Origin of the sequence: Desulfovibrio inopinatus DSM 10711, from assembly GCF_000429305.1 — a bacterium.
Lineage (GTDB): Bacteria > Desulfobacterota > Desulfovibrionia > Desulfovibrionales > Desulfovibrionaceae > Alteridesulfovibrio > Alteridesulfovibrio inopinatus.
In genome coordinates this window covers 1-57671 of the sequence record NZ_KE386878.1, presented here as the reverse complement: position 1 = coordinate 57671, position 57671 = coordinate 1, and the positions used below count along the sequence as shown (strand labels likewise).

The window sequence follows — 57671 nt, the reverse complement described above, 5'->3', positions numbered from 1 at the left end:
TATCAAAACGGCGGCGGCAAATAACGCATGTACGTTGCGGGCGGCCAACCGATGTCTGTGCTTCGACCATAATTCCTAATTAAGACAAACCAATTCCAGTGAACTTGTAATCAGTTACACTTCGGGTTGCGTGTCGATATTCTCACCGTCCGCTTCATCGGTCGGCGTCACAACGTCTTCTTCAGCAGCATCATCAGCTGTTGAAGTATCGGAAGCAAATTCTTCATCGTTTTCACTGACGTTGTCACTCGTATCGTCACCACTCGGTTCGTCGGATTTATTCACCATAAAATTAATCGCTGCCCGCAGGTTGCTCAATTTCACGTCGTTGAGACCAACCACACGAGCTAACTCTTCATCCGTGGCGGAAGCGATCTGATCCACACTTTCAAAGCCAGCGGCAAGAAATTGGTCTATGCCGATTTCAGCCACACTTGCCAACTGATCAAGGCCTTTTCGTGTAACATTGAGTTCAGAATAGCGGCTTTCTGTAAAGATATCGATCTTCCAGCCAAGGAGTTTCGCTGCCAGCTTGACGTTTTGTCCCTTACGTCCGATTGCCAACGTTAATTGGTCATCAGGAACAACCACCTCAAGGACTCGATCTTCGTCGTCAACCATGATGCGCGTTACGCGTGCCGGAGACAGTGCATTCGCTGCAAATGTGGCAACATCGGGGCTCCACACGACAATATCGATGCGTTCCCCACGCAATTCCTGAACAATGTTCTGAATGCGGGAACCACGAATACCGACACAGGCGCCTACAGGATCAACGTCGCGGTCCTTGGACACGACGGCAACTTTGGCTCGAGATCCCGGATCGCGGGAGACTGCCAAAATAGAGACCGTTCCATCGGAAACTTCGGGAACTTCTCGTCGGAAAAGAGAAATCATATAGTCGGGGTGCGTCCGCGAAACAATAATCTGCGGTCCACGTCCCGAAGGAAGCACTTCGATGATGAACGCCTGGACACGATCGCCGCGTTTGTACCGCTCGCGCGGAATTTGCTCTTCTTTGGGGAGCAAAGCTTCGGTTCGCCCAAGATTGATGATCCATCCTGAACGATCTCGACGCTGAATAATTCCGCTGACGATTTCGCCTTTGCGATCTTTGTACTCTTCGTAAATAATTTCCTGTTCAGCATCGCGCATGCGTTGAATAATAACTTGTTTGGCTGACTGCGCGGCAATACGCCCCAAGTCTTCGACTTGAAGCTTAAAGCCAAGCTCGTCGTCCAGCGCGACGTTGGGATCATGCTGCTTGGCGTCTTCCAGATTAATCTCGGCGGTTGCATCCTGGACTTCTTCAACAACCACCTTGAACTGGTAGACTTCAATTTCGCCTTGTTCTTCGTTGAAGCTGACTTCCACATCCAGGTTTTCGCCATATTTGCGGATGACAGAAGAACGCACGGCTTCTTCGATAGTATCGATCAACAGGTCTCGATCAATACCGCGATCTTTGCTTATCTGATCAATGGCTTTTTTCAGTTCCAGTCCCATCTGGTTGTCTCCGTTGTCCTCTCGCTGGCCCGTATGGGCTATGCGGCGAATTCTGCCGCTATACTCACGTCAGATATTCAACGTCGGTATGCGAAAGCGCTTTGTCATCATAAAAAACGGCCGGCCCAAAGGCCGGTTCCGTCTAGAAATTCGGCACAAGCCGGACCGACTTCACTTCGGCCCACGGGAAATGCAAACGAGCGCCATCCACTTCAAGCACCAATATGCCATCATCAGCGGTTATGGCATGCCCTCGAAATTTTTTTCTGCCGTCACGCGGCTCAAAAAGCATCAGTTCCATATCTCGCCCCAAAAACGGCACCACCTGCTCAAGAGAAAAAAAACGACGATCCAATCCAGGTGATGATACTTCAAGGCGATAGGAACCGCGGATGAAATCCTCGACATCCAAGGTAACACTGAGCTGTCGACTCAATTCCGCACACTGGTCAATGGTGACACTTTCAGCCGCGCCTGAAGCTCCAGCCGGTGTATCAATAAATATACGCAGCACACCACCGCGCCCCCCGCCAAGCGCCGCATCTACGCCCCACAGGACAAGATCGTGCGCCGCGAGAAAAGATGTAGCCAATTCGGCTATGCGACTGGGGATATCGATTTTTGCCACGTAAAGAACTCCATCAAAAAAAAAAGTGGACCGTACAGCCGGGCCCACCCCCAAAACATGCCCCTTTGCATCATAAAAGACGCAAGAACACCAAAGAGGTCTGGTCTGGAGCGGGCGACGAGGATCGAACTCGCGACACCAAGCTTGGGAAGCTTGTACTCTACCAGCTGAGCTACACCCGCTCGAACTCGGAAGGATAACAAAAGGCACACGAATGTCAAGTGCCAAGCACAAAACACCTTCAGGACGGCTACAACACCAAAGTCCGAATAATACAAAAGAAGAGTGCGCAACACAAGACCCTCTTCTCTTTATTAATCACAAGAACATTATTTCGGCCTGATTCTTGCCATCCTCCTGAAGATTCCGAAACGAGCGTCAAGAAAACGTCTCAACATGATAGCAGTTGGAATCTTTTATTTTTTTGTGTTTATCCGCACCCTACAGCGAGCCCGAAACATCGAGAATCTCAAAAAAATAGCATAACACACTGATATTACAACACTGGCAAGATTAGTGCATGGACTGATGCGGGAGGAATGTACACCATGGATCAAAGCAGCTTATCAGCCCTGTATGGAGCGCTTTCCAACGAATTGCGCATGAACACCATCACCAATAATTTGGCGAATGCCAATACGTCTGGATACAAGAAGGATCGCCTCACATTCGAAGATACATTCATCCGATACGCACATGACTGGGAACCCAACCCCAGACCAAGCATACGCACCAAGAAACTACTGCCCGACTCATATGTCGTTGCGAAACCAAGATTGGCACTCCAGACCGTCGATTTCTCCCAAGGACCACTTCAGGTCACGGGGAATAAGCTCGATTTGGCTCTAAACGGTCCCGGATTCTTCAAGGTTCAAAGCGATGAGGGCGAAATGTACACCAGAAACGGTGAGTTTTATCGCTCGAATGAAGGCATTCTGGTTAACACCGAAGGCTACACCGTGCTTGGTGATGGCGGCGAAATCGAAATTCCTGACGGCAGACGGATTGATATCGATCGTGGCGGTCGCATCTTCGTTGATGGAGCTCAGATCGGCACCATTGATGTGGTGAGTGTAGACAATGAAGAAGGCTTGATGAAGGTCGGCCAAAACCTCTTCACTCCCAAAGACGGCGCCGCTGTTGGTGAAGCCGCTGTCGATGTCAACGAAACGACGGTCAACCAGGGATACTTGGAAAAGACCAATATCCAGGTGGTCGAAGAAATGGCGCACATGATTGAAACCCAACGCGCCCATGAAGCCTACACCAAGGTGCTTCAAACCACGGATACTCTCGATAAATCGACCATTTCGAAAGTTGGAAACCGCAGCTAACGGCTGACAGAAACAAGGAGGACTCGCCATGATGCGCTCACTTTGGACGGCCACTACCGGCATGGTCGCGATGCAGACGCAAATCGACACCATGTCGCACAACCTGGCCAACGTGAACACCATCGGCTTCAAGAAAAGCCGGGCTGAATTCGAAGACCTTATGTACCAAACCCTCAATGTCGCCGGGACCGAAACCGAAGGTGGAGGCCGCATTCCTACCGGGTTGCAAGTTGGTATGGGTGTACGACCGACGACGGTTCACAAGTTCTTCACGCAGGGTGATTTGCAGAATACCGGCAACCAACTCGATATCGCCATTGAAGGTGACGGTTTCTTCCAATTCGACGTGAATGACCAGCTTGCCTATTCCCGAGCCGGATCACTCAAGCTCGATCAGGATGGACGCATCGTCAGTGCAAATGGTTACCCATTGCAGCCCGAATTCACCGTGCCGACTGAAACCAAGAACATTGTCATTACCGAGTCGGGAACCCTCTCGTGCATTGCCTCCGATGGCAGCGAACTGGCGACGACCGATATTCCTCTCTACACGTTCATCAACCCTGCAGGTCTGACCGCAATGGGCCGCAACCTGTATATTCCGAGCGAAGCCTCGGGTGATGCCCAGGAGCTTGTACCGGGGACGGACAATGCCGGCCTTCTCGTTCAAGGCTACCTGGAAATGTCCAACGTACAAATGGTGGATGAAATGGTCGGTCTGATCACGGGGCAACGTGCTTACGAGGCCAACTCCAAAGCCATCACCACTTCGGACCAGATGCTGCAATCAGCAATCAACATTAAGCGATAAAGACGGAATAACCGCAAAGGAGTCGCCAATGCGCGCTTGCACACTCATCACCGCTTTGACCATTTTGACGGCGCTCGTTTCGCTCGCCGCCCCCAGAGCGAGCGCAGCACAGGCCTTCCCTATTCAAATCGCCCAGGCGGCCTGTGTTCTGGGCGACACGGTTCACCTCGGCGAAATCGCCGCTCCAGCTGGACAATTCGACGCAAACGAATGGAACCGGCTGGCTGGTCTGCGACTCTGGGCTGCCCCTGCAGTTCATGGGCAGCAGCTTATTTTGAGCAGAGCCCAGCTGCGCGAAATGATCTGCCAGGCATTGGATAACTCCGCTGCAGACCTTCGTCTGCCGAATAGTTTAACCATCCGTCGAGGCGGTCGCGTTATAGGTCGAAACGAAATCCAACGAAGCATAGTCGAATTTTTGACGCCAAGCCTGCAGAAGCTCGACGGCGAAATCGAACTTTCTCAAATGAATACCCCTGACTTTTTCTTTCTTGATGACCCAGGCGATTCCCTGGCCGTCAGCCAGGTTAGCGATATTAATCCAGGACGCGTTACCGTACGCGTCACCAGCCGCACCGTTGATGGACGCGACATCAACAAGATCAATGTCAGCTTCCATATTGCTCAATGGAAGCAGGTCCCTGTAGCCAAACGACCATTGCGTGCTGGTGAAGGCATTGATCCGGCAACCATGATTGCTTTTGCTCGCCAAGACGTTTCAAAATTGGACGGAAAACCATGGGACGGCAAGGGTGGCCCGTGGCGAGTCAATAGGACCGTCGGCGCCGGCGGAGTGATTTATGCCCAAAATATTGAGCACAAACCGCTCATTGCTCGCGGTGACAAAGTCGACATCATCTTTCAAGGCCAACATATTCGTTTGGCGACTCGCGGTGTCGCCCAATCCGACGCGGCTTTAGGCGCAACCATTCTTGTCATGAACCTCGACAGCCAACGCCAGATCAGCGGTGTCGTTTCCGATAACGGCGTCGTGACAGTGCAGTAGTTCAAGGGAGCATACCTATGAAAACCAATCCCCATATCTTTATCGCCACAGCGATGACGGTTTTGGCCCTGACCGCCTGTACGCCGACGTCAAAACAGGTGACACCGACGCCAACACTCACCCCACCAGTGACCAAGGCACCACCGCCGGCCAGAAACCCGGGTTCGCTGTTCAGCCAGAACGAACCCCAATTTCTTTTTGAAGATAATCGGGCCAGACGTATCGGCGATATCGTCATGGTCAACATCATCGAAAATTCGTCCGGCCAGAACAAGGCCAAGACCAAGAGCGACAAGGACTCTACCTATGAAGTGGGCGTTGACAGCTACTTCGCTCAAGCGTCCTTTGCCGGCCCCACCGGGTTGCTCGGTCTGCCAACGATGGGGCTCGATGGCCCGACAGGAGCCAACCCGCTCATCAAGGCAAACACGAAGAACGAATTTGACTCCAAAGGAGAGACCTCTCGTTCGTCCTCGGTCAGCGCGACGGTTGGTTGCCGCATCATCAATATTTTACCCGGCGGCGTCATGCAGGTCGAAGGTGCACGTGAAACCCGCGTCAACGACGAAACCCAAATTCTTGTCGTACGCGGCCTGGTTCGGCCCTACGACATCGACGGGGACAATACCGTTCCCTCGACCGCTTTGGCGAATGCCCAGATCGAATACTACGGCCAAGGCGTAATTGCCGACCGTCAGCGCCAAGGCTGGTTTGGTCGCGTCATCGACAATATCTGGCCCTTCTAACCACGCTTTATTGAGTAACGAACCGGCAAGGAGACGCTTTATGGCGACACCCCGATACATCCCCCACCACGACACTGCTCTGACTTCGGTCATCGCGCGAGCCGGGCTTATGCTTCTGGTCTGTCTCGCCATGTTTGCCACCTTCTTCACCGTCGGGGCCAACGCCGCCCGTATTAAAGATATTGCGTCGGTCAGCGGTCTGCGCAACAACCAACTCGTTGGATACGGCCTCGTTGTCGGCTTAAGCGGCACCGGAGATAAACGCGGTTCCGAGTTCACCATCCAATCCATGGTCAACATGTTGGAAAAACTCGGCGTGCGCGTTCAACAAGCCGCCCTCAAGCCTAAAAACGTCGCTGCCGTCATGGTCACCGCACAGATGCCGGCTTCGGCTCGCGCTGGTTCGACACTCGATATCCATGTCTCCTCGCTGGGCGATGCCACAAGTTTGCTTGGTGGTGAACTTCTCCTGACGCCCTTGAAAGGTATTGACGGAAACATCTACGCCATCGCTCAGGGTTCTTTGCTTCTCGGTGGCTTTTCCGTCGCAGGCGCAGGGGCAACTGCACAAAAGAACTCAACGACCGTCGCCATCATTCCCAATGGGGCTTCGATAGAACGTGAAGTGCCCTTTGACTTCAATAGCCAGAGCAGCATCACGCTCAACCTGAAGACACCGGATTTCTCAACGGTCATGAACATGGTTGGGAAGATCAACGATACTCTGAGTGGTCCGTTTGCCCAGGCTAGTGATGCGTCGACCATCAAGCTCAACGTTCCTCCGCAACACAAAGGCAACCTTGTTCCGCTGTTGGCGTCCATCGAAAATATCGAAATTACACCGCAGTCCCGCGCACGTGTTGTCGTAGATGAAAAGACCGGAACCGTGGTTCTTGGACAGGATGTGCAGTTAAGCAGAGTCGCCATCACCCATGGCAACCTCCAAATCCTCGTCACAGAATCGGCGCAGGTATCGCAACCCCTGCCCTTCTCCGAAGGACAAACCGTGGTTGTGCCAGATACCACCATCGCGACCCAAGAACAAAACCGCAAGTTGAAGATGGTCGAAGGCGCGACGTTGCAAGAACTTGTTCAAGGTCTGAATGCGCTTGGTGCGACACCACGCGACCTCATCAGCGTTCTGCGCACCCTGCAAGCCGCAGGAGCGCTCTATGCCGACCTGGAGGTCATCTAAATGAGTTCGCCAATGGATATGACCGCACTGAGCCCGACAATTGGCCAGGATACGGCCAAAAAGATGCAACTGGACCAGGTGCGTAAGAACCTGGCCGCCAGCGGTCAAGATGAAAAGAAGCTCAAGGAAGCCTGTGAAGGCCTTGAATCACTGTTTCTCTATAATATGATCAAGGAAATGCGGGCTTCCATCCCCAAAGACGGCCTCTTTGCAAGTAAATATCAAGAAAAATATCAGGACATGTTCGACCAGGAATGGGCGAAAGACATGTCGAAAGACGGCGGCATGGGCTTGGGAGATATGGTCTACAGGCAGATGAAGGCCGATTTGGCAAACAAATCGAACCCGCCTGATGCCACCAAGTCCAGCGAACTCAACCCGCTTGATCAGCATAGCGGAACAAATCGCTTGGTACCGCAGGCAGCGTCAGCACCACGTTATGTGCCGCATCCCATCACGTCCCTTTCTGCCGTGACAGATCTTGATATGGCCGCTGGCGTCAATCCTCTGACGAGATTGCCTTCAGCAAATATTGCGGCCAACCAGGCTGCTGCTTACGGCATGCATGGATCGTCCTCCGCAGTGGAAGACTCCGCTCTGCATCTTCCCGTAACAGGGAAAATTACTTCAACCTTTGGCCTGCGGAATGATCCTTTCACCGGACATTCACGGCAGCACCATGGTCTGGACATTGCGGCTCCCACGGGCACACCCATTTCTGCCTGTTGGGACGGGAAGGTAAGTTTTTCAGGGAAAAAGCTGGGGTACGGGAATGTCGTCATCGTTGACCACCCCGAGGGATGGCAAAGTATTTATGCCCATAACAGCAAAAATATACTCAAAATCGGTGACACCGTACAGGCTGGCCAGAAAATTGCAGAAGTTGGAAATACAGGACGCTCCACAGGTCCACATGTCCATTTTGAACTGCGAAAAAATGGTATTCCCCAAGACCCTGTTCGCGTCCAGGCAAATTCGGCTAAAGCCGGGAAAATCGATACTACTGCGTAATAATACAACTTTTTATATATGAGGAAGACCGGCATGAACGAACGCATCCTGCAAAATATCACCCGGCAAAGCAAAGCACTTCAGACTCTCTTCACCTTGCAACAGGAAGAGTTTGCCCACCTCAAGGAACTCAATCCTGAGGCCGTAAGCCGAACAGAATTATCCATTCAGGAACTCATGCGTCAAATCGCTGCAGAACGAAGCGAAATCAGCCTCCTCATCAAAAAATGCGATCCATCGGCGAAGCGTGTTCGTGATTTGCTCCCTTCATTCACCCAAGAACAACGTGACGAAGTCGAGAAGTCATTCGCTTTGCTGGAAAAAGTCGAGCAGCAATGTGCCAAACAGGCGGAAAAAAATCACCGCCTCGCTTTAGGCTTATTCAATCAAAGTCAGTCCTACATGAGCTTTCTGCAAAAGCAACTCATTCCCAAGAAAGAGACGTACTCCAAAAACGGCCGCTTCCAAGACGCAGATACCGGGCCCAGAGTTTTGCGCGGGAGGTTCTAAATGTCAGGTATCACTTCTCTTCTCAATGTCGGCAAACAGTCGCTTCTGGCTAACCAAACAGCCATTGAAGTGACGGGCAACAATATCGCCAATGTCAACACCGAAGGATACCACCTCCAGCGGGTCCACTTCGAAGCAACGACCTATATGGATATCTCACCGGGCCAGATCGGTACCGGTGTTTCGGCTTCCGAAGTCGAGCGGCTTTTCGATCAATTTGTCGAAGCTCAGTACAATGATCAGGCATCGGCCCGAGAAATGTACAACCAGCTCGAAGAAGCGTTGAAGAGCATTGAAAACTTATTCAACGAAGCGAACAACAGCGGCATAAGCGACATGATCAACCAGTTTTTTGCTGACTGGCAGGATCTGAGCCTGGACCCGAGCAACTATCCAAAGCGCCAGGTTGTTATTGAAGACGCTATCAATCTGTGCAGCCTGTTCAACATGAGCGAACAAAATATTCGTGACGTTCAGGAGCAGGTGAACGGGTACATTGCCGACGACGTGGACCGTCTCAACGAAATAGTCAAACAAATCGCCGATATCAATCAGCAAATCACAGTACAGGAAGTTCCCGGTGTGGTGCACCCCAACGGTTTGTATGATCAGCGCGATTCACTTATCCGTGAACTGGCCGAAATCGTTGATATCAATGTCATTGAAGGCTCAAATACCGGCGATCTCAAGATTTACACCAAGGCTGGATACACCTTGGTCGATGGCACCGTGACCTTCGAGATGAAATATGAAGGTCCCAAAGCCACGGAAAACCTGATCTATCGTGATCCGGCTTTTGACGGGAATATTAACTTCACCGGTGAAGACGAGTTTGAATACACCGTCAAGGTTGTGCAGTCTGGTGGTGTAACAACCGACGATACAGCAGCGCAGTTTCAGGTTTCGCTTGACGGCGGGAAAACATGGCTGAAGGACGACAACGGCGACACCATCACCTTCTCAGCTCGCCCGTACGAACAGCGTGTTACGGTAGGAAGTTTGGAAATTTATTTCGGATCAGAATCTGCTTCCCAGACAGCTCCAACGGAAGATCTTATTGCCGGCGACGTGTTCACCATTGTCCCCAAAGACGGTTTGTATTGGTATCAGTCAGCTTCGACCCCAATCAACGTCACGCCGCAAACCTATTTTTCAGGCGAGGCAAACGACAATCGAATAGTTGGCGGCAGCTTAACCGGCTACTTTTCTTTCCGAGACTATTACGCAGGTCGCTATATTGATCGCCTCAATGCGCTCTCCGAAAGTTTTACGTGGGAAGTTAACCGCATTTTTAGTCAGGGAACAGGTTCGGACTTATTTACAGAGACGTTGGGCACGTATGATATGATTCATACAGACACACCTCTGGGAAGCTATTCCACAGGACTCGATTTTGGCTCAAAACTGCAGTCCGGTGCGTCATCATTCTACGCCTATTCCGAAGATGGCACACTCTTGGATGGTGGCTACCTCGATTTCTCCAACATCAACCCGCCGGGAACCAAATTATTCGATCCGGACCAACACTCTCTTGAAGATGTTGTTCAGGCTATCAACGATACCTTTGGCGATTATGTCACCGCCTCCGTTCTCGATCAGCGATTGTCTGTTCAAGCCGACGGAACCAACTCTTTCGCCTTCGGCACAGACGCCACCGGGCTTTACGCTGCTCTTGGTGTTAACACGCTGTTTACCGGCTCGACGGCTCAGACCATGACAATCAATGAAAAGGTGTCACATGACTCGGATTACCTCAACACCGGGCATGTCAACGGCGCGGGTGAAGCCAACCAAGGTGACAACACCATCGCTCGCGATATGGCCAACCTGAGTACAAAAACCGTGACCATCTCTACGGAGTTTGAAGGTCCCACCCAACAGACCTTGCCTGATTATTACGAATCGCTCGTTGGTATCATCGGCGTAGATACGGAACAAGCCGAGTTTAACAACAATTACACCACGGCACTGGCCAGTGATCTCGACGCTCGACAGCAATCGGTCTCCGGGGTGAACCTGGATGAAGAAATGTCCAATTTGATCAAATTTCAAAACTCGTACAAGGCTGCGGCGAAACTTATCACCACAGCCGATCAAATGTTTCAAACTCTGCTTGCATTGAAAAACTAGCAGCCCGGGGAAAAAACATGCGCGTCACGCAAAAGATCATTTACGGCAATGTGGTTAACTATACCAACTCGGCTCTTTCCGATTTGATAGAAACCAACATTCAATCGTCCAGCCAAAAGAGGATCAACAAACCATCGGACGATCCAATTGGTATGGTTCAGGTGATCGACCATCGCACGGCGTTGAGCGCATTGAGCCAATATCAAACCAACATCGATCAGGCGACAGGTTGGCTCAACCTTGCCGATCAGACTATGGTGCAAGTCAATACGGTGTTGACTCGCTGTAAAGAACTGGCCCAAAAAGGCACAACCGGTACACTGACGGACGAAAACCGCGATCAGATCAGTTTTGAAGTGCGTCAACTTTTTGAAGAACTCGTTTCACTGTCTAACACCGAGTATGACAACAAGTCCCTTTTTGCCGGTCAAAAAACCGATAAAAATGCCTTTGTGGAAAGCTTGTGGCTGACCAGCAACGATTCGAGTCTTGATAATCGCTCATTCGACATTCAGGGCGACACCGATAGTACTGCGCTGATCCAATTTACCGGTACTGAAGGTGACAAGCATGAGCTCGTCGCAGGCGACACGTTTCGATATTCCTTTGATGGTGGAACGACATGGGCGACCGGCACCGTCACCGATCCAGGAGGCGATACCCTCAGTCTGCAAGTTGGCGGCGGCCTTCAGGTTAACATTGAACGCGGCACCAGCGTCACGGACAACTCTGCCACGGATACCAACGATGCCAATGGAACCTGGATGTGGGTTCGCCCAACAGCCATTTACCAAGGTGACGACAAAGATGGCGTGGATGTCGATCCATTGCAAGACACCGATGTTCTCGGCGAAGCTGCCGGGGCTTTCGATGAAAACGTCATCGTGCGCATAGACGAAACCCAGACGCTGGATAACCCCATTGCTTACTCATACAGCACAGACGGTGGCGTCAGCTGGATTACCCAAAACCAAAGCACTCCCGATGCCTCGAACACCTCGGCCAATTTAGTTGTTCCTGGAGGTATTCTGACGTTATCCAACGCCGGTTCGAATACCGTGAACGCTGGTGACGAATTTGTTATCCGTCCACGCATGGCCGATATTAACGTAGACATTACCCCGAATGAATCCATCACCATCAACGGCGTCGGTAAAGATATCTTCGGTGGTGTGTATACTGATCCATCTAGCGATTCTGCATCTGCCGTCACCATCAACGGCAGTATCGGCGCAAACGTATTCGAGACAGTCGGTAAGCTTGTCGGCTATTTGGAAACGAACAATCAGGACGGTATCCAGGAATCCCTGGAGAACCTCACAGAAGCATCGGCAACAATCCTGAATTACGCTGCGAATGTGGGGGGACGAGAAAACCGATTGGAAACATCGCAACTTGTTCTTCAAAACCTCACACTCAATGAAGAAGATGCGCTCAGTGCCGTCGAAGACGCCGATCTGACTCAACTCATGACCAAGCTTGCTCAGCAAGAACTGGCATACTCAGCTGTCTTAAAGTCTTCCAGCAAGCTTATGAGCATGAGCCTGATCAATTATATTTAGATGGACAAAGGCGCGCGTCGGACTCTTTCTCACGCACGCCTTTGCTGACCTGAAACGCGTTTTGAAGGGATTCATGTTGACAGACAAGAACCCAAATGCGTAGAAGGTGAAGTGGTTACACGGAATTTGTCCTTTGCATACTATCGCAAACCAGTCAGCATTCACGGAAATCCATGCTCATATTGACCCGTCGGCCGGGCGAAAGCATCCACCTCGGAGACGACATCAAAATCACGGTGCTCGGCGTTCAAGGAAAACAGATCAAAATTGGTCTGGAAGTTCCTGACGATGTCCAAGTCTATCGTGAAGAGGTTTATTTACGAGTATTGGAACAAAATCGAAAAGCGCTGGAATCGACTGACCAAGATCTTCTCACGGCGACCCAAACACTATGGCCAAAGAAAAAGAACGACGCATCCAAAGCCGAGTAGGCGAACTGAGCGTTCCCGAAGATCGGATAATTACGTTTCCACGAGGTCTGATCGGTTTTTCGGCGTACCGGGAATTCACGCTGGTCAACTTCCAAGAAGATTCGCCATTTATGATCCTGCAAAGCATGGATGATGCTCGGCTGGGTATTCTTGTGGCTGACCCGTACGCCTTCATGACGCAGTACGAAATCGTTGTGGGAGATATGGAGCGGCGCCTGCTGAAACTTGACGACATGGAAAAAATGGCCGTCCTGGTCACTGTCACCATTCCGAAAGGAAAACCCGAAGAAACGACCCTCAATCTCTCGGGACCGATCGTCATTAATTTTGAACCGCGCATCGGAATGCAGATCCCTCAAACAGACCCGCGTTTTCCAGCACATTTCAAGCCAGGAACCGTAGCCACTGCTGAAAACGCATAAGGCCTCCGGCAACACAGACGCTCTTGTCTGCTTTCTTGTCTCCTCAATGACGTTCGCCTGAATAAATACAGAGCATTCCCAAATTACGGGCAATGTGAAAGACACATGTGCTCAAGATCTTCCCGCAAATAAATCAAAGTGGTGAGCGCATGCCCCACCAAAAGGGAACTGACCTCTTCCCGTCAATGCATCGACAACCGGGGCGGCGGTTATTTGACGCATCTTCCGGGAAGAAGTGCAGACCGAGTCTTCCTCACATACCGTGAGGAGAATCGAAATTGTGCCAGGAGGCGGGGCGAACGCACTCCCGGAATGGTTACGGGTTTTGCTGTTTGGAGGGCGGTCCAACCAACAAAACACCGTAACCTCTTGTTACATATAAATTTCCAGGTCTTGTGCCAACATGTTCTCAGCGGTTTTCCTTGAGTCAGGCTGGTAGGTACCGGCCTCGACTTGCGCTTTGAGCGCAGCAACCTTGTCTGCACGTGTGCCAGAGGCATTCTGAGCCGTGCGAACGCTGGTTGCAAAGAGCTTCGCTTCATCCGAAAAATTTACCTTATCGGACGACGAAGACGGTGCGCGTTTGGCGGACTTCTTTGAGCGCGCCGAATCAGTCTGTCCGGTTTCGGCAATCTCGTCCTTGTCTACCCTATTCTGAAGGTAAGACTGCATACCGGAGTAGATGTTTTTGATATCCATAGTGTCCCTCCCCGAGGACATGCCCTGATCTCGCATTACAACATGGTCTCGTCAACCTTGATCAAAGCAATCTGCCAGACGCGGTTGAGAATTTGAGTTTTGTCTTCCGGAGATACTTCGTGAGCCTCATCATTGTCTTCAAGTATAAATATCTGCAAATCTTGTTCCTCTGGCGGATAGGCAAAGAGGAATCGATGTCCGAACTCGTCTTCGAGAGTAGCCAAAATCTCGTCGACGACAGGACTGTCGCTGCCGGTAACCAGGAGGTTTTCAACGACTTCAGCGGCAACCCGTTGTACGAGATCGCGCCGTTTGACCGCTTTGGACAAAGAAATTTCATCCTCTGCTTCGGCCGCACGCAAACTGCGGCGATACCGAGCAAGACGTCGGCCCGTTGTCACCTGCCGGCCGTATGTTTGCAGCATGTTGCGGACTTTATACGGTTGCAAGCTCACTTGTTTCTCCCCTTCCTCACCTTTCTTATCGTCTTGGAAGAGATTCTCTTTAGGTCGAAGAACTTTTTTTCCCATACGTATTAAAGCCCGGCAAAGGTGGTTTGCTTCAAGTGGAAAATCTCTTACAACTCGGTTATCGTTTACATTTGGTAGCCTATCGAACCGGTTTCCCAAGTCGCATACAGAATACCGAATCGTACTGAGGGCAAAATATAAACCCAGATCAATCCACGCCTCTAGCAAAGAAGTGAGCCTCATCCGTGCAGCACGTTCTTATCGTCATTAAAACACACAACGAAGAGGCACTCGCCTTGAGCCGTCGTGTGGCACATTGGCTTCTTGAGCGCAATGTTTCAAGTATGACTGTCGAAAACCAATCCGACGCCGTCATGGAGAGAACACGTTGCATATCTCCTGGATGTCATGAGCGCAAACCCGATCTTGCGCTTGTTCTCGGTGGAGATGGCACCATGATCAGCGTCACTCGCAAACTGTGCGGCACAGGAATCCCGTTGCTTGGCATCAATTTCGGACGACTTGGTTTTCTGACCCCCCTCTCTTCGGACAATTGGGAAGAAGGATTAGAAGAGATTCTCGGACATGGGGTCAGTACTGTAAAGCGTATGATGCTCCAGGTTAAAGTCAAGCGGCGGACCAAAACAGTTTTCGACTCTTTTGTCGTTAACGATGCCGTTATCAGTCGAGGAGCCGTCGCCCGACTTATAAAACTTCATCTGAGCCACGGCCATGAACCCATTGGAACACTGCGCGCCGACGGTGTCATTGTGTCCACACCACTTGGTTCCACAGCATATTGTGCAGCGGCAGGCGGACCGTTGGTCCACCCGAAACTTGAAGTCTGTATTGTAACACCTGTCTGCCCATTTCTGAACGACTTTAAACCCGTGGTACTCCCAATGGACCGTGGAGTCATCATCAATATTGATGAAACAGCTTCCGATGTATCGCTTACAACCGATGGCCAAGTCGCCTTTGCTCTTGAGCCGGGGGATTGTATTCGTATTGATCGTGCACAAAGCCGCTTGCTTCTAGCCGGCGTTTCCGGCGATTCCTATTTTGGCCGTCTTAAGGAAAAAGGATTCTTTAAAGAACGATGAGCACCCCATTCTCCTCCATCAATTCCGTCAAGGATGTGCGTTACGGCATCGATCCAGTGTTTGACGCATGGCTATTGCACTTCATGAGTGAGAACAACATTGAATACTCCATTGACCCACTCAAAAATGCATCGCCTGAACAATTGCGCTTCATGGTGGACCTTCCGCCAGATGCTGTTTATGTCCCCTGTACGGATACAACGTTGTTTTCATTGCTTGATCTCAGTAATCACCGCAACCTTCTTGACCAGTATCAACAACGTTGGCAACGCATTCGCCAACTTTTCGACCTCTGTGGAGGCCAAGGAAATGACCGCTTACGGATGGAGACATTGTGTCGCCATAAATACGATATGGCCATGCATTCTCACATCTATCTGCCATCGCGATTGACCAAACGATTACTGACCATTTTTCTTACGCAATCAGGACAAGCCGATCCATATCAAGACCGCAAACGGGAAAAGAATCGTCGAGCACAAAAGTTTCTCAACGATACAACACTTGATACGTTGTTGGCTGCCTGTCCAAGCCCGCTTTCAAGCTGCGGTGCCATAAGCGAACTTCGGTTTGAACTCGACATGATCGAATTACGTCGCTCACTCAGCCTAAGCACATGGAAACGAGTTTTCGATACCAATCAGCCACTCCCTGGACGAACCGAAATCGAAGCGGAATTCAACAAATACTGCCCTGGTTTGGAAGAATTGCGTCGTCTCCTTTCCCCCCACAATCCCGGGAGAATGAAAATTTTATTTTTGCCCGAAGAAAGTGGCGGGCATATTTTTGACCTCCTTATTGTGCGCTGTTTGTTGCGCCAAGGCCACCGGGTCATTATGGCCCTCAAGGAAGGGTTCTATTTCGATGCGCCGACCTACTGGGATCGAGAATCCGATTCCACGCTCGCCGCAGCCTATGAAGGTGCGTTTTTTTTCGATGATGCAAAAGCATCGAAAAACAGACTCCTGGATGTCATCAAGGAAAATCCATTTGTCGTCATTTCCGACGGTACCCGGGAACGGCTTAATCTGATTCGGACGAGTGTGACTTTCGCTCGCGCATGGAAAGAGGCCGATCTCATTCTTGCCAAAGGCGTATTGAACACACGGCGCATTATGCAAACGAGCCATTCGTTTACACGCGATATTATTTGTTTCTCACGCGATGCAAACGATACCCTCATTATCGACTATAAACCCAAACCGCAGCATTTGCGGAAATTTACCGAAATCCAAATTCGATCCAAGGCCGAAAGTCTCATAACCCGCATGCGTGCAGAAAAGGCCGCTGGTCGCAATATCATGTTTTATAGCGCCATTGTCGGCAGTATCCCCCACGAAACCGAAACCGCCATCAATATTCTCAACACGTTCGTTCCTTATCTGCGTTCACGAATGGATGATGTCTTTATTATCAATCCTGCCGAGCATTTCGAAGAAGGCATGGATGCCGACGATCTGATGTATATGTGGGAGAAGGTGCAGCGCAGTGGACTCATCACCATTTGGCGATTTCAGACGTATGCCGATATTGAAAAAAGCTTCGAACTGTTGGGGAGGCGTGTGCCAACGGTGTGGGCCGGCAAAGATGCAACGTTCTCGACCGGATGTACGAAAGAAATGGGTATTGCTCTCGATATGCAAAAGCGCTACCCCGAACTCCAGATTATCGGACCGAGTTCGGAACAATTCTTCCGGCGACGAGAATATGGCGTCGGCAAGTTCTGTGACGTCGGAGTGGATTGCGACTAACGCACGACATTCTGGAGCTGACGAAACATCGTATTGTGTTTTGAGCTCCCTTCAACAACCATGGATGCTGGAATACACCAAAGGGGCTTCTTTTCTATCAACCTGAAGACAAAATCTATGACGAAAAAGACGCAACAAGTTTTTTTTGACCTTGGCCCCAATGCTCCGGCGCTGCACTCAAAACGTAAGCGGCGCGCTCCTGAGTATGGGACAGAGGCACCACTTGCAGCCATTCGCCGCAAATGTCTCGATTGCTCGGGAGGGGTGCGCGAAGAAGTAACACTTTGCCCGGCAAAGGAGTGCCCTCTTCATCCATTCCGACTCGGTCATTCCGAAGACGAAGCTGAGGAGCCGTCTGAAGAGACACCGGCTGAAACTCCTTCCTGACAAAAAAAGTCCCTGCCGATCGGCAGGGACTTTTTTTGTCAATAAATATCGATCGTTAAATCTACAAAAACAAGATAGTAGCGATAAGGCCGGTCAAGCTCATGGTGACGGTATAGGGGAAGGCCAGCTTGACCATCTGTCCATACGACAAACGGATGAGCGGAGCCAAGGCCGACGTCAGCAGGAACAAGAACGCAGCCTGACCGTTCGGAGTTGCAACGCTAGGGATGTTCGTGCCCGTGTTGATGGCGACAGCCAACAAATCAAGCTGTTCTTTGGTGATGATGCCAGCGGCAAGAGCTTGCTTTGCTTCGGTAATATAGACTGTAGCAACAAACACGTTATCACTAATGGCCGACAACACGCCGTTCGCAATGTAAAATGCAATAAGCTGCATTTTCCCTTGCATCGCCAACGCATGGTGGATGATAGGAGTAAACAAATGCTGATCGTGAATGACCGCAACAACAGCAAAGAAGACAACGAGCAGCGCGGTAAACGGCAGCGCTTCTTCGAAGGCTTTCCCGATTTGGTGCTCTTCGGTCACACCCGTGAACGACGTCAGCAAAATAATGATCATAAGGCCGACGACACCGACTTCAGCAACGTGCAATGCCAAGCTGAAGACGAGCAGTACGGCAACAATTCCTTGGATGATCAACGCGGCTTTCTGGCGTTTGCTGCGCTTTCTGTCATCTTCTTCGGACTGTTCACGCAAGATACGCAGAACATTCTCCGGAATCTCGAAGCCGTATCCCATGAATTTTTTCTTTTCGAGCCAGTAGCATGTGTACAAGCCAACAGCGAGAACCGGGAGGGAAACCGGAGCTACTCGGATAAAGAATTCGGCAAAATGCCAGCCGACTTCATGCCCGATCAACAGGTTTTGCGGTTCACCGACCAGGGTGCAGACGCCGCCCAGCGCCGTACCAACAGCACCGTGCATCATGAGATTGCGGAGAAATCCACGGAACTCGTCAAGATCGTTCCGGTGACAATCATCGACACCAGAGTCAATACGACAATCATGCTCATGGTCGCGACCTTTGCCCGACGCATAGCGGTGGTACAGATCATAAAAGCCATAGGAAACGGCGATAATAACGGCCGTAACCGTCAACGCGTCCAAAAAGGCCGACAAGACAGCACCAGAGATACAGAACAACAGCGCCAGCTTCACCTTGGACTGCACGTTCATGAGAATTTTGGTGAACGTGAAGTGTAGCAATTCTTTCATGAAGTAGATGCCGGCCACCATGAACATCAGCAACAAAATAACAGGCAAATTATGCGCAACTTCATGATACACGGTTTCTGCATTCGTCAAGCCAAGGACAACGGCTTCAATAGCCAACAAACCACCGGCAGGCAAAGGGTAGCACTTGAGTGCCATGGCCAACGTAAAGATGAATTCAACAATAAGAATCCAGCCTGTTACAACAGAGCCAACCGTAGAGAGAAGGATCGGGTTGAGAACAAGAAACGCAAGAATGGTAAATTTATACCACGCTGGCGAGTTGCCAAGAAAATTTCGATTAAACGCCTTGCCAAGAGTCTGTGGCATCTTCGGTCCTCCAGATGGCCATACAGCCATGGTTCTGAGTGTTGGGGGGGGAGCACATCAAAAATACCGCCGCATCATGACTATGCGCGGCGGAAACATATGTCTCGCTGGGCAAAAGGTGTCGGGACATCACCTTCCATCGCAAGCGGGACTTGACAGTACACGGTGTTCAGGAAGAGTAGATAGTATAGAGATTAGTGAATGCTCTTCGGTCGAGTTCTCCCATACTTAAACGTCTCGTCGGCCCATACGCCAAGCGGCCATCCCGATAGAGTGGCCCCAAATAGCTGGGTTCTTTAGCAAAATTCGAGCCACAACAAACTCGTCAAACAAATCAATACCATTCATGCTTTCGTTTGCCAAGCGCCGGGTCAAAAAGAACCAAAACCGAATCCTCTCTTGGATCAAAATGACTCACTCATATTTCCTCCTCACATGAAGTTCGCACTTTAATTTGAATGATCCTTTTTTCCCAACAGGCATTGACCAGTGTGTACGGTGCAGGTTAGATCAGTGGCGGTCACTTTTATGAGTATTATATCGCGCAAGCCGCCTTTATTGTCCTATTTTGACACAGTCACGCCATTTTGCGCTGAAACGTAAGGAGTCGCCCGCATGGCCCGCTACGAGGCAGTCATCGGTCTTGAGGTGCACGCCCAGCTCAAAACAAAGAGCAAAATCTTCTGCAGTTGTTCCACGACGTTCGGGAACGAACCCAACGAAAACGTCTGCGCTGTGTGTGCGGGAATGCCCGGTGTTTTACCGGTCATGAACGAAAAAGTGCTCGAATATGCAGCAAAAATGGGTATGGCAGTGGGTTGCACTATCAACAACCATTCGATCTTCGCCCGCAAGAACTACTTTTACCCGGATCTTCCCAAGGGATATCAAATTTCCCAATACGAAGAGCCACTGTGTGAACACGGACATATTGATGTCGAAGTTGATGGCACACCTTCGACGATCGGTATTACCCGTATTCACATGGAAGAGGACGCAGGCAAGTCCATTCACTCCCAGCATGAGAACAAGTCATATGTCGATTTGAACCGAACCGGTGTTCCCTTAATCGAAATCGTGAGTGAACCCGATATTCGGTCGGCAGAGGAAGCCGTCGCCTACTTGAAAGAACTCCGCAGCATCTTGCTGTATCTTGATATCTGCGACGGCAACATGGAAGAGGGATCATTTCGTTGTGATGCCAACATCTCGCTACGCCCCATAGGTCAAAAAGAATTCGGGACACGGGCGGAAATCAAGAATATGAACTCCTTCCGCAACGTTCAGAAAGGCATTGAATATGAGATCGCGCGTCAGGAAGACCTTCTTGACGATGACCAGCCTGTCATTCAAGAAACGCGACTCTATGACGCCGATAAAAACGTCACCATGTCCATGCGCGGCAAGGAAGAAGCCAATGACTACCGGTATTTTCCCGATCCGGATCTTGTGCCACTCGCCATTGACCCGGCCAAATTGAAAGAATGGCGGGAGTCGTTGCCCGAATTGCCTGCGGCCCGACGCACTCGGTTCATGTCCCAATACGGTCTCACCGAATATGATGCCGATACGTTGACCTCGGAACGTGAACTGGCCGACTACTTTGAAGAAGCCGTCACCGCGTATAATGAGCCCAAAAAAATAGCGAACTGGCTTATGGGCGAATTTATTCGAGAGTGTAAAAGTGCCTCTGTCGGCCCGGCCACCAGCCCGCTCCGTCCCGTCGGTTTGGCCAAACTCGTCGAGCTTATTGACAAAGGACTCATTAGCGGCAAAATTGGCAAGCAGATCTTTAGTGATCTGTTTTCAACTGGAGCCGATCCCGAAGCACATGTCCAAGATAAAGGACTTGTACAGATATCGGATTCGTCGGCATTAGAAGATGTGGTAAAGCAAATTTTGGTTGACAATCCTAAAGAAGTAGACGCGTACAAAGGCGGAAAAACCAAGCTCATTGGCTTTTTTGTCGGACAAGTCATGAAAAAGACCAAAGGCCAGGCGAACCCCGGACTGGTCAACGATCTGCTTAGAAAATTACTATCGTAGTTCGTTTCCGGTTTTCCGAATTCCCAAATGCATCCGGCGCCGTTTTGTCTCTCCAGGGAAAACGGCGCTCCGGTATGGCCAGCTCAACAGACTGTGTCGATTCGACCAGCACAAGGAGACTCTCATGACCGAGCATATCCAGTTTTCCGACGACCAAAATGTCCTTCTTCTTCTCGACCAACGCTATCTCCCCAACCGTGAAGACACCTTTGTTTGTAAAAACACGGAAACAACCATTTATGCCCTGCAAACCATGGTCGTTCGCGGTGCTCCGGCCATTGGTGTTACCGCCGCTTATGGATGCTATTTGGCAACACAGGAAGTGGACCGGGACGCCACCGAATGGAAAACACAACTGAACCAGCTTTTAGATGCACTTGCCGATGCCAGACCAACGGCCGTCAACTTACGTTGGGCGGTAACGGTCATGCGTGAAGCGTGGAATGCGGCAGGCGACATCCCCCTTGCCGAGCTTGCAAGCACCTGGCTTGCCCTGGCGAAAAAAATCCATGCTGAAGACATTGAAATCAATACGGTCATGGGACGACATGGCGCCGACTTGCTGGAAGATGGTGACACCGTCATGACACATTGCAATGCCGGAGCTCTGGCCACCGCCGGATACGGAACGGCGTTGGGCGTCATTCGCGGCGCCATTGATAAAGGCAAAAAAATTTCCGTCATCGCCAATGAAACGCGTCCGTTCCTTCAAGGGGCTCGGTTGACAGCCTATGAGTTGGCCAAAGACGGCATTCCGGTCAAAGTCGCTTGCGATAACGCCACCGCCCTGCTCATGAAAAAAGGGCTGGTCGATAAAGTTGTTGTCGGAGCAGATCGCATTGCCGCCAATGGCGATGTGGCCAATAAGATTGGTACGTATGGTGTCGCCTTGCTTGCCAAAGCACACGGCGTCCCGTTCTATGTCGCGGCTCCCTCAAGCACTTTTGACCTCGACACCCCGTCCGGCGATCAAATCCCCATTGAAGACCGGACCCCGCGCGAAGTTACCCATATCGGTGACCATCAGATTACTCCTGATGGTGTAGAAGTTTTCAACTTCGCCTTTGATATTACCCCCAATGAACTTATTGCCGGTATTGTCACGGAAAAAGGTGTTTTAGCTGCACCGTTCGATGTCGCTATCCGTGAAATGATACAACATGACACCCCTAACACTTCAACACTGGGATAGAAAAATGGCGTTAAATGAACGTATCGTTACTGAGGCTATTCTGACCGAATATTTTGAGAAGTTTAAAAACTGCCTTTCGCTTGATGTTGCGATTGTCGGTGGTGGCCCTTCCGGCATGACCGCTGCGCGCATCATGGCACAGGCCGGGTTGAAAGTTGCTCTTTTCGAACGCAAGCTGTCCATTGGTGGCGGCATGTGGGGCGGTGGCATGACCTGGAATATCATTGTCGTCCAGGAAGAAAGCAAGCACCTGCTCGAAGAAGTCAATTTGCCCGTGAAGCATTTCAAAGATGAATATTATACCTGTGATGCCGTTGCCGCTACAACGACATTGGCATCCACTGCTGCCTTGGCCGGTACGCAATTCTTTAACTGCATCAGTGTTGAAGATGTATGTCTGCGCGAAATCGATGGCGAAAAACGCATCACCGGTATTGTCATTAATTCTTCGCCCGTCGAAATCGCCGGGCTCCACGTAGACCCGGTTGTTATCGACTGCAAATTCCTCATCGAAGCTACAGGACATGATACGGAAGTTTTGCGGACACTGGTTCGTAAAAACGATATCCGCTTGAATACCCCCTCGGGCAATATCGAAGGTGAACAGTCCATGTGGGCCGATGTGGCCGAAGCCAACACGGTGAACAACACCCGTGAAGTATTCCCCGGCATGTATGTTTGCGGTATGGCCGCCAACGCAGCTTTTGGTTCTTATCGCATGGGCCCCATTTTTGGAGGAATGCTTCTCTCCGGAGAAAAAGTCGCCAAAGAAATCATTGATCGGATTGCCAACGATAAATAATCCCAAGCATCACTTTTCAACGGGCCGGGGGAACATCTCTTCCCGGCCCATTCTGCATATATCTCTTCTTGTGCAATAAATATCGCTTGAAACCATTCCATCTTCCGCGTACATATCCCGCCTCACCGCTATCGGCTTGTCCGTCCAGGATTGGACATTTCTTTTTTTTCCTGAAATGAACACCCAAACAACGTAGTAAATATATCACAATCGTCCGTAACCGGACGAGAGGAAGAGAAATTCCGGCCTTACAAAAGGCCGAACGCCGCTTTTCCGGAGAGACTAAACATGACGACTATCGCCATCGTGGGACGACCCAATGTCGGGAAATCCACCTTATTCAATCGCCTCCTTGGCCGACGCAAGGCCATTACCCACGACCGCCCCGGTGTAACCCGAGACCGTATTCACGGTACAGTACGGCTCGCCGACCGTAAAATTACGCTTATTGACACCGGTGGCCTAGATTTCGAAGAAACCGAAGGTATTGAAGCCGGCATCATGAGCCAGGCCCGGGAAGCTGTTCTTGCTGCCGACATTGTGCTTCTCGTTGTGGACGGACGCGAAGGACTCAATCCCATTGATGAGCGTGTTGCAGAACTTCTGCGTGAATCCGAGAGCACCACGTTGCTTATCGTCAACAAAGTCGATGGTCCGGAAAAAGCCGATATCCTAACGGCAGAATTCCATACAATGGGACTTGAGCTTGAACCGGTGTCGTCCGAGCACGGATACAATATCCAGGATCTGAAAGAACGCTTGGCTGAAATGCTTCCGGAAGAGGATGAAAGCGCATTACAGGATGTTGAACACGGCCTGAAACTGGCGATTGTTGGACGTCCCAATGTCGGCAAATCCTCCTTGATCAATGCCATGCTTCGTGAAAACCGCCTCATTGTCAGTCCTGAAGCCGGCACAACCCGCGACGCTGTCGATGTTGTTTTTGAAGCCAGAGGACGGCGCTATACATTTGTCGATACGGCTGGCGTCCGTAAACGTGGGCGTATCGACGACTCATTGGAAAAATTGAGCGTTGTTCGCGCGCTGGGCACCGCCAAACGTGCCGACGTCGCCATCCTCATGACCGATGCCACCATGCGCTTGGCATTGCAGGATAAAAAGCTGCTTTCCTACCTTGATCGCGAAAAAATCCCGTTTTTTGTTGTCATCAACAAGGCCGATCTTCTCGACAAAGAGGCCTTACGCGATGTCAAAAAAATCATGCAGAACGAGCTCCGCATCTGCCCGCATGTTCCCGTTGTATTTACATCGACGGTAACTCGAAAAGGCCTCAAAGACCTCCTGCCTATGGCGGAAGCCATTATTCAAGAATGTGGAATCCGTGTCGGAACGGGAGAAATCAACCGTGCGCTGGCCGACATGACAAGCCATCACCAACCACCGCTCATCAAAGGACGGCGTGCCAAATTCTATTACATGACCCAATCGGATGTCATGCCTCCGACGTTTGTATTCTTCGTCAATGACCAGGAAAAAGTGAAAGCCTCCTACGCCCGATATCTTGAAAACCAGCTAAGAAAACGCTTCGGCATTCGCATCGCACCGGTTCGACTCTACTTCCGAGCGAGTCGCGGAAAGAAAGAATAAAGAAAGAGCCCCGATGTCTCACACAACACATCGGGGCTCTTTGATTTTTTAAAATATCGCTTACACCGTATCCTCGTCCTGCACGCCAGCCATCATCAGGCCAATCTTGTCCACTTTTTCTCTGTCGGTAATGGGGAAAATATCCATGAACCGACCTTCAAAAATAACCGCAATCCGATCGGCTAATTGCAACGCTTCGTTCAAATCACCCGTGACAAGCAAAATACCGGCCATTTGTCGCGTCTTGAGCAACTTTTGCCAGACAGCTTCGGTTGCCGACACATCAAGTCCCTGCGTGGGCTGTTCGGCAACAACAAGACAGGGTTGCCGATAGAGCTCCCGTGAGATGACCATCTTCTGCAGGTTGCCCCCAGAGAGCTGCCAGGCTTGGCTTTGAATACGTCGGGGGTAAATATCGTGCTTTTCCATGAGCGTCGTCATGGTTTGCGCTGCTCGCTTTCGGTTGAGCCAAGGCCCTTTGGAGAATCCTTTTCGCGTTGTCAGGAGCAAATTGTCCACAAGGTCCATTTGTTCCGCCACGGCGAGCCCAAGACGGTCTTCCGGAACATACGACAACGACTTCTTCCACGAAAGATCGGAAAAGAATTTCCTCCACGCTTTTCCCATAATAAAGACAGTGTCGGCAGGCGGCTTTTGCATACCACATACCGCTTCAACCAACGCCTTTTGTCCGTTCCCCGCAACACCGACAACGGCAACAATTTCACCTTTGCGGACAGTCAAATTAATGTCGTGCAGGCCGAGGCCGGTTAAATTCTTGATATCAAGGACAACATCGGTGATGTCGACCGGTTCTTTGGAAATTTCAAGAAGAACATCTTTGCCCACCATGCGCCGGGCCAGCTCAGCTTTGGACGTCACCTCGCTTCTATCAAATCGAGCTTCGACACGGCCGCGACGCAGCACGGCAATATCATCAGCTAATGCAAGGACTTCTTCGAGCTTGTGGCTAATAAAAACAATAGCCTTTCCCTGAGCTGCCATACGTTGCAGGGATTCGTACAGCCGAACCGTTTCCACTTCGGTAAGCACCGAAGTCGGTTCATCGAAAATGAGCACGCGACTTTTCCGATAGAGCAATTTAAGAATCTCAACCCGTTGTCGTTCTCCCATAGACAAATCGGCAACAAGAGCCGCCGGGTCGATCTCCAGACCAAATTCCTGCGCTAATGCGGCAATTTCTTTTTCCATTTCCGCCGGCGACACTATGGACGACTTCGTCTGGCCAAGCAGAACGTTTTCCGCCACAGTCATCGAGTGAACGAGCATGAAATGTTGATACACCATGCCGATCCCTGCACGGATACCATCTTTTGCCGATGTGAACGCTACGGGCTCTCCATCGACCTCAATGGTTCCCTCATCCGGTTGAAAACGACCGGCAAGCATTGACATCAAGGTCGATTTACCTGCTCCATTCTCACCCAGAAGCGCTTTGATGCAGCCCGGATAAATGTCGAGCGTAATATTATCGTTGGCCACAACCTTGCCAAACCGCTTTGTCACGCCCTTAAGAGAAACCACGGGATTTTTCGTATCATCAGCACAGGAACTCGACGATTGCTCGACCATCATACAACGCGCCTTTTGCTTGTACGCCGGAGAAAGGAGGATTCGGGAAGAGTCTCCGACGGCTCAAGAAACTTTCTCTGATAAGTTTCTTAAGAATCTTCAAAACGTTTGCGGCTCATACCACGTTGCTCCATCATCATCGAAGAGCAACTTCGATCCCACAGAGAGTATGGCCCCTTGATCTCGACCGCCAAGGTCATGCTCGTTCCTAGTCCTCTGGTTCGATATTCACACCAAGAGCGGCCGGAGCATTGATATTTTGGGATCTCGACGCCGAAAATGCCAGGGCGATAATCGTCAGCGCATACGGAAGCATCAGCAATAACGAAGAAGGAATGGTTGCTCCCGAAGCCTGAAGACGAAGTTGAAACGCCATGACGGAACCAAATAGATACGCACCCAATACAGCGCGTCCTGGCCTCCAGAATGCAAAAATCACCAACGCGACGGCAATCCAACCACGCCCGCCGGACAAGCCGTTTGTCCAAAGATGCGTGTAGGCCAAGGAAAGATAGGCACCACCAAGACCAATCAGTGCGCCACCAAGTAGGAGTGCCACCCAGCGCAAACGGAGCGGATCAAGTCCCGCTGCCGAAGCTGCTCCCGGCATTTCCCCCACAGCCCGGATTCCCATGCCTAAACTGGTGCGGCGTAAAAGAAACCAGAGTGCAATTGGCGCACAATAGGAAAGATAGACAAGCACGTCATGCGAGAAAAAAATCTGTCCAAGAATGGGGATATCACAGAGACCGGGAATGGGTTGCTGAGAAAATCCAGGAGCAGCCAGTCCGATAAATGGAGTGCCAAAATAACTGGCCAAACCAAGCCCAGCAATCGTTAATGCAAGCCCTGACACAACCTGATTCCCCAAGAACGTGATGCACACCAGACCGTGAATGGAGGCCATCAGCACACCACAGAGGCAACCGGCAAGCACACCAAGCCAGGGAGCTCCAGTAGAAAACGACGCCAAAAATGCGCCCAGAGCAGACACACTCAGAATCCCTTCCACGCCCAAATTGAGAATGCCTCCTTTTTCCGTCAGCATTTCTCCTAATGTGGCATAGAGAATAGGTGTTCCGGATTGAATGGCCGCGGCAAGGAGAGCAACGATGAGTTCACTGTTCATGCGTGTTCTCCATGGCTTTTGCCTGCTCGTCGAAGGCGTTCAAAACGAAAAGAATAAAAAAATTGTCCTGCCAAAACAGAGAGCAAAATCACTCCTTCCATCACAGAGCCGAATGCGGCCGGAATTTGCATCTCAAGTTGCATATTCTCAACACCAACCCGAAGACAGGCAAGCAGAAACGACGTCAATGCAATGCCCAAGGGATTCAGTCGCGCCAACCAAGCAACAACAATGGCCGTATACCCATACCCGGCCATAATACTTGGTTGAAGACGACCGACAACGGCCGATGTCTCAATACAGCCGGCAATACCGGCATAGGCTCCGGAAACAGCCATAACGAGTGCGACAAGAAAGGGATAGGGCAACTTGGCATAAGCAGCGACGCGAACCCCCGAACCACTCGCCTTGATTTCGAATCCCGTTCGGGTGAATCGTAAAAATGCCCAAAGAACCACCCCAAGTATCGGGGCAATAACCAACCCCCAATGTTGCCGGGAATCGCCAATCATTCCAATCAGCGCGGCGGGGGAAAATTCTCGTGTCATGGGGAAGCCGAAGCTCTGCGGATCTTTCCAAACGCCGTAGACAAGATACTCAAGAAACAAGATGGCGATGTAATTGAGCATGAGCGTGGAAATGATCTCACTCACATTGAGAGCAATACGCAAACCGGCAGCGAGAAGAGCCCAGAGAGCACCGGCAACCGCTGCACACAGGAACATCCATGGCAGCAACATATACGCTGGCCAGTGGGAGAAGCTCAACGCAGCCCAGGTAGCACCAATTGTTCCAAGTGCAAACTGGCCTTCCGCACCGATGTTCCAAATCTGCATGCGAAACGTAATGGCAACGCCAAGCGAGCATAGAAAAATAGGAACCGACTTCAACAGTGCATCGGCCAGAGCCCACGATGCACCAAGCGAACCTTCCCAGAGAACTGTAAAAGCTCGGATCGGAGATTGACCTTGTATAGCCAGAAGCACTGCACAAATGCCAAAGGACAGGGCTAAGGCGATCGGAACGACAGCCAGCCCGCCATAGCGCAGGGCATTTTCCCGTTTGCGTTTGCGAAGGGCGAACATGAAAAGAGTCCTTTGACTAAAGAATTCGGGCGCCCCGTCCGTTTGACGGTGCGCCCGAAAAAGGAAGTTTATTCGGTGGAACCTTCGACATTGTCGACAAACCACGTCATGCCGAGTAAATCCTTGTCGGAAGGCGTCGTGCCTTCGGCAATTTTGACGGTTCCGGCCTGATCTTTGATGGGACCGGTGAAGACTGTGTCCTTTCCGCCTTTAATCGCATCGGCTTCAGCCATCACGACCTTCTGGACGTCTTCCGGCACCATGGGACCAAACGGCGCGATACCGACAATACCTTTGTCCATACCCGGCCAGATCGACGTGCTTTTCCATGTCCCGTCTTTGACCTGCGTGGCCATTTCGACATACAGCGGAGCCCAGTTCCAGACGGCAGCCGTCAAATGCGCCTTTGGTGCAAACTTGGCCATATCGGTATTATATCCAATCGAATAGACCCCAGCCTCCTGTGCGGCTTCCTGCGGACCAGGAGAGTCCTGATGCTGGGTGATCACATCGGCACCAACATCAAGTAAGGACTTGGCAGCATCTTTTTCCAAAGGCGGATCGTACCATGTCTTAGTCCAGACGACTTTCACCTTGGCATCGGGGTTGACTTTCTTTACACCCAAAGCAAAGGCGTTGATGCCTCGAATAACCTCGGGAATCGGGAAGGCTGCGACGTATCCAATTATATTGGACTTGGTCATTTTGCCGGCAACCATACCCGTTAAATACCGGGCCTGATACATACGGCCGAAGTAGTTGCCCATATTTTTTGCAGTTTTGAATCCCGAGCAATGTTCAAAGTCTGTATTCGGAAATTGTTTGGCAACTTTGAGCATGGGATCCATATAGCCGAAGCTGGTGGCGAAAATGAGGTCATACCCTTTGCGAGCCATGTTGAGAATAACACGTTCGGCATCGGCACCTTCTTGCACAGACTCGACATAGGACGTTTCGGCAAAAGGCAATTCCTGAACAGCCTTACGGCCCAGGTCATGCGAATAAGACCATCCTGCGTCACCCACCGGGGAAACGTAAATGAATCCGACCTTGATATTGTCCTTTTTCTCGGCGGCCATACCGGGCGCAACAAGCGCCAGTACACAGGCTGCGACCATAAACGCCATCAATATGCGTTTCATCATTGCCATCTCCTGTACAAGTTGTGTGTTCTTTTCATCGAGACAGGTCAACTGCTATGCCCTGTTGTCTGATATATCGGTTCGATGAACTGAGGTTGAGAATCCCAAGGAAACAAAATCCAGGTGTCCTGGCTGACCTCTGTGACAAATGCATCCACCAAAGGACGCCCCTGAGGCTTTGCGTATACCGTTGCAAAATACGCGTGAGGAACCATTTCGCGGACAATTGAGGCTGTCTTTCCCGTGTCGACAAGGTCATCCACAAGCAACCATCCCGTACTATCTGCAGTAAACGATTTGAGAATGGAAATTTCTTTCGTCTGCTCCAACCAATTATACGTTGAAATACAGACTGTATCGATGAGATGGATGTCGAGTTCCCGAGCAATAATGGCCGCGGGAATCAAACCACCTCGAGTGATGGCAAGTATCCCCTTCCATTTGCGATCAACCAACCGCCATGTCAACGCACGACAATCCCTGTGTAATTGATCCCATGATACAGGATACATCTTCTTATAGCGATCTGCTTCAGACACGACTAACTCCTTTACGCATACGCATCAAAAACAATTCGCTGCCAGTACCCAAAACCAACCAAGAGAGCAACCGTCACCAAACCGAAACTGCACCGCCACCCGAATGTATCGTAATGGGAACGTTTGACTACTCATTTGACGTATCTCTATCGGGCTTACTGGAATCAACGCCATCCCAACCGAAGATATGCTTCATATCTTTGGGAAGAATGACCCGAACGCCTTTTTCTTTAAGAAGATAATCAATTCCCCAATTGATCAATACCATAAGGCGATTCCGAAAGCCGATGAGATAGGCCAGATGAATAGTAAGCCACAATATCCATGCCAAAAAACCCGTAAACTGCGACCCTTTGACATCGGCCACAGCTGCATTGCGCCCGATGACGGCAAGGGATCCTTTATTATTATATGCAAATGGTTCTAGATGGGAACCTTCAAAAAAATGACGAATATTTTTTGCGGCATGCTCCCCTTGTTGAATTGCCGCAGTCGCAACCATCGGAACCCCTCTTTCGGGGTCCCGCTCCAGTCCAATATCACCAGCCACAAAAACTTCCGGATACTCCTCAAGTTGAAGATATTCATTCACGAGAACGCGTCCCCCCCGCCCCATTTCCACACCAAATTGTGAAGCAATCGGTGCCCCTTTGACACCAGCCGTCCAGATCACGGTTCCGGAGTTGATCATGCTCCCATCTTTAATGGAAACACAATGCTCCGAAATTTCGCTAACCATGGCATTGAGGCGAACATCGACACCTTTTTTCTGCAATCGCTTCTGTGTGTACTCTTGAAGACGCTTGGGGAATGGTGGCAAAAGACAATCCATAGCTTGCAAGAGCACGATGTTCGCTTCTTTGAGATCGAGTCGGGGGAAATCTTTTCTGATAGGACCGTTGATCAATTCACTCAAGGCACCGGACAATTCGACCCCGGTAGGCCCTCCGCCAATAATAGTAAACGTCAAAAGTTGCTTTCGCTTAACCGGATCGGGTTCATGCTCGACTCGTTCAAAGCACGAGAGAATATGGTTGCGCAACTCCATAGCTTGTTCAAGATTCTTGAGTCGAAAACAATATGTATCGGCACCTGGCGTATGAAAATCATTGGTGACGCTCCCGAGGGCGATGAGGATTGCATCATAATATAGAATGCGTTCATCAAGAAAAACATACTTATTCTTGAAGTCGATTTGCGTTACTTCAGCCATCAGGAAGTCAACATTCTCCACATGACGAAATGTCGAACGGATAGGATACGCAATTTGCGCGGGGTCAAGTTCAGACGTCGCCACTTGATAGAGCAATGGTTGGAAAACGTGATAATTTTCTTTGTCAACAATGGTTACATCATAGTCGCTGTTCGCAAAAGATCGTGCGGCGAACAGACCGGCGAAACCGCAGCCTAAAATAACAATTTTCTTTTTTTCAGTCGTGACGCTCGACATTTCTCCTCCTCGTTAGGCCAATCGGCGAAATCAAATACCACAAAGCAGGATGAAGATATCCATGGAGATAGGCAAAGCACACACATGACGCAAGTTTTTTAACAAAATACATCGTATTCTTCACAATTTTGCCGAAAGGAAGCCTGACTTGCTACCTTGCCGTAAATCTGGCAAATTCGCACAGCCTTATCCAAGTGTTGGCCCAAACCCTGAGCAGCATTCGCTGTTCCAAGGAATATACAATGACGCAACAGTCTGAAAAGACAAACTTTTGGCTTACCGCCAGCAAAGCCCAAGCCCGAGATACGGGTATGGCTTTTACACTTATTTGTCTGCTTGTCCTTCTATTTACGCATCGACAGGAAGCCCTTTTGGCGGCCATTGCCATCTTGGTGATGACCATGATTTGGCCGACTTTTTTCAAGCCGGCGGCAAAACTCTGGTTCGGACTGTCTCACCTTCTGGGGACAGTCATGTCCAAAATTCTCCTTTCCGTGGTTTTCCTGCTTGTGGTCACGCCAGTTGGCCTGGCTCGCAGCCTGTTTGGCGCTGATGCCATGCAGAAACGCAAATGGAAAAAGAGCACGGATTCGGTTTTTCGTGTGCGCGACCATACGTTTACAGCCAACGACATCGAACAACCGTATTAAGCTCACATTCACCGATCACGTATTACTTTCGATACCTAGACTGCGTGGCTATAATCGGCATTGAGCCGGCCGCTCAGCATCTCGGAGGATTGTTTCATGGAATTTCTGAAAGAATTGTGGGGATTTTTAAGAGTCCGCAAAAAATTCTGGCTTTTGCCCGTCATTCTGGTGTTATTGCTCTTCGGCGTTCTTGTTGTGTTGACCAGTGGCACAGCCATTGCGCCATTTGTTTATACGTTGTTCTAAGCGGTCGTTGCTTAATCCATATTCACGGGCTGCCTTCAACGTTTCGACGCTATGGACTCACTTCATGGTTCCATGGTGGGTGCATACTTTCCGAAATACAATGTTGAAGGCAGCCAGCTAAACGAGAAAGGTCCGCCATGCCCCAAGCTATTCTGGGAATCTCGGCCTATTACCATGACAGTGCCGCCGCCCTCATTATGGACGGAGACATTGTCGCTGCGGCCCATGAAGAACGATTCACCCGCAAAAAACACGACCCGGATTTTCCAACGCATGCAGCATCATATGTTTTAGAAGAAGCCGGATTGTCATTGTCCGACCTCACGGCTGTCGCCTTTTATGATAAGCCATACGTCAAATTCGAGCGACTTCTTGAAACCTACCACGGGTTCGCTCCCTCGGGACTGCGAAGCTTTTTGTCTTCCATGCCGGTGTGGATTAAAGAAAAATTGCTTATGCGCAGTATGCTGCGCAAAGAGCTGGCCAAGCTCGGACCGGGAAAACCTCAAATCCTTTTTCCCGAACATCACCTGTCCCACGCGGCGAGTGCGTTCTACCCATCTCCTTTCGAAGAAGCGGCAATTTTGACAATTGACGGAGTGGGCGAATGGGCCACCACAACGATTGGCAAAGGGAAAGGGCGCGACATCACATTCTTGCGCGAACTCGACTTCCCGCATTCGCTGGGGTTGCTCTATTCTGCATTTACCTACTTTTGCGGATTCAAGGTCAATAGTGGCGAATACAAGCTTATGGGCCTGGCACCTTACGGGATTGTTGATAGTGACCGCGTTGCCCGGTTCAAAGAATGTATTCTTGATCAACTTGTCGACCTGCGTCCCGATGGCTCCCTGTTGCTCAACATGGACTACTTCAATTATGCAACAGGCCTGACCATGTGTTGCGATAAGAAGTGGGAAAAACTTTTTGACGTCCCCAAGCGCGCACCGGAATCCGAACTGACCCAGGAATATATGGACATGGCCCTGGCCATTCAGGAGATTACGGAAGAAGTTGTCTTTTCGTTAGCACAGACAGCTCGGGAACTCACTGGATGTTCATATTTGACCATGGCCGGTGGTGTTTCGCTCAATTGTGTGGCGAATGGTAAACTTCTTCGCAAAGGCATTTTTGAAGATGTCTGGATTCAACCTGCTGCTGGAGACGCTGGCGGTGCTGTGGGCGCTGGGTTAGCAGCTTGGCACATCTTTCTCGAGAAAGACCGCCAGCCGCTTCCCCCTGGACAAGCCGATCAAATGGCAGGCTCGTACCTCGGTCCGGAATTTAGTCCAGTCGATTGCAAACGCGTGGCGACGAAATACCATGCACCGTACACCACCTATGATACGTTTGAAGACCTGTGTACCACGGTGAGTCGCCTTCTGGCCGAAGGCAGTGTTGTAGGCTGGTTTCAAGGACGTATGGAATACGGGCCTCGTGCTTTGGGAAACCGGAGTATTCTTGGCGATCCGCGCAATCCGGAAATGCAGAAAAAGTTGAATCTCAAGATTAAGTACCGCGAAGGATTCAGACCCTTTGCGCCTTCTGTTCTTGAAGAAGAAGTACAAACCTACTTCGATCTCGATCGAAGTTCCCCGTACATGCTTATCGTGGCTCCGGTCCAGGAGGCACGCTGCAATCCGTTACCTGACGACTATTGGAGCCAACCTATGTACGACAGGCTCTACAATGTACGTTCAGACATCCCTGCAGTCACCCATGTGGACTTTTCGGCACGAATTCAAAGCGTCAGCAAAAAGACCAATCCTCGCTATCACACGCTCATTGAGACGTTTAACAAAACGCAAGGATGCGGTCTGGTTGTCAACACGAGCTTCAATGTACGAGGAGAACCGATCGTCTGCACACCGCTCGATGCCTATCAGTGCTTTATGCGCACCGAGATGGACTATCTTGTTTTGGGTGACTTTCTCTTCGAAAAGTCCGCACAACCCGAATGGCAAGAGCACAGCAACTGGCGGGATATGTACGAACTCGACTAATGATTTTCATCCTTCCGTTCTTCGTTTCGGTATCGCTCTTGCGAGCCCTGTGCTGAACGAAACAAACACGAACAAGAAGGCGCGGGTACATGTATCCGCGCCTTTTCAATGTATTTCATGTGACATTTTAGAGACTCTCGCGCTCTTTCTCTCGTTACCTTCACATTTTCTTCATTTGAATACTCGCTTTTTTTGTTGCAACACGATAATGGTCATCGCCACATGGTGTGAAACACCACACCCTGCTTGGTTTCGGCTTAATTCTTCCGTTGCTTGCGACCTCAACCCAGCGTGAACGATGCTTACATCACTCAATAATTCCGCGTATTCCGAAAGCCTCATTGTCCATATCCGTCGAGCTGATAACCTGCGTAAGGAATCAATCGACTTTCCATCTCTCAAGCTCAATCTTCGTCAACTGTGCGACCTTGAGCTCTTGCTTAACAGAGCATGTTATCCTCTCGCCGGATATCTCTGTCGCAAAGAATACGAATCCGTTCTCGACACGATGCGCCTCTGCGACTCGACATTGTGGCCCATGCCCATTTGCCTTGATGTCAGTGAAAAGGTCGCCGAAGGTATAGAACCGGGCATGCCCGTCGCTATTCGCGATCCGGAAGGATTCATGCTTGCGGTTCTTCACGTTGAAGAATGCTTCAGGCCAGACAAACGGCGCGAAGCCCAAGCTCTTTTCGGAACAGACAATCCCGATCTGCATCCCGGCGTTCAGCACCTTTTCGAACAAACCGGTCCCGTCTTGATCGGTGGGCGGTTGGAAGGACTACACCTGCCCCAACATTACGATTTTACGGACTTACGCTTGGCTCCCTGGGAAGCGCACCGTATTTTCAATAAGAAGGGATGGCGCAACATCATCGCCTTTCAATCGGAAAATGTCTTGCACCGGGCCGAACGTGAAATGCTGTTCGCCGCAGCGAGAGAAGCCGGGGCAAGCCTCTTTTTGCAGCTTATTATTGAACAGCCCAAACTCGGCGATGTGGATCACTTTGTCTTAGTTCGATGCTTCCAGGAATTTGTGAAAACATTTCCAAAAAACATGGTGGAACTCGGTATCCTCCCCATGGCCACGCTCAAAGCCGGCCCACGCGAAGCCTTGTGGCGGGCTATTCTCCAAAAAAATTATGGTGTCTCTCATATTTGTATCGCTGAAGATCAATGCGATCCGTATAGCGGCATGGACACCAACGACCGCTTTTATCCCAAGGGAGAAGCATTGCGCTTGGTAGAAGAATATGAGGAAGAAATCGATATTTCGACCATCCCCTTGCGCCCCATGGGATATATCGAAGAAAAAGCGCAATATGTCGTGCTGGACGATATTGCCGACCCAACGACAGTAAAATCACTCTCCCCGGCCGAGTTTAAGCGAAGACTTGATACCGACCTTGAGATTCCGGAATGGTATTCCTATCCTGAAATCATCAATGAACTTCGCCTGAATTTCCCTCCACGTTCCCGACAAGGTTTCACGCTCTTCATCACCGGATTATCCGGAGCCGGCAAATCGACGCTCGCAAAGGTTCTGTTTATCAAGCTTTCGGAAATGCGTGGTCGTCCCGTCACATTGCTCGATGGAGATATTGTGCGTGAAAATCTCTCCAGTGAACTCAGTTTCTCTAAGGAACACCGCAACTTGAACGTCAAACGCATCGGTTTTGTGGCGAGCGAAATTACTAAAAACCGCGGAATTGCTATATGTGCTCCCATCGCTCCCTATGAAGAATCACGCCGTGCCGCTCGAGATCGCGTTGAAAAATATGGTGGATTCATTGAAATATTCTTGTCTACTCCACTTGAAATATGTGAACGTCGTGATAGAAAAGGCATCTACGCCAAGGCACGGGCCGGCATCATGAAAGGGGTGACAGGTATTGATGATCCGTATGAAAAACCAACATCGGCGGATCTCAACATCGACACCTCAAATATCAGCCCCGCTGAAGCAGCCCATGATGCTTTGCTCTTCCTCAGAGAACAAGGGTATATTTTTTAACACGTTATGTTACTTTTTACACCAATACGACGACATATATGAACGCCATACAGACTAAACCCACTATTCTTATTGTCGGAGGAGCCGGATATATTGGTTCTCATATCAACTGCGCTCTCAACGAGCGCGGATACAACACCATAATTTTCGACAATCTTGTATATGGACATGAGTCGTTCGTACAATGGGGTAAATTCATCCTGGGTGATCTCGCCGACAAGAATCAACTTCGACTGCTGTTTTCACAATACAAGATCGATGCGGTGATGCATTTTGCGGCATATGCGTATGTCGGAGAATCCGTCACCGACCCGTATAAATATTATATCAATAACGTTGCTAATACGTTGAACCTTCTTGAGGTTATGCAAGAATTTGACGTGAAGACATTGGTCTTTTCGTCTACATGTGCCGTTTACGGCACTCCCCAAGAAATTCCTATTACAGAAAACCATCCTCAAAATCCAATCAATCCATACGGCCGCACAAAACTCATGATGGAACACATCATGGCCGATGCAGCGCAAGCCTATGGATTAGGGTATGCCGCATTACGCTACTTCAATGCAGCCGGCGCTGATCCGGGAGGACGCATAGGGGAATGGCATGACCCGGAAACACATCTTATTCCCCTTGTTCTTGAAGCAGCACGAGATCAATCACGATCTATTACTGTCTTTGGAACAGATTATGAAACTCCAGATGGGACGTGTATCCGTGACTATATACATGTCAATGATCTTTCCTCTGCGCATTGCTTAGCTTTGGACCATTTGTTTGATCAGCCGGGAGAATATGTTTTCAACCTCGGTAACGGCCAAGGATTTTCTGTTAAGGAAATCATTGACTCCGCGCGTGAAATTACAGGCCGTGGCATCAACGTTATATATGGACAGCGTCGTCCAGGTGACCCAGCAAAATTAGTGGGGAACGCTCAAAAGATGCTCAGCACACTCAACTGGACCCCACAGTCTTCGTCTATTAAGACAATTCTTCAGACAGCGTGGGATTGGCTCCAGGTAAAAGAACAAAAATATAAAACGTAAGCCCACTCTTTATGTTGAACGCGCGTGACATGATGTGCATGCATTATAGCAAAGCGGAAAGAGTATCTTTTTACTGAAAATATTCTTACCGAGTACAATTTAAATATATCTTAATTGTACAGCTCCAAAAAATTTGAGACCAATAGCATGCCATACACCACACAATACTGTTCTCGACATTGTCGCTGAGCATACAACACTGTAGAGATATCCCAATGATTTCATATGATTTTTGTAAAGATATATTTGAAAATGTCATTGATATTGAGGTTGAATCAATATCAAAGCTTAAAAGAAAAATTCCTCAAAATATCGATGAAATCATTGATGTTTTATTATCAAATGGGTCAAAGGTCGTCATCACTGGGATTGGGAAATCAGGAATAATTGGGAAAAAAATAGCGGCGACACTTTCCAGCACTGGGACTTCAAGTTTCTTTGTCCATCCTTCTGAAGCATACCATGGCGATTTGGGAATGATAGGCAAGGATGATATTGTTTTGGCGATATCGTATTCTGGAGAAACTGAAGAATTACTTAGGCTGGTTTCATTTGTAAAAAAGAATGAAAATACGCTGATCGTCATGACCGGCTGTACGAAATCAACGCTTGCGCAGAACGCAGACTATATTTTTGATATCAGCGTAACGCAAGAAGCCTGCCCTCTCCAACTTGCACCAACATCCTCCACAACGGCAACACTCGTTATTGGAGATGCCCTCGCGATGACGTTGATGAAGGCACGTAATTTCATGCCTGACGACTTCGCGAGATTCCATCCCGGTGGTTCACTGGGACGACGGCTTCTGACAACCGTCGATATGGTTATGAAAAGTTCAAACCTTCCGTTTGTACAAGAAACCGACACTATGGTTGAAGTTGCCCACGCTATTAGTAGGGGACGATTAGGATTGGCGATCGTTCTCACCAAGAATAACAACCTTTATGGTGTTATTTCCGACGGCGATTTACGGCGCGCGATGAGTGACAAGAAAGATCAATTTTTTACGTTACATGCGTGTGATCTCGCAAGTCCTCAGCCGAAATTCGTTGCTCCGAAGATGAAATTGGTCGATGCAGAAGCTCTGATGAACCAGCATAAAATCACATCATTGCTGGTCGTCGACAAAGACGCGGTTGTTGGGGTCATCCAGGTCTACGACCTGTAATGAACTACGTATTGATACGTCTTCCCACTGCGTCAAGGACGTTATTACCATGTCGCAAGAGACCAAATCCAATTTCCTAACCACCGCATAAGGAAAGAGAATGGAAAAGAATAGTTTTAATTTCAAATCACTCTTCTTTATTTGTGGCCCGTGTGCTATTGAATCAAGAGCTTTTGCATTGGAAACAGCGGAACAGCTAAAGAATATCTTCTCGAAGCTTTCTCTTCCTTTTATTTACAAGTCCTCGTTTGACAAAGCAAACCGCTCCTCCATTACCAGCTTTCGAGGCACAGGAATGGAGGAAGGCCTGGCAATCCTCAATGAAATCAAAGAAACGCTGAACATCCCCGTGCTGACCGATGTCCATGAGCCATGGCAAGTAGGTCCAGTCAGTGAAGTTGTTGACGTTCTGCAAACACCAGCTTTTTTGTGCCGCCAATCAGACTTCATTGCCGCTGTTGCAGCTGCAGGAAAACCGGTTAATTTCAAAAAAGGCCAATTCCTCGCTCCTTGGGACATGCAAAATGTTCTGGAAAAAGCACGTCAAGCAGCGCGAGCCGCTGGTGTTCCAGATGACCATTTTTGCGTTTGTGAGCGCGGTACGTCTTTTGGCTACGGCAATTTGGTCGTGGACATGCGAGGATTACAAATTATGTCCGAAACATGTCAGGCTCCTGTCATATTTGATGCGACTCACTCCGTTCAACTTCCCGGGGCAAAAGGCGTAAGTAGCGGTGGCCAACGCCAATATGTCCCTCATTTAGCGCGGGCTGCGATGGCAACAGGAGCTGTCACCGGTATCTTTCTAGAAACACATCCCACCCCTGACAACGCTCCATGCGATGGGCCCAATATGATCCCCATCGCTGAATTGTCGCAATTACTTGAACAGCTCAGAGATATTTATCATCTGATACATACCAACAACGCATAGATTGTAGCAACGTATGAAAATTCTTATTGTCATTCCAGCACGGTATGGGTCCACGCGTCTTCCTGGGAAACCTTTGGCTGACATTTTAGGGAAGCCAATGATCCAACATGTTTACGAAAGAGCCAAAGAAGTTCGCGGAGTGCATGACGTCATTGTTGCGACGGATGATCAAAGAATTTACGATGCAGTACTCTCTTTTCATGGGAGTGTTACGATGACTTCTTGCGATCATTGCTCGGGAACAGATCGCTTAACCGAAGTCATGACGCATTATCCAGCCGATATATACGTCAATATCCAAGGCGATGAGCCCTTAATCCGTCCAGAAGATATTGAAACACTTGTCCATGGCATGCAAGCAGACCCCTCGGTTGCGGTTGGAACATTATGCCACCCCATAAGCGCCCAAGAAGCGTTGTCTCCCAATATTGTCAAAGTTGTTATGGCCGAGAACGGCAATGCTCTGTACTTTAGTCGCTCTGTCATTCCACACAATAGAGACGGTGACGTCGATATACAGTACCTCAAGCATGTTGGGGTATATGCATACCGTAAAGATATTTTAGAACGCTATGCAACGCTCTCGCCATCTGTATTGGAAAATACAGAGAAACTCGAACAACTCCGTTTATTATCCGCTGGAATACCTATACGAGCTTTTTTGACCGAGCCGGCACACCCAGGAATTGACACTCCAGAATGTCTTGAACGGATACGGATGATTATGAGTGGAAAAGAAATTTTACCTCCACCATCATTTGAAGAACAGCTCAAGGATATCCGCCTTGTCATTACCGATGTCGATGGAGTTCTCACCGATGGCACCCTCTATATTAATGAAGAGGGCGAGTTTATGAAGGCGTTTAATGTGAAAGACGGGCTCGGAATTCATTTCTTGCAGAAACACAACGTACAGGTTGCGTTCTTGTCAGGAAGGGACTCGGCACCTCTACGCAAGAGAATGAAGGAACTCGGGATATCGCTTGCCATGCTCGGCTCCAAAGATAAAGCAACAGCATGCAGAGAGATTATGGAAAAAGCAGGCGTTTCTCCTGAACAGACTGTATTCCTTGGAGATGACAGCATTGATGTCCCAGGATTTATGACGTGCGGATTGTCTGTTGCCGTCGCAGATGCTCCCCAATACATTCAAGACCAAGTCAATTATGTGCTTTCAAAAAGCGGTGGAAAAGGCGCCTTCCGTGAATTAGCAGACGCCATCCTCACAGCCCAGGGAAAAGAAGATGTGTTTTCATATTTAGATTTTCACGGAACAGCATTAACTGATTGCAAACAGTAAGTGAAAAATGCAAAGATTCCATAACCAACGACAAGAGAGCATTTGTGCTCAATAGTAATTCAACAGCATCAATACAAAATTATATCACCCTTAATTTCATAAAAACAACAATTGGCCAATAAACATAAAAAACGTCACGAATACATAGTATTCCATGTATTGCACCATAACGATATTGCGTTCCGATAATCACACGACAGTGCTATTATATCGTCCACTCTTCAATGTAACATCGTAAATTTCACCAGTACCCCCAATTACATTGGTAATAAAAATTTTAAATATATCGAGGAATTAACCATCGTCATCCGATAAAAAACTATTATTTTTTTGGGGCTCGCGGCATCGCGAGTTTGATGCAACCCACCCCTCATGACATTCTTGAATAACTACAAAAAAAACGCTGGACACAAGATTGATATTTATAAAATAAACAGTCAAATTTATAAGACTTGATTTTTATCCAAACTATGTATTAGAAGCGTTTACTAGGTCTTTGATGCAAGTTTAGTCGCTTGCAATACGCACAGGCTACAACGTATATCATTTGAAATACGTATTTAAACATAGTAAATATACCAAAAGTTATGTCCCAAAGACGAGGGGAATTCAGCATGCATAGCCCAATAGATATTTCATCTTTACTTAATAATACGTCTGGAAAATTTAATAATATTAGACCGAGATTAAAACCAAATGATCAACCCAAATATCTTTTTATCTCTTCAGCCAATGCAGGTGGTAATCCGCTTGAAGATGCATCAACACTATATCGCTGTATTTTTCATGTGCTGAATCTGCGGCAAATGGGTTTTTGTGCTGACTTTATTGGACAAGATGAAGTCGATACAAAGATCCTTCGCTTGTATGATCGAATTATTTTCCATAGACCGATATTCAACGAACAACTTGTTAGTTCTATCAATTTCCTTTTTAATACAGACAAAATTTTTTGCTGCGATTTTGATGACATGGTTTATGATGATTTCCATATTATGTCTTCTCCGCGACGCAGAGAAGCTACTTTTGATAAAGAAGCAATACTCAAGTATTCAATCCGTAACCAGAAAGCACTTCGTCTTTTTTCAAATGTCATAGTATCCACAGACAAATTGAAGGCACTCCTCCTACGTCTTGGAAACTATAACATAGAAGTAATACACAATGGATATTCTGAATTATGGGCGAACCGTTACCAAGCCAAAATAGAAGCAACACGAAAAAAACGAATCAATGAAACACCGAAAATTATCTCGTATTTTTCTGGTTCATCCAGTCATGACGCCGATTTTGCTCTGATTGCAGAACAACTTTTTGATTTATTAACAAAAGATAAAAATTATATATTATTAACAGTCGGACCGTTAAAGTTTGAGAACAAACAGGTATTACGAGGAAAGACTGTTAATTTGGGGCATGTACCATATCACAGATTGCCATGGATCATTGGAACATCCTGGCTTACTCTTTCTCCTTTAGATATGACGAGTTCTTTTAATCAGTGCAAAAGCGGATTAAAATTCTTTGAGGCCGGAATTTTTGGAGTACCCTGTGCGGCATCTTTGTTTGCAGATATGAAACGGTTTAGTCCACATTTTTTTCCTCTTACAGAAGATCCAAAGAGCTTACATAATGCAGTTAAGGCATTAAGTGATAAAGCCTACTACAAAGAGTTTACGGAAAAATTAAAAAGATATACAATGCAAGAATGTAATTCTTTGATCCAAACGAAAAAGTTGCTAGAGTCATTCGATAAAATCGAGGCTCCTTCATTGCAGCAGCAAGAAGTACAACTATAGTTCCCCCCCAAATAGTCAGTACAAAGAGCAGCACTTTGGCTCGAAGTACTACAGGCTCGATAAATTGATAATTTTGGAGAAAGGCTTTAAGTATCAAATGAACAAAAGGTGAGCATAAAGACTTTAGTTCATAAATCATCGAGTCGGTACCGGGGATAGGCGTGAACAATTAAGGTTAAACTGAAAGCAACTCATATATGGAGAACATGCGAAGAGAATTCAAATCCATAGAATATTCACTATTGTTTTTAGGTGAAAAAGATCATCAATAGTGTATATGCAAATCTCCTATTGAGAACTCAAGCATGAAAAATGGTTCACAACATCCGACATAAACCTCTCTCATAGAGAGATTTATATGTATGATTTATCATGTGATCATTTAGCCACAGTTTCCTTAAAATAAAGACAAAAATCATGAAATGAAGCACGGAACTACCATGAAAATATTATTTTTTATTGAGCCACACCCCATTCGCAACAATGATACCGCTTTTAGATGGATACTGGATAACTTTATCAAGCTTATAAAAGATGATATCGCAACCGAGGTACACAAATTCAAGCAGCTCAACATAGAATGCAAAATACTTCTCCCTCCGCAACTGGAAGCAGCAAGAAAAACCTATCCTGGGTTCGACAAGGCTAATTTTTTCTTACGTGACAATCCATATGGACTCTGCCACCACCTATATGAAAAATTTGGAAAATTGAATTGGTTTACAGACGGGCTGATGCTTTGGAAAGATCTCCTCAGCGGCGTTGGAGAAATTACGGAGAACTACTTCAACCTTCTTCTTGAATTGCATAATGACTTTCCGTTTGACGCCATTGTGTACTGGGGAAACAATGGAGCTGTGAGAAAGTTTTCCGAATTTTTTTCGATCCCTGCAATTAGCGTAGAGCTTGGCTGTATGCGCAGCCCTCTCGTCGATACTTTATATTTTGATTACCAAGGGGTAAACGGTTACAGTACGTTAGCTGGTAAAGCGTTGCCACCGGAACCGATTCCTTTAAATTATCCATCTTTTACCGATAAATTCAAAAGACGGTTGGACCAAACATTTTGGCCATCAACAGTAACAGCGCGTCGTGATAGAATAAATATTCTTGTTCCTCTTCAACTCCTTGATGATTCGAACATCATTGCTTTTTCTCAATTTTCTTCCATGGTTGATTTTTTAAACACTGTTTTTAATGATTTTGACGAATTAAACCCTTACTACATCGTTAAGCCGCATCCAGGGGCGAAGAACCTTCGGTGGACAAAACGTGATCATTTAAAATGCCAGCAATTATGCGACAAACGCTCTGATGTCCTTTGGCTCGACAATTTTGACAACAACTTATCGTATATTTCGCTGCTAAGACAAATTGACGGCGTCGCTACGGTCAATAGCTCGGCTGGATTCGAGGCATTAACTCTTGGAAAACCAGTTATATCTTATGGTGATTCTTGTTACTCGGGAATCGTCAACCGTAATGCTGAAGACTTTCGGCGTGACCTTGAACGAGGTTCACTCGATTCGATAAAACGAACGCAACGTGCTACGACATTGCTCAATTATTACCTTGTCAATCGAGCTGACTTAACCAATGCAAGCTTTTTTATATATCAACTCGATCGCCAGTTAAATTTATTCACCAACAATCTCTATCGAAATGAGTTTCATTTGGATGACCTGTTCATATCAAGAAGTTTTATAGAACGGTGTCAAACTTTACGATACAACCGGAAAGATTTCTTACCCTTTATAGGTGAGTTATAAAATGAAAGTTTCTATTATTATTCCTGTCTATGGTAATATCGGTGGCACTTGTCATTTATTGGACTCTATTAAGCGAAATACATCCTTCGAATATATATCTGATATTTTCGTTTCAGAAGATTGCTCGTGTGAGTCAGAGTATGAAATACTTGAAGAATATATCTCTCGATTAGGTGCTCCGTTTATATCCCATCGCAACTCTACGAATCTTGGATTTGGAGGGAATTGCAACCAGGCCTTTGAAAAAGTCCGTTCGAATTGTGATATCGTCGTATTTGCGAACACCGACACAGTCGTTCCTCCTGGGTGGGTTGAACGTTTAGAGGCGATTTTTCACGATGACGATGTTGCCTTGGCGAGTCCTTTTTCCAACAAAGCCGATGCTCAGTCCGTATTTTATTCCAAAGGTGCCGATTGGTTAGAAGTAGACGAACTTTTGTCCAGACGGAGTCCACAATATCCTCAGCTATCAAAGATAAGCGGCTTTTTTTTAGCAGTCCGAACGACGCATGAACAATTATTTAAACCATTTTTATTTGACGTCGAAGCCTTCGGCAAAGGATATTGGGAAGATACTGATCTGCATTTTCGTGCGGTAGAGCTTGGACTCAAATCCGTACTCATCGACAACCTCTTCATCAAGCATGCAGGTTTTATAAGTTTTTCTTCTGCGAATGCTGAAGCTGCTATAGAACTATCTGAAAAAAACAGATCTATTTTTCTAGACAAATGGCGAGGGGTTGACCTCGATATTTTGAAGCCCATCAACGTTGTCGAAGCATTGGATGGTGTTCGAGATAGACAAAGTCGTATCTTCAAATGGGAAGCGCGACGACATCTCAATTTATTAGTTGTTGTTCCTATCGGACCGAATACGTATGCGTCTGGGGGAGGGACGGTTATTTTTAACCTTCTTGATAAGCTTATCGATTACGGTTTTACTGGAAATATACTCAGCAATCACCAAGTTGACGCCAGATTTTTTAATGAAAAAGGCTTTATGCCTTTTGAGCACGTATCCGAATTATATCGTCGAATTGATTCAGTAGATCACGTGTGGGCCACTTCATGCGGTAGCGTTGCCCTTGCAAGCACCATTGCAGATCACTACGGCTGTAAGTTGACAATGTTTGCTCAAGGACCAGAGAGCTATTTTGGAGAAGCATCAAATTCAACAGATTTCCTCAATTATATCCCGACTATTGACAATGTAGTTTGCGTATCTCCGTATTTAAAAAAGTATTACGACGCCTTGGGAATCCCAGTCGATGCAACGCTTGATCTCGGACCAAGCCGTCATGATTTTTATAAAATACCATCTCTCACAAGAAGAGCAAAAACTATTGCTATTAACATAGCAAAAGCCCCCATGAAGGGGCCTTCACTCGCAATGACGTTCTGTTTCATTGCTTTGAAGCGAGGATTTGAAGTTATTTTATTCGGAAGTGGAAGTGGTGAGCTGGATATCGACGTCCCTCAATTGGGGTATTGTACACCAAGTGATCTGCTATACTTGTTTAACCAAGTTGAGTTTGTGGCAGACTTTTCCATCTTTGAAGGTCTTGGGTTAGTCTGTCTTGAAGGTGCATTTTGCGGCGCTATCCCGATCTTTACGAAGAAGGGAGGCCTTGACTCTGTATTTGAACACGGCAAGAATGCAATAATCATTGACTCACATGCTGACTTTTTTCCTGTTTTTGAACAGCTTGAAAAGCTTTCAGATACAGATAAAGACGACATACGTAATAATTTGTCGCAAATACCTAAGAGCAGAAATTTTGAAGCTGCATTTTCTTCTTTGCTTGAGTATTTGAAAAAAGACGCAAGACACATTGATCTTGCAACATCTCCTCGGTACCACAGGGCACTCATAGAGCCGTCGTCTCCTCTCTATGCATCCTATATGGATCAATTGGCTCTATTTTCAGATATTTCTGCCTATCCTCTGACGCATATCAAAGAACTTGCTCTCCCTACTGCGAATCCTCCCCGACATTTTATTGATAATATTATTGTAACCAAAGACGTTATTCATGTCGTAGGGTGGGGAATTGAAAGAGAAACCAAAACGTTCCCACGATTTATTGTTCTTCTCATCGATGATATGATTGCGTTCGTAACCACTCCCGAGGTTCAACGACCTGATGTTCAACGCATCCACGATTTAGACTCTGATGCTGTTGGTTTTAATATTCAACTCTCCAAAGAACTTCTTATTCACTTCTTGTCGATATACAAACCTTTCCAAGAAAATATTGACTGGACTTGGGAGAAGAAAGCTATTTCAGTTGCTTATATTTTTGATGACAGTCTGTGGCAGTCCGCACCACTGTACAATGCATCTTTCCCACATACTCCTCTCAACATCATATGGCAAAGGACTCCTAAACAAATTTCTGATTTCACCCCCATGATTCGATACAATTACTTGCAATCGATCTATACATTCAAACAACTTCCAAAACAGCACCACCCTCTCGTCGGGATAAAACAGCATATCGATACAGTCGAAATAGACGATTCAAGTCTTTACATCAAAGGATGGATATTTGGAAAACACGGAGTTCCTGAAGTTGCACTTCTCTTTGTGAACTCACGCCTCGTTGCGTCGTCAACGATATCAACTCCCCGACAAGATATTATGAAACATTATCAAATAAGCCCAACCCTCTCCAAATGCGAATTCCAGCTTCAACTCGATATTAACGATGATTCGGGTAAAACGCCCCCTGAGGTCAAAGAACTCCTGTCTACGCAGCCTCTTGATTCACAAAGAATCACTTTACTGTTCCCCTTTTTACGTGGATGGCATGAAATTGTAATTCAACCTAGTAGCTAAATACTGCAGACTCATCTCAATGCATACACGCAATCAGTGAATGATAAATCAGAAATACAGAGAGAGGACATGCCATTCTTACATCATTTTTTTCTGTAAGAGCAGATCCTATTCTTTGCTACGATTGAATTTCACCGTTAGACAAGGATACCTTCTTTGAACAAATAGCTCATGACATTTGCTATACACCTTACTTACAAATATGGTCCGTTTTTCATGGCGCATCACAAATGTATTTCATCCTTGACAGCCGAAAGCATCAAACGCTACCCTATAAGACCTCCTATTAGAGCGAACATCCTTAAGCAAAGTTATGTAAGTGGGTAGGTCTTAAATATGATAATTGTTCAAGGGTCAAAAAGACAATTTCTTTTCTATCTCACATCGAGAACTACGACTTTTGAACAATATCGAGACATCACTCAATGTAGTCGTCTGGAACAGGTTGAACGCCTAAAAAACCACATTACGGCCTGACGTTATTGGAGACGTCATAATTATGAGCAATACAATTCTCGCAATCAGTACTCAGCGGTGTGGAACAACAGTTTTCAGAACGTCGTTCCTTGAAAACTCTGATATCACAGATTATTGCGAAGTATTTCTCAGGCCGGAAAGTATAATAGATAAATTATTTAATACAGCAGAATTTATTGAAAATCTAAAGCAAGGCAAGCCTTTTGATCTCATTTTCAGAGAACTCAATGCTATACCTGCAGATAAAAAAATATATTTCGACATAAAATACAGCCAATTGTCACAGTATCTATTTTATTATAATCATTTCATTGGCCCCATTCCTGAAGATTTTATCCAGCTTTTCTCGGAAGACCACAAAACGATTCATCTGACGCGGTCGAATAAGTTCAACATTTTAGTGTCGCGACTTGTAGGTCGAGCTCGGAAAGAATGGCATCACGAGGCTGGTCAAGTCCCTAAAAAAATTGACATAACCGTACCTATTTCAGGTTTGCATAATTTCATTAAACAAAAGCAACTTGAAGAGTATTTCTTTCACGGTTTTTTTGAAAACAAAGAAAACACTATCCATGTTCCCTATGAGAGTCTTTTTCAAGATGGTGGATTTTCTAAAGATCTCTCCGAAGCCATTACCAACTTCCTTTTTCATAAATCAACACATATAACCCCCAAAATGACGAAATCCCAGCCGTATCCACTCAAGGATATCATTATCAATTATGACGAAGTAGAGATGGAACTCAACAACACAGAGTTTAAATGGATGTTGGAGGATCAAGGGAACAAAAGTTCTTTACCTTTTGGTTCCTACTCCGATCTTACAATTCCCGACACCATTTCTTCCGTATACGCCGCACATTCCCAATTGACGAATGACGACTGGATAGCAATCGGTGAAACAGGATTTTTCTTTGAAGTATGCAAGTTACTTATTAGATTGCAAAAATTAGACACAGCGAAAGCCTTTCTCGACAAGGGAATCGCCATGAATCCAGAAGTGGCTGTCCTCTATTATCATAGAGCCCGTACATTTTTTGGCAAAAAGGATATGGAAGCCGCTACGCGGGATATCGACAAAGCCTTAAGTATCGAGCCGCAAAATGAGCTATTCCTCAATCTGAAAAACCGATTGAAATAATGCAATTGAACCTGGGTAAGGGGTTCTTAATCCCTAAATTGGAGGTTAAAAACTGGTCCTCAGGAGGCTATCTGGTATCAACGTAGAAGCCCCAAAGGCTATACCCAAGTGATGACTTCTTCCCAACAGCGGTATTTGAAGAAGTAGCCGGGGAGGCGTACCTTGTCGAGTGATCAATCCAAAATGAAAACCGACAAAGTACGTCTCCCTTGAACAAAGGGAATACGACCCTACTCCAGAGCTGTGAGCACGATCCTGAAAAACGACCAGGAGGCATGGAAGGGCAATTCTCGTAGAAAATATATAGTTTGCGCTCAAATTTTCTTTACCCTTTCTCGAACTAATTCTGTCAGCATTTACAGGTTTGTTGCTTGCTCACCGAAAAGTATACTTTATGAGCTATAATTTATTTTTCCCGTGGTCCTGTTTTGCATTGACACTGCCCCCTATTTTACTCATAATTTAATCATGAAATTTTCATTATTATTATTTATTTTTTGCTTAATAATCCCCATTGTGCTGTCCACAATTTACTTCGCATTTGTGAGTTTTCTGGACATGGATCCGAATGCGGAAAAACGTCCAAAACCCAAAAATAGTATTTTTTGGGATGAGAATGATATTGAAGATTTTCTGCGGAATTCATAAACAATCATAGCATCCTTCATGGGAACCGTCTAAAGACAATTTGGATTCGTCCAACAGGGTGCCGTGTTTGTCGGGGAAAAGCTCCCCGTGGTGCTTCTTTTTTAAGCGAATACCACACCGAAATGCCCTGGTATTCTCCAGAGTGTCGTAGTATTCTATACGCCACGATATTCATCCGATAATGTGAAGAATTTCACTCGCATTACCTATATAAAAATCTTGGCATCACACTCTTGCGATATTTAGCAGGAGGGGACATTGCCCCTTCCGCATTGTTTCCACCATCTTTAAAATACCAAACGCATTCACAAGGTTAAGGTGATTAACAACCGTTCCATGCAATTTCAGGCCAGTGACTTTGCCCCGTCATTCGCAAGGACGAGATTACCCTCTTTTCCCTGAAGAATCGCATTAATAACATCTAAAGTATGCTCCGGCCCTGTGACCGCGATACAGCGTACGCCAGTACGCCTTGCTGCATAATCATTTCCGCCCGGCTCAAGTCGATCACCTACAAATATCATTTCCGGAATCGAAAAACCGAGAACTTCAACCATCTTGTTCAATCCATACGCCTTATCGATTCCTTTGCGTGTAATATCAATGGATGTAGTCCCACCATAGTTTATATCAAAATCATCTATCGATTCCAAAAGCATTTCCCGAATGACTGCGCGCTTCTGTTGATCCGGATCCCAGACGGCTTTTTCCTCCAGGGGGGCTGCCTGTCCTAAAGCGGAAAACGTAATTTGGCTTCCTCGATCCTCAATCATCTCTCCCCACAATTGGGATGGATTATGTCCAAATCGGTCCAATGCGTCTTCAAGAGCTGTAATGATGCGCTTTTTTTCTGATTCGGACAGATCTTCCGAATACACATTCTTCCACGCATTGTTCTCAAAACGATAAAACGCCGCACCGCATGTAGGAAACAAGAATAATCGCGAAATGTCAGCATGTTGTGGAAGGTTAGCGAGAAATTGGGTTGCAAACTGTGAAAATCGGCATCCCGACACAACAGCAACGCTTTTCTTTTGCAAGAGTCGCACGATTGCATCAGCCATATCTCGCTCAAGCGGAGCCTTGCTTTTCGCCAACGTTCCATCGAGGTCAAAAACAATGAGCTTACTCATTTCCACGTACAGTCTCCTTTTTGCAGCTCGGTTCGCCAGACGCTCCCTGATCCACCGGCTGTGTTCTCAAAAAATATTCATTCTCTTTTCGGCTCTTGACCGGGACCGAGCAACCACCTATTTTTAGGAAGTCACTTCAACTTTTGGGACCACGGGATACACTCATGACCCTTTGCCACTTTCCTGCTACGTATCGTCCGTTCCTTGCCATCTTGCGATATATCTCGTCCCGGTTGCCCGGCGCCATGAAATATGTCCTCCTCGCTGGAACGCTTGCCCTTGTATTTGTATCGAAACCGGCTTTTGCCTTCAACGAAGAACTGCTTATAAGTTGTGCATTGCGTGAAGCCCTCGCGATGATCACCTGCAAGCCGAAGTCAGAATTCAACTACATGGGGATTCGTGACGGAATCTATATTTACAACGCGTATTATGGCGCAGAGTACACCGAATTTTATTGTCAGCGTTACGGAAACAATGTGGTTATTTCCAGCCGAGCTTGGCAAGGAAAGCGATCGGCGGCTCGCCTCGTGATCGACTATCCGTCGGGATGTGTTATCGCGACAGTGGACAAGCCTCAGTGCTCTGTCATCAGTGAGGCAAAATGCTGTGGCGCAGTGCCGGCTCCGCCCCCGCCTCCCGATCTTGACATGTTACCCGGCTCTTAGCCAACAGACAAAGTCAGATTCGCCGTAATGCAATCGTTAATCCAATAAGTGGAACAAGAATATATAGCGGCCATGCTAAGCCCTTTACAATAAGGAAGACTCCAGCTGCAAGCAATGCAATCGCATATACCCAGGCTTCAATATAGATACCCAACTTGGCGCCTTGCATCGTCAATTCGGGGACAAGCCCTTTTTTCTTGCCTCCACCATTGGAATCATTTTGTTGGCGGGGCTTTGAACGCTCTCCTTGCATGGATTGCAATTTGTGTCCGCAACGCACGCACATATAAACATCGTCATTATTCACTTCGCCACACTTAGGACACATCATTTTTGAGCTCCAGGCCGGATAACCCTATGGGCAATGCATCGACGGACTGTGCCATGCCTTCGTTTTGCATGAAGGTACTCCTACTCAACCACTGCTTACAGTCACATCGGACTTTCTTATGACACCACCGTCTCATGGACAACACGACATGTCCATTATGCAAAACGATCAGATGCCTGAGTTCATCCAAAAATTGAAGGGTGAATTCTGCCTGCAACTTATCAACGCCGTCAATGATTTGGTTATTATTTTAGACACGGACCGCCGAATTTTGTTTGCAAATAAAAATGCCATGTCCATGTTTCAAACCACTTGCGAGGATATCGCCGAAAGGCGGATTGGAGAAATGTTGGGCTGCATTCACTCCACGCTTCATCCTGACGGATGTGGGGCGACTCGCTTTTGCGACAAATGCGGTGCATTCCATACCATAAAAAAGGCTCTCACGGGAGCCTGTTCTAAAGAAGAATGCCGTATTCTTCGTAAAAATGGAAATATCTACGAAGCACTGGATTTCCTTGTTTCGACAACTCCAATATGCATTGGGGAGACATCAATTCTCGTTGTTGCCTTAACCGATATTAGTTCCGAAAAACGCCGCCGTGTTCTTGAACGAACATTTTTTCATGATGTTCTCAATACTGCGGGAGGTGTTTGCGGCTTGACAGAATACCTCGTTGATGTCGCTCCCCCCCAGATTCATCCCGATCTGTTAGTCATCCATGAAGCCTTGAACGATCTCGTTGAAGAAATCAATGCCCAGAAAGAACTCATCGCTGCAGAAGACAGCGATCTGAGTCTCCAATTCTCGTCAATTTCACCGTCGACGTTACTCGACTATGCAAAGAAGACATATGAGCGTCATCCCGTCGCCGAAGGCAAGCATATTATCTGCGACAATGCATGTACTGCATGCATTATCGAATCCGACGAACCTCTTCTCCGGCGCATCATGGGCAACATGGTTAAAAACGCTCTTGAAGCTTCATCCCTTGGTGACAGTATAGTTGTCGGATGTCGTACGGAGCCCCAGCATGCTATTTTTTTCGTTAACAACCCCAATGTAATGTCCGAGGATGTTCAACTGCAGGTTTTTAAGCGCTCGTTTACAACAAAAGGTTCGGGAAGAGGACTTGGCACGTATGCCATTAAGCTCTTTACGGAAAGCTATCTTGGGGGAACTGCCTGGTTCACTTCCGAACCAGAAACAGGCACAACATTTTTTGCTCGTATCCCAAACAAACTTTCTGAAAACCATACAGCATGAGGAATTGACGATGCCCGAGGACAAAGCGCCTGCTGAACAGGAATGTGAATTCAGTTTTAATTCGGTCTGCTGCCATAGCTGTGGAGCATGCTGTGAAATTGCGCCGGATTTATTTACGCTCGATGAACATGGTGAATGTGTATGTCTTGCGCAAAGTGGACCACGAGACCGCGTTTGGGAAGCAGCGACACATTGTCCGAACGACTGCATTGAACTTGATGACGAAAACTGAATCTTGCAATTCCGGACCTCTCTGCTCTATGCGCCACATTGCTCTGCTGAGTCTGGCTTTAATTTTATTCATGTCAGTGACGGCTTGGCCTGTATACTGTCAAACGTCATCGGCAGAAAAAAAGCTTGTCCAAAAAAAACGTCAGGCAGATAAGACAAAAGCTTCCATCAAAGCATTAACGCAGAAGGAGCGTGAACTTCATAAAGAGCTCGCCGATTTGGAAGATCGCATGAAGCAATTAGCCGATGACGTCGACAACCGAGAGAAACGTCTCGCGTCCATTTCCGCAAAAGAAGCTGAACTTGCGAAAGAATATGGCACACTGACGAGCTATCGTGATAAAGCGCAAAATCGGGTACAGCGTATTATGGCGACACTGTGGCCGCTGCATCTCCAATCCTTGTCGAGTCGATCGCTCGATGTCTCGTCATGGGACGAAGCCGACAGACGGTTTACTTGGCTAAAGTCCATTTACAACGACGCCGGAGAGGCCTTGGCTGACTATAAGATAAAGGCCAGTCAAGCAGCGGAAAATCTTGCGGCGCAGGAAGCCCTCAAAGCCGATATCGAAGCCCAATTTTCTCGCGTGAACGCCGTCAAGGATACACTGCTGCAGAATCGTCTCAGCTTTCAAAAAAAGCTCGATGCGGTACGTAAGCAGAAAAAAAGTGAAGAAGAGAGCCTGCAACACGTCATTGCAGCGATTGAAAGCCTCAACTACAAACTGCGACCCAAACCAGAGAGCAGCAAAGCGTTCCCAAAGGCAAAAGGCGGTCTGGGATGGCCTGCATCGGGACTCATTGTCTCATCGTATGCCCCCAAAGCCAACCCTCCCCGCCGCGGTATAGGCATGAAACTCCCTACCGGCACACGCATTCGTGCTGTTGGCCCGGGCAAAGTGGCGCATAACGATGTCTTGCGAGGGCTTGGACGTGTGGTTATCATCAACCATGGTGGCGATTATTATAGTATTTATGCGTTTTTGTCCGAAAGCAGCAAACAGGTCGGTGATACGGTCGCAACAGGTGACACGGTCGGAATTGCAGGCTATTACCCTGAAGCCAAGGGTGAGGGCCTTTACTTTGAATTGCGTTTTCGACAAAATGCCATTAACCCCAAAGCGTGGCTGGCTGCGAAATGATATCCGCTGCCCATATCGACCTGACAGATGGAAACGGTTCACCTTTCGGTCTCCCCTCCTGAGTTCGGTCGCATACAACGCCATTTTCCGGTTCCGGTCCGGCGGCACAGACCGTTCCGGGCCCTTTTGTTTGGATGCAAGACGCCTGCCGGCTCGGCTTTCCGGCCTTTTGCGCAGCCATTTTATTGGAGGAAGATATGCGCACTACTGTAAAAATCGGTTTACTTTTCTTTTTTTTATGCCTCCTCTCGCCCATGTGCTCTTCGGCCAAAGTGTCCGAAGATCGCTTTGCGCCGTTGAAGCGCTTTAGCCAAGTGATGGACCTTGTCGAAAACAACTATGTCAAGGATGTAACACGCGGCGAACTCATTGATGGTGCCATTGTCGGTATGTTGCAGCAGCTTGACCCGCACTCAAGCTTTTTGACCAAAGATGAATTCAAAGAAATGCAAGTCAGCACTTCGGGTGCATTCGGTGGAGTCGGGATCGAAATCACCGCCGAGAACGGTCGACTTGTTGTTATCTCGCCGATTGAAGACACCCCGGCCGACAAAGCAGGTGTCCGAGCTGGCGACGTCATTTTGGAAATCGATGGTGTCACGACGCAGGACATGACTCTGATGGACGCGGTCAAGAAAATTCGCGGTCCCAAAGGAGAAGCCGTCAGGTTGACCATACTCCATAAGAATGCCCAAAAACCTGTGCGCGTCAATATTGTACGCGATACAATCCCCATCGTCAGTGCCAAGAAAACGGAACTCGATAATGGTTACCTCTTGATCCGCTTGACTCGCTTCAATGAAAACACCACAGAAGAGTTGCAAGATATTCTCTCCGAATACACGAAATCCGGAAAGCAGATCAAAGGAGTCATCCTTGATTTACGCAACAATCCGGGTGGCCTGCTCGATCAAGCTGTTAATGTGTCCGACACCTTTCTCTCCAAAGGGGCTATCGTCACCATCAAGGGCAAACAAGGCGACCAGAATAAACGCTACGAAGCGTCATCAAGCTCTGATGACGTCACAGCTCCAATGATCGTGCTCATCAATGCTGGAAGCGCCTCAGCGTCGGAAATCGTAGCTGGTGCATTGCAAGACCAGGGACGCGCCCTACTGCTTGGAGAAAAAACCTTTGGGAAAGGCTCAGTTCAGACTGTCATTCCATTAACCGACGGGTCCGGTATCAAGCTGACAACAGCGCTGTATTACACTCCGAGTGGCCGATCAATTCAAGCTGAAGGCATTGAACCGGATTTCGAAGTGCCGCTCCAAGAAATTGAAGGTAGCGATACCTATTCCTCCCTGCGTTTCCGTGAAAAAGACCTGAGTCGACATCTCGAAAATTCGAACAAAGGCAAAAAGGGACACGACAAAGACGAAAAAGAAAAAGCGCAGGAACTTCTTGAGCGTGACAATCAGCTCAAACTGGCGCTCGAACTTGTCAAACAAGCTCCCGTCCTCACCAAGAGCAAAGTCAAAAAAAACAAATACCAATAACCTGCTTTATGCGGGAAGCATCTTAGTTCCGTGAAAAAACGTCAGTCAAAATCAACCGCCCCGGTTCGAGGTCATACGCCGAACCGGGGCGGTTTCCTTCTCCGTTGTCTCTGGGTTTCGACGCTTATTAGCCTGCTCATTCTTACAGGTTGGTTTGGCTTTCGGCTGTTTCAAGAGCCTCCTGCACAGGCTCGAGCAATGTACGCACAAACAAACTGTTTTCGGGCCAAGGTTGCTCCGTGTCCGAAAGACGGTACAGACGATAATACATTGCCCAACTCAGCCTATGAAGAACAATTCGCCGGTTCGGTCTATCACGGAACGGTGTCGACGCTGGTGACAACCCCTTTTATCGAACCGGGACCAACTGGGCCTAAACTCGCCATAGTAATCGATGACCTCGGTCAAAGTAGTCAGTTTGCATCTTCACTGATTCAGCTCGGCTACCCCGTCACCTTTGCCGTCCTCCCGTATTTACAAAATTCAAAACGCGTTGCCCAAATCGCGACGACAAACCACATTGATCTTCTGCTTCATCAACCGATGGAACCGCTGAGTTATCCGAAGATTACTCCAGGCAAAGGAGCCCTCTTCACCTCTATGCCCGCGGAGAAAGTAACCGCGACGGTCAATGCCAATATCGATAGCCTTCCAGGGGTCACAGGAATCAACAACCACATGGGATCACGCTTCACGCAGTCTCGTGCTGGCATGCTTGCCGTGGCAAAAGTCCTCAGGGAACGGAACCTGTTTTTTCTCGACAGTCTGACATCTCCCAAAAGCGTGGCTGCTAGTGTCGCCAAGAAACAGGGACTTCCTGTTTACCGGCGCAATATATTCCTGGATAACGCTATTTCTGAGCAAGCGATTTACAAACAACTCAAATCGGCGGAACGCTTAGCCCTCCGCCAGGGGCAAGCCATCGCCATTGGTCATCCCCATGGGGCAACACTAGCCGCGCTACAGCGCTTTGCCAAAAATCGTGACACACGTGTCATATTGGTTGGAATACACCTGTTGACACCCGATATGGCCAAATAACACTGGTTCTTCTTTCCATCCCCTGCGCCCTGCTTTTCTTGGAAGAAATCACAGCCAGCACAATGCACGTGCCACAAAAAAGAATGCGATAGACATGAGCCTATCGCATTCTTTTTTGTCAAATTTTCTGCGTACAGTCTTAGGCAGTGTCGTCACGAGATTGTTAGCCACCAAAAGAGACAGCGAATCTGAACAGCCGCGAGAAATGAAGTTGTCATTTTTGCGTAACGTGTAGCTATCCCTCTCCATTGCTTGATGTATAAAAATGCGTTTTCAACAAGATGACGTAACTTATAAATATACTTATCATACTTTCGCTGTTCTTTACGGTTTCTCCTCGGAGGAATAACAGGTGTCATATTTCTTCTTAATGCTTCATCAACAATTTTTTGCGTGTCGTATCCCTTGTCCGCAATAAGAAATAAAGCGTTTATTCCTTGAATGAGCGAGAGAGCTTTTGAGCAATCAGCTT

The 57671-nt window shown here is 47.9% G+C and carries 51 protein-coding genes and 1 tRNA gene (1 of these 52 running past the window's edge); 36 read left to right on the top strand and 16 right to left on the bottom strand.

Annotation, left to right across the window (positions count from 1 at the left end; translation table 11 throughout):
• From G451_RS0120740 to G451_RS0120725, 4 genes are all read right to left on the bottom strand, one after another.
• Positions 1 to 70, bottom strand: partial view of a YlxR family protein gene (locus G451_RS0120740; protein WP_027185741.1) — the 5' portion only. It extends 188 nt beyond the left edge of the window; the window shows 70 of its 258 coding nt (coding positions 1–70); its start codon is at positions 68 to 70; its stop codon lies beyond the left edge, outside the window.
• Between the two features lie 44 nt (positions 71 to 114).
• Positions 115 to 1506, bottom strand: coding sequence for a transcription termination factor NusA (nusA, locus tag G451_RS30845; protein WP_034643324.1), 1392 nt, complete (start codon positions 1504 to 1506; stop codon positions 115 to 117).
• Positions 1507 to 1648: 142 nt separating this feature from the next.
• Positions 1649 to 2134 (bottom strand): ribosome maturation factor RimP, encoded by a 486-nt coding sequence (locus G451_RS33845; protein ID WP_169727922.1) that lies wholly within the window; start codon positions 2132 to 2134, stop codon positions 1649 to 1651.
• Between the two features lie 106 nt (positions 2135 to 2240).
• Positions 2241 to 2316, bottom strand: a tRNA-Gly gene (locus tag G451_RS0120725).
• A 366-nt stretch (positions 2317 to 2682) separates the two neighbouring features.
• Here G451_RS0120725 and flgF point away from each other — a divergent pair.
• The 11 genes from flgF (at position 2683) to fliW (ending at position 13292) form a co-directional block, all read left to right on the top strand.
• On the top strand, positions 2683 to 3468 hold the full coding sequence (flgF, locus tag G451_RS0120720) for a flagellar basal-body rod protein FlgF (protein ID WP_027185740.1): 786 nt from the start codon (positions 2683 to 2685) through the stop codon (positions 3466 to 3468).
• Between the two features lie 28 nt (positions 3469 to 3496).
• Positions 3497 to 4279, top strand: a complete 783-nt coding sequence (gene flgG, locus G451_RS0120715) for a flagellar basal-body rod protein FlgG (RefSeq protein ID WP_027185739.1) — start codon at positions 3497 to 3499, stop codon at positions 4277 to 4279.
• A gap of 28 nt (positions 4280 to 4307) precedes the next feature.
• Entirely contained in the window at positions 4308 to 5285 is a 978-nt protein-coding gene (gene flgA / locus G451_RS0120710) for a flagellar basal body P-ring formation chaperone FlgA (RefSeq protein ID WP_027185738.1), read from the top strand.
• Between the two features lie 17 nt (positions 5286 to 5302).
• Positions 5303 to 6031 (top strand): flagellar basal body L-ring protein FlgH, encoded by a 729-nt coding sequence (locus tag G451_RS0120705; protein WP_027185737.1) that lies wholly within the window; start codon positions 5303 to 5305, stop codon positions 6029 to 6031.
• Positions 6032 to 6071: 40 nt separating this feature from the next.
• Complete coding sequence (locus G451_RS0120700; RefSeq protein ID WP_051261739.1) at positions 6072 to 7226, top strand: flagellar basal body P-ring protein FlgI; 1155 nt, start codon at positions 6072 to 6074, stop codon at positions 7224 to 7226.
• On the top strand, positions 7227 to 8237 hold the full coding sequence (locus tag G451_RS0120695; RefSeq protein WP_027185735.1) for a peptidoglycan DD-metalloendopeptidase family protein: 1011 nt from the start codon (positions 7227 to 7229) through the stop codon (positions 8235 to 8237).
• Positions 8238 to 8270: 33 nt separating this feature from the next.
• A complete protein-coding gene (gene flgN / locus G451_RS0120690) occupies positions 8271 to 8747 on the top strand; it encodes a flagellar export chaperone FlgN (RefSeq protein WP_027185734.1) in 477 nt (158 codons plus the stop codon).
• On the top strand, positions 8748 to 10877 hold the full coding sequence (flgK, locus tag G451_RS0120685) for a flagellar hook-associated protein FlgK (protein WP_027185733.1): 2130 nt from the start codon (positions 8748 to 8750) through the stop codon (positions 10875 to 10877).
• A 17-nt stretch (positions 10878 to 10894) separates the two neighbouring features.
• A complete protein-coding gene (gene flgL, locus G451_RS0120680; protein ID WP_027185732.1) occupies positions 10895 to 12439 on the top strand; it encodes a flagellar hook-associated protein FlgL in 1545 nt (514 codons plus the stop codon).
• A gap of 173 nt (positions 12440 to 12612) precedes the next feature.
• Positions 12613 to 12870, top strand: a complete 258-nt coding sequence (gene csrA / locus G451_RS0120675; RefSeq protein WP_027185731.1) for a carbon storage regulator CsrA — start codon at positions 12613 to 12615, stop codon at positions 12868 to 12870.
• The gene (gene fliW / locus G451_RS0120670) at positions 12831 to 13292 is read left to right on the top strand and encodes a flagellar assembly protein FliW (RefSeq protein ID WP_027185730.1); all 462 of its coding nucleotides are present in this window, start codon (positions 12831 to 12833) and stop codon (positions 13290 to 13292) included. Before csrA ends, fliW begins: the two co-directional genes overlap by 40 nt.
• A gap of 372 nt (positions 13293 to 13664) precedes the next feature.
• Here fliW and flgM read toward each other — a convergent pair whose 3' ends face one another.
• Positions 13665 to 13991 (bottom strand): flagellar biosynthesis anti-sigma factor FlgM, encoded by a 327-nt coding sequence (flgM, locus tag G451_RS0120665; protein WP_027185729.1) that lies wholly within the window; start codon positions 13989 to 13991, stop codon positions 13665 to 13667.
• A 35-nt stretch (positions 13992 to 14026) separates the two neighbouring features.
• Positions 14027 to 14446, bottom strand: coding sequence for a DVU0524 family FlgM-associated protein (locus tag G451_RS0120660; RefSeq protein WP_027185728.1), 420 nt, complete (start codon positions 14444 to 14446; stop codon positions 14027 to 14029).
• A gap of 260 nt (positions 14447 to 14706) precedes the next feature.
• On the opposite strand from G451_RS0120660, the gene G451_RS0120655 reads away from it, so the two are divergent.
• The 3 genes from G451_RS0120655 (at position 14707) to G451_RS30835 (ending at position 17702) form a co-directional block, all read left to right on the top strand.
• Positions 14707 to 15564, top strand: a complete 858-nt coding sequence (locus G451_RS0120655; protein ID WP_027185727.1) for an NAD(+)/NADH kinase — start codon at positions 14707 to 14709, stop codon at positions 15562 to 15564.
• Positions 15561 to 17315, top strand: a complete 1755-nt coding sequence (locus tag G451_RS0120650) for an ARMT1-like domain-containing protein (protein WP_051261737.1) — start codon at positions 15561 to 15563, stop codon at positions 17313 to 17315. The genes G451_RS0120655 and G451_RS0120650 overlap by 4 nt, the downstream gene beginning before the upstream one ends.
• A gap of 117 nt (positions 17316 to 17432) precedes the next feature.
• Positions 17433 to 17702, top strand: coding sequence for a hypothetical protein (locus tag G451_RS30835; RefSeq protein ID WP_034643319.1), 270 nt, complete (start codon positions 17433 to 17435; stop codon positions 17700 to 17702).
• Positions 17703 to 17763: 61 nt separating this feature from the next.
• On the opposite strand, the gene nhaB is transcribed toward G451_RS30835, so the two are convergent.
• Complete coding sequence (gene nhaB, locus G451_RS0120640; RefSeq protein ID WP_027185724.1) at positions 17764 to 19266, bottom strand: sodium/proton antiporter NhaB; 1503 nt, start codon at positions 19264 to 19266, stop codon at positions 17764 to 17766.
• 615 nt (positions 19267 to 19881) lie between these two features.
• On the opposite strand from nhaB, the gene gatB reads away from it, so the two are divergent.
• The 4 genes from gatB to der all read left to right on the top strand — a co-directional run bounded on the left by gatB (position 19882) and on the right by der (position 24914).
• On the top strand, positions 19882 to 21312 hold the full coding sequence (gene gatB / locus G451_RS0120635; protein ID WP_027185723.1) for an Asp-tRNA(Asn)/Glu-tRNA(Gln) amidotransferase subunit GatB: 1431 nt from the start codon (positions 19882 to 19884) through the stop codon (positions 21310 to 21312).
• Between the two features lie 124 nt (positions 21313 to 21436).
• Positions 21437 to 22504 (top strand): S-methyl-5-thioribose-1-phosphate isomerase, encoded by a 1068-nt coding sequence (gene mtnA, locus G451_RS0120630; RefSeq protein ID WP_027185722.1) that lies wholly within the window; start codon positions 21437 to 21439, stop codon positions 22502 to 22504.
• A 4-nt stretch (positions 22505 to 22508) separates the two neighbouring features.
• Entirely contained in the window at positions 22509 to 23306 is a 798-nt protein-coding gene (locus G451_RS0120625; RefSeq protein ID WP_027185721.1) for a sulfide-dependent adenosine diphosphate thiazole synthase, read from the top strand.
• A gap of 288 nt (positions 23307 to 23594) precedes the next feature.
• A complete protein-coding gene (gene der / locus G451_RS0120620) occupies positions 23595 to 24914 on the top strand; it encodes a ribosome biogenesis GTPase Der (protein ID WP_027185720.1) in 1320 nt (439 codons plus the stop codon).
• Between the two features lie 60 nt (positions 24915 to 24974).
• Here der and G451_RS30830 read toward each other — a convergent pair whose 3' ends face one another.
• The 6 genes from G451_RS30830 to G451_RS30825 form a co-directional block, all read right to left on the bottom strand.
• A complete protein-coding gene (locus tag G451_RS30830) occupies positions 24975 to 26510 on the bottom strand; it encodes an ABC transporter ATP-binding protein (protein WP_051261736.1) in 1536 nt (511 codons plus the stop codon).
• Between the two features lie 205 nt (positions 26511 to 26715).
• Positions 26716 to 27636 carry an ABC transporter permease gene (locus G451_RS0120610; RefSeq protein ID WP_027185719.1) on the bottom strand — a complete coding sequence of 307 codons (921 nt, stop codon included), beginning with the start codon at positions 27634 to 27636 and terminating at the stop codon, positions 26716 to 26718.
• Entirely contained in the window at positions 27633 to 28721 is a 1089-nt protein-coding gene (locus G451_RS0120605) for an ABC transporter permease (RefSeq protein WP_027185718.1), read from the bottom strand. The genes G451_RS0120610 and G451_RS0120605 overlap by 4 nt, the downstream gene beginning before the upstream one ends.
• 68 nt (positions 28722 to 28789) lie before the next feature.
• Positions 28790 to 29863, bottom strand: a complete 1074-nt coding sequence (locus G451_RS0120600; protein WP_027185717.1) for a BMP family ABC transporter substrate-binding protein — start codon at positions 29861 to 29863, stop codon at positions 28790 to 28792.
• Between the two features lie 47 nt (positions 29864 to 29910).
• On the bottom strand, positions 29911 to 30402 hold the full coding sequence (gpt, locus tag G451_RS0120595) for a xanthine phosphoribosyltransferase (RefSeq protein WP_027185716.1): 492 nt from the start codon (positions 30400 to 30402) through the stop codon (positions 29911 to 29913).
• A gap of 127 nt (positions 30403 to 30529) precedes the next feature.
• Positions 30530 to 31852, bottom strand: coding sequence for an NAD(P)/FAD-dependent oxidoreductase (locus G451_RS30825; protein WP_084448689.1), 1323 nt, complete (start codon positions 31850 to 31852; stop codon positions 30530 to 30532).
• A gap of 242 nt (positions 31853 to 32094) precedes the next feature.
• Here G451_RS30825 and G451_RS0120585 point away from each other — a divergent pair, with 242 nt between their 5' ends.
• The 12 genes from G451_RS0120585 (at position 32095) to G451_RS0120530 (ending at position 49239) form a co-directional block, all read left to right on the top strand.
• The gene (locus G451_RS0120585; protein ID WP_034643315.1) at positions 32095 to 32502 is read left to right on the top strand and encodes an SxtJ family membrane protein; all 408 of its coding nucleotides are present in this window, start codon (positions 32095 to 32097) and stop codon (positions 32500 to 32502) included.
• A gap of 96 nt (positions 32503 to 32598) precedes the next feature.
• Entirely contained in the window at positions 32599 to 32748 is a 150-nt protein-coding gene (locus tag G451_RS34690) for a DUF5989 family protein (RefSeq protein ID WP_169727921.1), read from the top strand.
• Positions 32749 to 32885: 137 nt separating this feature from the next.
• Positions 32886 to 34751, top strand: coding sequence for a carbamoyltransferase family protein (locus G451_RS0120575; RefSeq protein WP_027185714.1), 1866 nt, complete (start codon positions 32886 to 32888; stop codon positions 34749 to 34751).
• 298 nt (positions 34752 to 35049) lie between these two features.
• Positions 35050 to 36765: a bifunctional sulfate adenylyltransferase/adenylylsulfate kinase gene (locus G451_RS0120570; RefSeq protein WP_027185713.1), complete on the top strand. Its 1716-nt coding sequence runs from the start codon at positions 35050 to 35052 to the stop codon at positions 36763 to 36765.
• Between the two features lie 38 nt (positions 36766 to 36803).
• Positions 36804 to 37811 (top strand): UDP-glucose 4-epimerase GalE, encoded by a 1008-nt coding sequence (galE, locus tag G451_RS0120565; protein WP_027185712.1) that lies wholly within the window; start codon positions 36804 to 36806, stop codon positions 37809 to 37811.
• Positions 37812 to 38026: 215 nt separating this feature from the next.
• Positions 38027 to 38980, top strand: coding sequence for a KpsF/GutQ family sugar-phosphate isomerase (locus G451_RS0120560; RefSeq protein WP_051261735.1), 954 nt, complete (start codon positions 38027 to 38029; stop codon positions 38978 to 38980).
• A gap of 100 nt (positions 38981 to 39080) precedes the next feature.
• Positions 39081 to 39914, top strand: a complete 834-nt coding sequence (gene kdsA, locus G451_RS0120555) for a 3-deoxy-8-phosphooctulonate synthase (protein WP_027185710.1) — start codon at positions 39081 to 39083, stop codon at positions 39912 to 39914.
• A gap of 13 nt (positions 39915 to 39927) precedes the next feature.
• Complete coding sequence (gene kdsB, locus G451_RS35440) at positions 39928 to 41214, top strand: 3-deoxy-manno-octulosonate cytidylyltransferase (protein WP_084448688.1); 1287 nt, start codon at positions 39928 to 39930, stop codon at positions 41212 to 41214.
• 614 nt (positions 41215 to 41828) lie between these two features.
• A complete protein-coding gene (locus tag G451_RS0120545) occupies positions 41829 to 43013 on the top strand; it encodes a glycosyltransferase family protein (RefSeq protein WP_027185709.1) in 1185 nt (394 codons plus the stop codon).
• Between the two features lie 440 nt (positions 43014 to 43453).
• Positions 43454 to 44782: a capsular polysaccharide export protein, LipB/KpsS family gene (locus tag G451_RS0120540; protein ID WP_027185708.1), complete on the top strand. Its 1329-nt coding sequence runs from the start codon at positions 43454 to 43456 to the stop codon at positions 44780 to 44782.
• Between the two features lies 1 nt (position 44783).
• Positions 44784 to 47621: a glycosyltransferase gene (locus tag G451_RS0120535; RefSeq protein WP_027185707.1), complete on the top strand. Its 2838-nt coding sequence runs from the start codon at positions 44784 to 44786 to the stop codon at positions 47619 to 47621.
• A gap of 499 nt (positions 47622 to 48120) precedes the next feature.
• Positions 48121 to 49239 (top strand): tetratricopeptide repeat protein, encoded by a 1119-nt coding sequence (locus G451_RS0120530; protein ID WP_027185706.1) that lies wholly within the window; start codon positions 48121 to 48123, stop codon positions 49237 to 49239.
• 992 nt (positions 49240 to 50231) lie between these two features.
• On the opposite strand, the gene G451_RS30810 is transcribed toward G451_RS0120530, so the two are convergent.
• Positions 50232 to 51020 (bottom strand): HAD-IIB family hydrolase, encoded by a 789-nt coding sequence (locus G451_RS30810; RefSeq protein ID WP_051261794.1) that lies wholly within the window; start codon positions 51018 to 51020, stop codon positions 50232 to 50234.
• A gap of 164 nt (positions 51021 to 51184) precedes the next feature.
• Here G451_RS30810 and G451_RS30805 point away from each other — a divergent pair, with 164 nt between their 5' ends.
• On the top strand, positions 51185 to 51688 hold the full coding sequence (locus G451_RS30805; RefSeq protein WP_051261734.1) for a hypothetical protein: 504 nt from the start codon (positions 51185 to 51187) through the stop codon (positions 51686 to 51688).
• A gap of 13 nt (positions 51689 to 51701) precedes the next feature.
• On the opposite strand, the gene G451_RS0120510 is transcribed toward G451_RS30805, so the two are convergent.
• The gene (locus tag G451_RS0120510; RefSeq protein WP_027185704.1) at positions 51702 to 52019 is read right to left on the bottom strand and encodes a zinc ribbon domain-containing protein; all 318 of its coding nucleotides are present in this window, start codon (positions 52017 to 52019) and stop codon (positions 51702 to 51704) included.
• Between the two features lie 118 nt (positions 52020 to 52137).
• Between G451_RS0120510 and G451_RS30800 the strand changes: the two genes are divergently transcribed.
• The 5 genes from G451_RS30800 (at position 52138) to G451_RS30795 (ending at position 57199) form a co-directional block, all read left to right on the top strand.
• Positions 52138 to 53286, top strand: a complete 1149-nt coding sequence (locus G451_RS30800; RefSeq protein ID WP_034643307.1) for a PAS domain-containing sensor histidine kinase — start codon at positions 52138 to 52140, stop codon at positions 53284 to 53286.
• Between the two features lie 10 nt (positions 53287 to 53296).
• Entirely contained in the window at positions 53297 to 53518 is a 222-nt protein-coding gene (locus tag G451_RS34685) for a ferredoxin (RefSeq protein ID WP_084448686.1), read from the top strand.
• A 28-nt stretch (positions 53519 to 53546) separates the two neighbouring features.
• Positions 53547 to 54659 (top strand): murein hydrolase activator EnvC family protein, encoded by a 1113-nt coding sequence (locus G451_RS0120495; protein WP_169727920.1) that lies wholly within the window; start codon positions 53547 to 53549, stop codon positions 54657 to 54659.
• Positions 54660 to 54856: 197 nt separating this feature from the next.
• The gene (locus G451_RS0120490; RefSeq protein WP_027185702.1) at positions 54857 to 56158 is read left to right on the top strand and encodes a S41 family peptidase; all 1302 of its coding nucleotides are present in this window, start codon (positions 54857 to 54859) and stop codon (positions 56156 to 56158) included.
• A gap of 30 nt (positions 56159 to 56188) precedes the next feature.
• Entirely contained in the window at positions 56189 to 57199 is a 1011-nt protein-coding gene (locus G451_RS30795; RefSeq protein WP_051261732.1) for a divergent polysaccharide deacetylase family protein, read from the top strand.
• Positions 57200 to 57351: 152 nt separating this feature from the next.
• Here the strand turns inward: G451_RS30795 and G451_RS0120480 are convergent.
• Positions 57352 to 57671: IS5 family transposase (locus G451_RS0120480; RefSeq protein WP_027185237.1), on the bottom strand; the 320-nt coding region annotated here is incomplete at its 5' end.

What these genes read in the sequence shown, in the direction of transcription:
- G451_RS30800 (WP_034643307.1), top strand. Translation starts at nt 52,138, where the DNA reads ATGACACCACCGTCTCATGGACAACACGACATGTCCATTATGCAAAAC.
- nusA (WP_034643324.1), bottom strand. Translation starts at nt 1,506, where the DNA reads ATGGGACTGGAACTGAAAAAAGCCATTGATCAGATAAGCAAAGATCGC.
- flgL (WP_027185732.1), top strand. Translation starts at nt 10,895, where the DNA reads ATGCGCGTCACGCAAAAGATCATTTACGGCAATGTGGTTAACTATACC.
- csrA (WP_027185731.1), top strand. Translation starts at nt 12,613, where the DNA reads ATGCTCATATTGACCCGTCGGCCGGGCGAAAGCATCCACCTCGGAGAC.
- G451_RS0120495 (WP_169727920.1), top strand. Translation starts at nt 53,547, where the DNA reads ATGCGCCACATTGCTCTGCTGAGTCTGGCTTTAATTTTATTCATGTCA.
- G451_RS0120570 (WP_027185713.1), top strand. Translation starts at nt 35,050, where the DNA reads ATGCTTACATCACTCAATAATTCCGCGTATTCCGAAAGCCTCATTGTC.
- G451_RS30805 (WP_051261734.1), top strand. Translation starts at nt 51,185, where the DNA reads ATGACCCTTTGCCACTTTCCTGCTACGTATCGTCCGTTCCTTGCCATC.
- G451_RS34690 (WP_169727921.1), top strand. Translation starts at nt 32,599, where the DNA reads ATGGAATTTCTGAAAGAATTGTGGGGATTTTTAAGAGTCCGCAAAAAA.
- kdsB (WP_084448688.1), top strand. Translation starts at nt 39,928, where the DNA reads ATGAAAATTCTTATTGTCATTCCAGCACGGTATGGGTCCACGCGTCTT.
- flgN (WP_027185734.1), top strand. Translation starts at nt 8,271, where the DNA reads ATGAACGAACGCATCCTGCAAAATATCACCCGGCAAAGCAAAGCACTT.
- mtnA (WP_027185722.1), top strand. Translation starts at nt 21,437, where the DNA reads ATGACCGAGCATATCCAGTTTTCCGACGACCAAAATGTCCTTCTTCTT.
- flgM (WP_027185729.1), bottom strand. Translation starts at nt 13,991, where the DNA reads ATGGATATCAAAAACATCTACTCCGGTATGCAGTCTTACCTTCAGAAT.
- G451_RS0120605 (WP_027185718.1), bottom strand. Translation starts at nt 28,721, where the DNA reads ATGTTCGCCCTTCGCAAACGCAAACGGGAAAATGCCCTGCGCTATGGC.
- flgG (WP_027185739.1), top strand. Translation starts at nt 3,497, where the DNA reads ATGATGCGCTCACTTTGGACGGCCACTACCGGCATGGTCGCGATGCAG.
- der (WP_027185720.1), top strand. Translation starts at nt 23,595, where the DNA reads ATGACGACTATCGCCATCGTGGGACGACCCAATGTCGGGAAATCCACC.
- fliW (WP_027185730.1), top strand. Translation starts at nt 12,831, where the DNA reads ATGGCCAAAGAAAAAGAACGACGCATCCAAAGCCGAGTAGGCGAACTG.
- G451_RS0120510 (WP_027185704.1), bottom strand. Translation starts at nt 52,019, where the DNA reads ATGATGTGTCCTAAGTGTGGCGAAGTGAATAATGACGATGTTTATATG.
- G451_RS0120705 (WP_027185737.1), top strand. Translation starts at nt 5,303, where the DNA reads ATGAAAACCAATCCCCATATCTTTATCGCCACAGCGATGACGGTTTTG.
- G451_RS0120610 (WP_027185719.1), bottom strand. Translation starts at nt 27,636, where the DNA reads ATGAACAGTGAACTCATCGTTGCTCTCCTTGCCGCGGCCATTCAATCC.
- G451_RS0120530 (WP_027185706.1), top strand. Translation starts at nt 48,121, where the DNA reads ATGAGCAATACAATTCTCGCAATCAGTACTCAGCGGTGTGGAACAACA.
- galE (WP_027185712.1), top strand. Translation starts at nt 36,804, where the DNA reads ATGAACGCCATACAGACTAAACCCACTATTCTTATTGTCGGAGGAGCC.
- G451_RS0120540 (WP_027185708.1), top strand. Translation starts at nt 43,454, where the DNA reads ATGAAAATATTATTTTTTATTGAGCCACACCCCATTCGCAACAATGAT.
- G451_RS0120560 (WP_051261735.1), top strand. Translation starts at nt 38,027, where the DNA reads ATGATTTCATATGATTTTTGTAAAGATATATTTGAAAATGTCATTGAT.
- G451_RS30835 (WP_034643319.1), top strand. Translation starts at nt 17,433, where the DNA reads ATGACGAAAAAGACGCAACAAGTTTTTTTTGACCTTGGCCCCAATGCT.
- G451_RS0120600 (WP_027185717.1), bottom strand. Translation starts at nt 29,863, where the DNA reads ATGAAACGCATATTGATGGCGTTTATGGTCGCAGCCTGTGTACTGGCG.
- G451_RS0120545 (WP_027185709.1), top strand. Translation starts at nt 41,829, where the DNA reads ATGCATAGCCCAATAGATATTTCATCTTTACTTAATAATACGTCTGGA.
- G451_RS34685 (WP_084448686.1), top strand. Translation starts at nt 53,297, where the DNA reads ATGCCCGAGGACAAAGCGCCTGCTGAACAGGAATGTGAATTCAGTTTT.
- G451_RS0120700 (WP_051261739.1), top strand. Translation starts at nt 6,072, where the DNA reads ATGGCGACACCCCGATACATCCCCCACCACGACACTGCTCTGACTTCG.
- G451_RS30825 (WP_084448689.1), bottom strand. Translation starts at nt 31,852, where the DNA reads ATGTCGAGCGTCACGACTGAAAAAAAGAAAATTGTTATTTTAGGCTGC.
- flgA (WP_027185738.1), top strand. Translation starts at nt 4,308, where the DNA reads ATGCGCGCTTGCACACTCATCACCGCTTTGACCATTTTGACGGCGCTC.
- G451_RS0120695 (WP_027185735.1), top strand. Translation starts at nt 7,227, where the DNA reads ATGAGTTCGCCAATGGATATGACCGCACTGAGCCCGACAATTGGCCAG.
- gatB (WP_027185723.1), top strand. Translation starts at nt 19,882, where the DNA reads ATGGCCCGCTACGAGGCAGTCATCGGTCTTGAGGTGCACGCCCAGCTC.
- flgK (WP_027185733.1), top strand. Translation starts at nt 8,748, where the DNA reads ATGTCAGGTATCACTTCTCTTCTCAATGTCGGCAAACAGTCGCTTCTG.
- nhaB (WP_027185724.1), bottom strand. Translation starts at nt 19,266, where the DNA reads ATGCCACAGACTCTTGGCAAGGCGTTTAATCGAAATTTTCTTGGCAAC.
- G451_RS0120575 (WP_027185714.1), top strand. Translation starts at nt 32,886, where the DNA reads ATGCCCCAAGCTATTCTGGGAATCTCGGCCTATTACCATGACAGTGCC.
- G451_RS0120585 (WP_034643315.1), top strand. Translation starts at nt 32,095, where the DNA reads ATGACGCAACAGTCTGAAAAGACAAACTTTTGGCTTACCGCCAGCAAA.
- G451_RS0120490 (WP_027185702.1), top strand. Translation starts at nt 54,857, where the DNA reads ATGCGCACTACTGTAAAAATCGGTTTACTTTTCTTTTTTTTATGCCTC.
- G451_RS30810 (WP_051261794.1), bottom strand. Translation starts at nt 51,020, where the DNA reads ATGAGTAAGCTCATTGTTTTTGACCTCGATGGAACGTTGGCGAAAAGC.
- G451_RS0120535 (WP_027185707.1), top strand. Translation starts at nt 44,784, where the DNA reads ATGAAAGTTTCTATTATTATTCCTGTCTATGGTAATATCGGTGGCACT.
- flgF (WP_027185740.1), top strand. Translation starts at nt 2,683, where the DNA reads ATGGATCAAAGCAGCTTATCAGCCCTGTATGGAGCGCTTTCCAACGAA.
- G451_RS0120625 (WP_027185721.1), top strand. Translation starts at nt 22,509, where the DNA reads ATGGCGTTAAATGAACGTATCGTTACTGAGGCTATTCTGACCGAATAT.
- kdsA (WP_027185710.1), top strand. Translation starts at nt 39,081, where the DNA reads ATGGAAAAGAATAGTTTTAATTTCAAATCACTCTTCTTTATTTGTGGC.
- G451_RS30830 (WP_051261736.1), bottom strand. Translation starts at nt 26,510, where the DNA reads ATGATGGTCGAGCAATCGTCGAGTTCCTGTGCTGATGATACGAAAAAT.
- G451_RS0120650 (WP_051261737.1), top strand. Translation starts at nt 15,561, where the DNA reads ATGAGCACCCCATTCTCCTCCATCAATTCCGTCAAGGATGTGCGTTAC.